Source organism: Gammaproteobacteria bacterium (assembly GCA_016200485.1).
Classification (GTDB): Bacteria; Pseudomonadota; Gammaproteobacteria; order Tenderiales; family Tenderiaceae; genus JACQEP01.
Genome location: JACQEP010000004.1, coordinates 288,358 through 346,028, shown reverse-complemented (window position 1 = coordinate 346,028; position 57,671 = coordinate 288,358). Strand labels below are relative to the sequence as shown.

Genomic DNA, 57,671 nt, shown 5'->3' with positions numbered 1-57,671 from the left:
GATTTGGGCGGCGGCGCTGCAGGTAGCGCAATCAGCGCCGGAACCAGCGAAAGCACGGTTGCTGCAGCAGTGGCGGCCAATGTTCCAGACGATTTGATGTCGAAGCTCACCGTGTATTTCGATTATGACAAGAGTGACGTGACCGCAGAAGGGCGCAAGATTATCGAGGCCCATGCCCGTTATCTGACTGCCAATCCCAAGGTGCGCGTTACCCTCGAAGGCCATGCCGACGAGCGCGGCACGCCTGAGTACAACTTGGCGCTGGGTGAACGTCGTGCCAAGGCAGTGGATCAAGTAATGAAAGTGTTGAATGTTGCCAAGGGCCAACTTGATACCGTCAGCTTCGGTGAAGAGCGTCCGGCGGTGATTGGCAGCGATGAAAGTAGCTGGGCCAAGAATCGTCGCGTCGAGATCGTATACAGCAAGTAATAATGCCGAAAGTTGCTGAACGTCTGGTGTGCTGTCTCCTGGCGGGGACGATGGGGAGTTATGCCTCCCTCGTGACCGCCGAGGAACAGGCACCGCGTTTGGCGCCGGTCGTTGATCGAACGGCAAGCGCATCCCAGGCAGAGTCTGGCCGTAAACTGGAGAGCCAAGCCCTGCTCGACATGTTGTCAAAGCTGGATGCCTTGCAGAACGAAACCCAGGCGTTGCGCAGCCAGGTCGAGGAATTGAACCACGAGCTGGAAAATCAAAAGCAGCGGCAGCGTGATTTGTATCTGGATATGGATCGCCGCCTGCGTGAGGTGGAAACGGGTAGTCATCAGGCCGCCGCGTCAGCGACCAGCACACCGCGTACGCCGATGGCGGTCATTGGACCGGGGTCGGCAGCGACTGCTGCAACACAGGCGCCGGGTGATCCTGCGAAAGAGCGTGAGCTGTATCAGCAAGCGTTCAATGATCTGAAGGATGGCCGTTATGACCAGGCGATCAGCCAGTTTCGCAGTTTTCTCGCCAGTTATCCCAGTGGTGAATATTCCGGCAATGCCCAGTATTGGCTCGGTGAGGCGAATTATGTCACACGACGTTTCTCCGATGCCGAACAAGAATTCCGTAAAGTGTTGGATCGTTATCCTGGTAGCGGCAAGGCCGGTGATGCCGGGCTGAAATTGGGTTACACCTACTATGAACTTGGTAACTGGCAAGCTGCCAGCAAGATCCTCAACGATGTGGTGGTCAAGTTCCCGAACAGCACTGCCGCCAAATTGGCAGATGCTCGTCTGCAAAAGATGCGGCAAGAAGGGCATTAAGCCCAAACTCGCTGGCATTAATTAGTGATCGTGATGATTGACTCTGAATCCTCCCCAGCGCCACGTTTGCGCATTACCGAAATTTTTCACTCGCTGCAAGGCGAGTCACGCACTGTGGGCTTGCCTACGGTGTTTATTCGTCTTACGGGTTGTCCGCTCAGATGCCGGTATTGCGACACCTCCTACGCCTTCCAGGGCGGTCAGTGGCAGACTCTGGAACAGATTCTGACGTGTGTCGTCGAATATGAGTGCCGTCATGTCTGTGTCACCGGCGGTGAACCGCTGGCGCAACCCGCCTGTCTTGAGTTGCTGACACGACTTTGTGATGCCGGGTACAGTGTTTCGCTGGAAACCAGCGGCGCGCTGGATGTGGAAAAAGTCGATCCGCGCGTGATTAAGGTAATGGATCTGAAGACGCCGGGCTCAGGCGAGCAGTCGCGCAATCTCTTTGAGAATATCGCTGTTCTGACGCAGCAGGATCAGGTGAAGTTTGTGATCTGTGATCGCAACGATTATCTCTGGGCGCGGGAGATCATGGTCTATCACGAACTGGCCGATCGCTGTGAAGTGCTGATGTCACCGAGCCATGGTCAGGTCGCATCGCGTGAACTGGCGGAGTGGATTCTTGCCGATCGCTTGCCGGTCCGTTTTCAATTGCAACTGCATAAGTTGTTGTGGGGCAATGAGCCAGGTCACTGACACATCACCCAAGGCCGTGGTGCTGGTTTCCGGCGGCTTGGATTCGGCGACCTGCTTGGCCGAGGCGCGCGCCCAGGGTTACGCCTGCTATTGTCTCAGTTTCAATTATGGCCAGCGGCATGTGTCCGAACTGGTGGCCGCGCGGCGGGTGGCGCAGCAACTGGGGGCGATCGAGCACAAGGTCGTCCGCATCGATATGCGCGAAATCGGCGGTTCAGCGCTGACGGATGCCGCGATTGATGTGCCGCATGAATTAACCGGCGGGATCCCCGTCACCTACGTGCCCGCGCGCAATACAGTCTTTCTCGCATTGGCCTTGGGTTGGGCCGAGGTCATCGGCGCTGAGTCGATTGTGATCGGTGTCAACGCCGTAGATTATTCAGGCTATCCGGATTGCCGTCCTGAGTTTATTGCGGCTTTCGAGCGGCTCGCCAATCTGGCGACCAAAACGGGTGTCGAAGGTGGACACTTCAAGATCCTCACACCGTTGATTCAACTCACCAAGGCCCAGATTATTCAGCGCGGATTGGCGCTGGGCGTCGACTATGGCATCACCGTTTCCTGTTATGAGGCCGATGCGGAAGGCCGTGCCTGCGGTGTTTGTGACTCGTGCCGTCTGCGTGCCGCCGGCTTTGCCGCCGCTGGTGTACCGGACCCGACGCGATATCAGAAATTGTCCTGATTTCAGCTTGGACATTAGGACTCTTTAGGCTAAAATGGCCGCCTTTCGCCGGGTCGTTAGCTCAGCCGGTAGAGCAGCGGACTTTTAATCCGTTGGTCGAGAGTTCGAATCTCTCACGACCCACCATCTTCAACAAAACAGCCCACTTCGGTGGGCTGTTTTGTTTCTGCAGGCAGGGGCGATTCATGAATCGCCCCTGCTGTTCGTTTTCGTGATGTTGTTAATGATGGTGCTGGGTCATGTCATGTGCCGCAGGCTCAGTGGTTGCGTCGCGCACTGTGGCGCGCACGCTGTGCTGAAGATTGCCAGCAAAGGTCAACGTGAAATTGACCGGATCCCCAGGCTGCAGGGAATGCGTGGGCTTGATCAGCATCAAGTGATAGCCGCCTGGTTCAAACTTCAACTGACCATGACTGGGGATTTCCAACTGGTTGATGGGTTGCATCCGTGACATGCCATTGTGTTGTGTGGTTTGATGGATCTCCGTGTTTTCCGCAATATCGCTACTGATGCTCGTAAGCGTAACCTTTTTGTTGCTGTTATTTTGGATCGTCAGATAGCCTCCGAGCACGCTTGCCCCGGGTGGTCCACTACGTACCCACGCATCTTCGACCGTGATGTCGCCGGCAAATACCAGCGATGCGCTTGCCAGGCCAAATCCGATAGCGAGCATGTAACGGTTTATTCGTCTCGACATGTATGACCTCTCGTATTATTTCCCATAATAATCGCGCAGCTGTTTCAGGACGCGGCTGATCTTGTCTGCAGAAAAGGGTGGCAAAATATGCGCCCGCATCCGTGCCTGCGGGTCGACGACGACCAGCGCCGAATAATGATTCACACCGTAAAAACCGCCAGCGATATCACCCTCATACTCAAATATGACCCCGATGGGCTGTGTAAATTCATTGAGCGTATTTACCTCGGCCGTTAAACCAGTGAAATTTGGATTGAAATGATTGATGTAGGCCTTGATGGTCGCCGGATCGTCCCGCTGTGGATCCAGACTGACGAAATAGAAACGAAGCCCATCTGTTGCCGATTGTTGTTCAAGTTGTTTCCAGGTGCTGTTGAGTGTGGCAAGTGTCGTTGGGCAGACATCCGGGCAATGGGTGTAGCCGAAGGCAAGGACGCTCCATCGGTCCTTGAATTGGGCGCTGGTAAAGGGTTTGCCGTTGTGATCAATGAGTGTCACCGATGGCAGCGGATCGGGCGGTGAATACACGGGAACCCCCTTGATATCCGTAAATTCCAGGGGTGCGGGCTCCCGATCATAGAGGTATGCTATTGTTGCCAGTGTCACCATAATGATCGCCAATAGCGAAAAAACGGGCTTGTTTTTCATAGAAATTAAGTCTAGCACGATGTCTATACTGAGATGAAGGGTGATCAAACACCATAAAAATAGGCCTCGAAAGCGGAAAAAAGCAAAAAAGTTGTCTCCAGGTAGTGCATTTTTATTTGCGGAGTGGTAAAAAATAGCAGGAATTTGCAGTCGGCCAGTTCGGATGGCTTGAAAAACACGGAAAAACTTTTGCTTTATCAAAAAACTTGTTGTAAAACTAAGTGACGTCAACAACCACAGGGGTTATTAACGAAATGAAAAAGGCGAAAAAGAAAGCTACTGCGAAGTCTGCGACAAAGAAGTCTGCGAGCAGCAAGAAGGTCGCTGCGGCAGCACCAAAGGCACGTAAGCTGACGGCAACCAGAAAGGCTTACACCAAGTCAGAAGTATTGGCGACCATCGCCGAGCAGACGGGTGTTGCCAAGAAGAGTGTGAGCTCGGTGATGGAATGCCTGGCCGAAGTGATTGAGGCTCATATCAAGAAGGGCGCAGTGGGCAATTTTACTGTTCCCGGTCTGATGAAGATCAAGACCATTCACAAGAAGGCCACCAAGGCGCGCAAGGGTATCAACCCGTTCACTGGCGAAGAGACCATGTTCAAGGCCAAGCCAGCCCGCACGGCTGTTAAAATTCTGCCTCTGAAAAAGGTGAAGGAAATGGTGGCTTAACGTTAGCCTACCGGTTTTTGAAAAGGCCCGGGTCGAAAGATCCGGGCCTTTTTCTTTATGTGACCCGCAAACTGTTGAAAAATGTGCAGGGTGCGATACCCGTAGGGGCGATTCATGAATCGCCCCTACCCGCTAATACAGTTCTTTTCGGGTCTTGCTGTTATCCGGAACAATCAATGGCATACGTTGGGTTAGTTGCGGGCGGTTGGAACGATCCATGCGTTGATCGTAAATTACGGTAAAGGCCATGACCTGTCGTACATAGTTTTGTGTTTCGGCAAAAGGAATATTCTCCACCCAGCGATCCGGCGGTAAATTCTGTTCCTTAGGTAGCCAGCTGGCGACGCGTTGTGGACCCGCGTTATAGGCGGCGGTCGCCAATACCATGTTCTGGCCAAAGCGGTTAAGCACCTTGCGCAGATAGCTGACACCGAAACGAATGTTGGTGCGCGCTTCAAGCAATTGGTTGCTATTGTTGAGCCGGGTATCGAGATCGCGTGCGATATTTTTGCCGGTGCGGGGCATGATTTGCATCAGGCCCATGGCACCGACAGGGGATCGGGCATCCACAGTAAAAGCGCTTTCCTGCCGAATAATGGCGTAGGCCCAGGAGGGATCAATAGATTGATTCGATGAAAATTCCGCCACATTCTCCCTGTGTTCCAGCGGAAAACGTAATTCCAGATCATCCCGAAATTCGGTTTTGTTCAAGGTCAGGATGGCGCGATCATGCCAGCCCCAGCTATGGGCGAGTTTTGCCGCCTTCATTAACTGCGCTTCATCCATGTTGCGGGTGATGTAGTTCCATTCACGGCGGGCGTTGTTGATGTCACCGATGAAATAGAGTTCGCGTGCGATCAGTACCGGAGGCGTGTTTTCGAATGCCGCGAGTTCAGCCGGGCTATAGTTGAGCGGTTTGTCTTCAAATTGGTAAGGAACCGTAATGCGATCCGCGGCCATGAAGCCATAGAAATCGCGTGTCTTGGCCACTTCACGGTAAACCCGTTGGGCGCGTTCTTTGTCTGCAATTTCATCGTAGGCACGGGCGCGCCAGTAACGCCAGCGCGAAGATTGCTGTTCCTTGGGTGTCATTTGGTCAATCCAGAAAATGACGTCGTTCCAGGCGTCCTGGTTGACCGCAGTAAGTACGCGCCACAGGCGGACATCGCTATTGTCATTGCCAGATTTTAGGTTGGCCAGCCAACGCATCGCTTCAGGCGCGTTATTGCGGGCAAGGGCGACGGCAATGCTGGCTTCGGCATCATTCACTTCATCCGGCGTAAAGGCATGATCCATGACCAGGCGATCCCAGGTTTCACCGGCCTTGGTCGGGTTTTGTTTGGCCAGCCGTTTGATGCCGTGGATCAGGATGGCGCGCGCAATCGGCGAATTTGTTTTTAACTTGGGGGCATCAAGCGTGGCATCGGGGGCGCGATGCATCTCGCGCCAGAGCGCAATCCATTCGCGATCCTCGGGTTTCAGAAAGCGTTCAAGGTAATGGGCAAGATAAGCCTGATTTTTTGACATCGCCAGACGGACACGATCCCAGAGCAGCTCGTCGGTGAGGGCGCCGGTTTCGCGCCAGGCAGCAAACAACGGGTCACACTCGCGCGGCAGGGAGCGGTTGGCGAGCCATAGGGCATCGAGATCTTTGAAGGCCTCTTCACGATTGCCGAGTTTGTATTGGGCGCGGCGGGCATAACACTCAAGGTCTGCGGCTTCGGATTGCGGATCATAAAAACTGAGATAAGTCTTCCATTGTTCACGCTGCGCCAGGGTTTGTAACCAATCGTAACGTAATCTGGCGCCGACATAGGAATCTTGATATTTATCGATAAAATCGCGGATTTCGGTATTGGAGGCCTGGGGCAGGCGTTTTTGCAGTTCCGCAGCCAGCAAATAGGGATATAGCGGATAATCCTGTAACTGAGACAGAAGCTTGCGATAGGCCGGCATCTGATTGCGCGCCAATGCATCGCGGGCCGAGGTGAACAGGGCGCGTTGTTGAATGAGCGCCTTGTCTGAGAACGCAGCATTTTCGGTCACTGGCGCGGCGGCTGCGGTAACAGCCTGGCTGGCATTTAATAACAATCCTAGCCCGAAAAAGAGTGCGGTTGTGGTGCGTGGGAGTAAGCTCATGATAATCCTTGTATCGGCAAAAATACGCTTTTTTTTAGTAAAAACATCAACTATAGTTTAATTGAAATATGCAGCAAGGTATGAAAAATAACAATAGATTACGCATCGCAGTCAGCGCATGTTTGCTTGGGGAATCAGTGCGTTATGGCGGCGGGCATAAGCGGCATGCATTTATCGTCGAGCAATTGGCGAAGCAATGTGAAGTGATTGCGATTTGTCCTGAGGTAGGCATTGGTTTGGGCGTGCCGAGACCACCGATTCAATTGCGGCGTGAAGGCGACGCGATTCAGGCGCGCGGGGTGGTAGATACCGAACAGGATTTCACTGTGGCGTTGCAGGTGTATGCCCGGCAGCAGGTGCAACTGTGGTCGACTATTGATGGTTATATTTTCAAAAGCCGGTCACCAAGCTGTGGGTTGCATGATGTGCCGATTGTGCCGGCGGGTAAAGGGGCAGGCATTTATGCCGCAGAGTGGTTGCGGTGTCACCCTTTATTGCCGATGGTCGATGAGCAGGCATTGCAGGATGCGGCAGGACAACGGCACTTCCTTGAGCGAGTTACGGCTTACCGGAGACTGTATCAGCAATAATTAGCGGGTGTTAACCAGGGGCTATATAAAATAGTTATTAAAAACAGCATGTTATGTTTTTTTAATGTATTTCAAGAGGCTAGGCAAGTGTTTAGGAATCGAATAAACTAATGACCATAATAAACATGGGATATAGCGGGCCGCATTCCATGGAGAAAATGTTCTGGGTCAGGGAGAATTAATAATGCAAGAATCCGAATCCTTTGGCAGGCCTGGAATAGACCGCCGATCAGCTAATGATCGACGTTACCAACGCATGTATCGTCCGGTGTTTACGTTACGCGGGCAGCGGGCATATTTTCGCCGTGCCGAAGATGCTGTCAATGCGTATGTCGATCGTTATGACTGGCGCTGGATGATGATCACGTTCAGCATCGCGCTGTTGTGCTGTGTCGATGCGGCGATGACGCTGAATTTAATCAGTTCCGGGATTGCCACTGAGGTAAATCCCTTCATGCAGCTGCTGATTGAGCGGGATGTGATGTTATTTATCACCGCCAAGTTTGTCTTGACGGGGCTGGGGCTGATGATTCTCATCGCGCACAAGAACTTTATTCTGTTCGGTCGGGCGCGCGTCAGCCATTTCTTGTATTTCTTGCTGGTCTTTTATGTCGTATTGATTAAATACGAGCTGGTGTTGCTTCACTTATAAACATTCATTAAGTCTGCATTGAGCCATAGATGCACCCAGATGCTGGCGGCATAGCCGAGAGCGATGGCCCAAGCCCATTTCAGATGGGCAAAGAAGGTGTAGATGCCGCGTGCTTGACCCATTAAACCAACGCCAGCGGCTGAGCCGATTGAGAGCAGCGAACCACCTACCCCTGCCGTGAGCGTTACCAATAACCACTGTCCGTGAGACATCTCGGGATTCATGGTCAGTACGGCGTACATCACTGGGATGTTGTCGACTATCGCCGACAATATGCCAATCAGGATGTTGGCCCATGTCGGTCCAAGTTCTCCATAAAATGTATTGGAAAGCAGGGCCAGATAGCCAATTGTGCCCAGGCCGCCGACACACAGGATCACACCATAGAAAAACATCAGGGTGTCCCATTCGACCCGTTTGATGCTGATGAAAATATCGAACGGACGATGCCGGGGTTTGAAATGCTTTTGAAATTCCGGGTCGTCGAGATTGATCTGTAATCCTGCAACCTCGGGGCCAGTGGTGTAGGAATTGCCCGGTTTTTTGTCGTGATGACGAAGACGGTAACCGTAGAGCTTGAGCAAGCCGAGGCCGGTCATCATGCCCATCACCGGCGGCAGATGCAGGAACATGTGACTGGTGACGGCCAGAGTAATGGTCAGCAGGAATAAGGCAAGAACCACGAATCCACCCTTTTTGATTTCAACACCTTCTGATGCGGCTGTCGGCCGGGTCTTGGGGACGGCAAATGACATGAATAACGCCGGGACCAGCCAGTTGATCAGAGATGGCAGGAAAAGATCAAAAAACTCGGTAAAAGTGACAACGCCTTTTTGCCAGACCATCAGCGTGGTGATGTCGCCAAACGGACTGAAGGCACCGCCGGCATTGGCGGCAACGACAATGCTGATGCACGATACGACTATAAATGTGGGTTGTCCGGCGCCGACGGCAACAGCCACCGCGCCCATCAACAAGGCGGTGGTCAGATTATCGGCCACTGGCGAGATGAAGAATGCCAATAGGCCGGTGAGCCAGAAAATGGTGCGTAACGAATAACCGGAGGCAATCAACCAGGTGCGTAGCGCGGCGAACATGTTGCGTTCTTCGAGCACATTAATGTAAGTCATGGCCGCAATCAGGAACAGCAGCAACTCGCCATATTCAAGTAAGTTATGGCGTACGGCCTCGGCGGCAGTGTGCGTGTCTCCGCTCACGGCATAAGCAATGGCGACCAGAAACCAGATCAGGCCCGCAGCGACGATGACCGGTTTGGATTTGCGCAGGTGCAGGAACTCTTCGCCGATGACCAGGGCATAGGCGATGACAAACAAAATCAGGGCGATGAGACCATAGCCGGTATTGGTCAGGTCGAGTGTAGCTTCGCCGCTGGCCGCCAATGTTGGGAATGGCGAGAATAGCAACAGCAGGGCAAACAAAGCGCGGAGGTGGCTCATGATCTGGGCGAAAATCGCAAATTCCTGATAGGCTTAACGAATATGTCTTTGATTTTTACACGATATGTGTTTCAGGTCTAGATACTTTGTCTGCAGGTAGAGATAGGGCAATGTCATCGCTGTTAATTAACGCGCTGGAAACTGGGGCGACGGTACTCACCGTCAACCGCCGTTTGGCGCGTCACGTCCGTCAGCATTATGCCGATCAGCAGCAAGCCCAGGGCAAGCGTGTGTGGCAGACGCCGCAGGTGTTGCTGTGGACAGCCTGGGTCGAGCAGTGCTGGGATGAGATAGGGTTTGTCGATCCGGCTCAGGTGCGATACCGGCTGTTGACTGACGCGCAAGCCGAGGTGGTATGGGAGTCGGTGATTCGTGATTCGGCAGTGGGTCAGGATCTGCTGAGCATTTCAGCGACAGTGCACAGTGCCATGCAGGCATGGCGCACGTTAAAGCAGTGGCGATTGAATGTGCGCGATTTAGCCGCATCGGATCAATCCGATGTGCAGGCTTTCTGTGATTGGGCTCACGACTATGAACGGCGCTGCGTGCAAAAAGGCTGGCTGGATCCTGCACTGCTGCCTGAATTGTTGATCGATGAACTGAAGCTGAAACGAATTTCACTGCCGTCGCAGATCATCTGGTTTGGATTTGATGATGTCACACCACAACAACAGGCTTTGATTGGGGCATTGCGGCAGGCGGGTGTGACCGTGGAGATTGCAGTGCCGGAGATCGGCAACGGCAAGGCGCGCCGTGTGGCGTGTGCCGAGAGCGCGGCAGAATTACGCAAGGCCGCGTTATGGGTACGTGACTTGTTGGAACGTGGCGAACGGCGGGTTGCGGTCGTGGTTCCGGATTTGGCGGGCCAGCGTGCGCGGCTCTTCACCATTTTCGACGAAGTGTTGTGCCCGGCACGCTTGCTGGAGCAGGGGCCAGAGGCGCCCCGGCCCTATAACGTGTCGCTGGGAGTTGCATTACAGCAATTACCGGTAGTGGCTTCTGCATTGGCGATTCTTGAACTGGCAAGCGGCACCATGCCGCTGGAGGCGGTGGGGCGCTTGTTACTGTCACCTCATCTCGGGGCGGCCGAGAGCGAAATGTCGCGTCGGGCCTTGCTCGATGCGCGCCTGCGGCGGCATGGCGAGGCGCTAGTCTCATTGCGTACCGTGTTGCGAATGGCGACGGCATTAAACCAGTCACTGGCGTGGGCATGTCCTCAGTTGGCGCGCAATTTGACCGAGTTACGGCAGCTGCTTGATGCGAAGCCTAATCGCTTATTGCCCAGCCAGTGGGTTGAGCCATTGAGCCAGATGCTGCGCGCGATGGGCTGGCCGGGGGAGCGTTCATTAAACAGTGACGAGTATCAGGCCGTTGCCGCCTGGAAACAGTTGCTGGCGCAATTTGCCGCCTTGGATGAGGTGAGTGGCAAGCTGTCTTTGAAGCAAACGTTATCGCGCCTGCAACAAGCCGCCAAGACGGTGATCTTTCAATCACAAACCACGGAACAGCCGGTTCAAGTACTGGGTTTGCTGGAAGCGGCAGGCCTGGACTTCGATCATGTGTGGGTGGCCGGTTTGCATGATGAGGTTTGGCCGCCTGTGCCGCAACCCAATCCATTTTTACCGATATCGTTGCAACGGCGGCTTGCGATGCCGCATGCCTCGGCGGAACGTGAACTCGAATTTGCACGTAAAGTTACCGCACGATTGTTGTCAGCAGCGCCGGAAGTGATTGTCAGTTATCCGCAGCGGGAACAAGATCGCGAATTACGGGCGAGTCCGTTGCTTGTGCATTTGCCGGAAGTGATGCTGAACGAGTTGCAATTGCCGGAATATGCCGATTATCGCGCCTTGATTCGCAACAATGCGGTTATCGAACACTATGTTGATAGCAATGGGCCGGCGTTGGCAGCAGGCAGTGCCGTTGCAGGCGGTAGTGGCGTGTTTCGCGATCAGGCCGCATGTCCGTTCCGCGCCTTTGGTCGTTACCGCTTGGGGGCGCAGGCGTTGGAAGTGCCTGCCTCAGGGTTGTCCGCGGCTGAGCGCGGCAGTTTGCTGCACAGTGTCTTGGAATTGATCTGGCAGCGTCTGCAAGACCAGCAACAATTATTGGCGCTTGATGTGATGCAGCGTCGGGAATTTGTAACTTCCGCGGTTGATCAGGTGTTGGCGGTAGAGGCAAAAGATTATCCGCATGTTTTTACCGCCCGCTTCACTGCACTGGAGCAAGAGCGATTGGTGAATATTAGTTTGAGCTGGCTGGAACAGGAAGCGCAAAGGCCACCCTTCAATGTGGTTGCCACCGAACAGAAACGGAAAGTGAATATCTCCGGTTTGGAGTTTGAGGTCAAGGCCGATCGCATCGATCGGTTGGCGGATGGTGGTGCCATGATCATCGACTACAAAACCGCCAGACCCAGGATTGCCGATTGGTTCGGTACGCGTCCTGATGAGCCACAGTTACCGTTATATGCCGTAACGCATGATGAAAGTGTAGAGGCGGTTGCCTTCGCCTGGCTGTCACCACGCGAGCAGCGCTTTATCGGTTTGAGTTGTGATGCAGAAGTTGCGCCGGGCATCGAGCGCTTCAACGATACGAAATACGATATCGGTAAACCGGACTGGGAATCGCTACAGCAGGAATGGCGGCAGGTGCTGGAACGATTGGCGGCTGAATTCCGGCACGGCGTTGCCAGTGTCGATCCGAAAAAAGGGCCAGAGACATGCATGTATTGTGATCTGGCCGCATTCTGCCGGATCAATGAAATAGGTTATAGAGTAGAAGAAGAAAGCGCCAGCGATGAGGGAGAAAGCAATGACTGACGTCATTGATGCCCGGCAACGTCAGGCCGCACTTGATCCGACGCGATCTTTTATCGTCCAGGCGCCTGCTGGCTCGGGCAAAACAGGGCTGATTACCCAGCGGTTTTTGACCTTGCTCGCACAGGCCGAACGGCCCGAGGAAATTGTCGCCATTACTTTCACGCGCAAAGCAGCGGGCGAGATGCGCAGTCGTATTGTCGAAGCGTTGCAATCGGCGGTTGAATCACCTCCCGATGATCCGCATGCACTCAAGACCTGGGAATTGGCGCGCGCTGCGCTCGAGCGTGACCGAACTTGTAGCTGGAATTTGTTGCAGTATCCCGCACGGCTCGCCATTCAGACCATTGACTCGCTCTGCGCCTGGTTGACGCGCAGGCTGCCATTGACCTCTGGTTTTGGCGCCATGCCGGGCATCGCAGAGGATTCATCGGAGTTATATCGTGCCGCTGCGCGCCGAACGCTGGAAGATTTGGAACAAGGCACTGATTGGACGCCCGCCATCGAAACTTTGCTGCGGCATCTGGACAATAATATTGGCCTCGCCGAATCGATGCTGGTCAGTATGCTGGCACGGCGTGATCAATGGTTGCGGCATCTCGTCAATTTCCGTAGCGAACCTCAGCGGCGGTTGCTTTTGGAATCTGCGCTGAAAGGCGCGATTAGCGATGCGTTAGTTGTGGCGCGTCGTTTGTGGCCGGAAGATCTGGTGGCAGAGACAATATCTGTATTGCGGTTTGCAGCGGCCAATGTTGAAACCGGTCATCCTTTACGCGTATTTGTGGAGATGACGGAACTTCCCGCAACTGATGTCGCAGGGCGTGAGCAGTGGATGGCGCTTGCGGGCTTGATGCTTAGTAAGGATGGTGAATGGCGCCGCCGTCTGGATAAGCGGTTAGGATTTCCCGCACCATCGAGCACTAAAGACCAGACCGAGGCCGAGCAATTCAAACATATGAAAGCCCGTGCCGAGGCTGTATTAGCCGTCTTGGCGGCAGTTCCTGATTTGGGTGAGCGGCTAAATGATATTCGTCATTTACCAGAACCAGCCTATAACGAAGAACAATGGCAAGTGGTTGAGGCCTTGTGTGAGCTGCTGGTGATGGCGGCAGCGCATCTGCGCGTAGTGTTCAATCAACAGGGACAGGTGGATTTTAGTGAGATTTCGCAATCGGCCTTGCTGGCCTTGGGCGCAGCGGACGCGCCGACTGATCTGGCGCTAACTCTTGATTATCGTATTCGCCATCTGCTGTTGGATGAATTCCAGGATACTTCCTTTGGCCAATATGGTTTGCTGGAACGTCTTACCGCAGGTTGGCAAGCGGGTGACGGCCGCACGCTGTTTGTGGTCGGTGATCCAATGCAATCGATTTATCGCTTCCGTGAAGCAGAGGTCGGTCTATACCTGCGCGCCCGGCGCCAGGGGATTGGCCACGTCGCGTTAACGCCATTGACCTTGCAAGTCAACTTCCGTTCGCAGCGCGGCATCGTTGACTGGGTCAATCAAACATTTTGTCATGTGCTGCCGCAACACGAAGACATCGGCACGGGCGCCGTAACTTATACAGATTCTCGTGCATTTCGTGATGTGCTAAATCTGCACGGCGTGCGGATACATCCATTCTTATCTCATGATGCCGAAGCTGAATCTGAGAAAATCATTGAACTGGTGCGAGAGGCTCAGGTACGAGACCCACAAGGCAGCATAGCTATCTTGGTGCGCGCGCGTAGTCATTTGGCCGCGATTGTCCCAGCATTGAAGCAGGCAGGGTTGCGCTTCCAGGCCGTCGAAATCGAACCATTGGGAGAGCGGCCTGTAATCCAGGATTTACGCTCCTTGACCTGCGCCTTATTGCATCCCGCAGACCGCATTTCATGGTTGGCGATTCTGCGTGCACCATGGTGTGGTCTGGAATTGCAGGATTTGCATGCCTTGGTGGGCAATGATCTACAAACCACTGTTTGGGATCATATCAATGATCCGGTGCGTTGCCAGGCACTGTCGGTAGTGGGGCAACAGCGTTTACAGCGGCTGCGAAGCGTATTCCAGGTGGCGTTACTGCAACGGCGGCAACGCACATTGCGGGCGACGGTAGAGCGTGCGTGGCTGGCCCTGGGCGCCCCGGGCTGCGTGGAAAATGACACCGACCTGGAAGATGCCGCTGTATTTTTTGATCTGCTCGATGAGCTTGATCAGGCCGCGGATTTAAGTGATTTTGAAGTGCTGGATGAACGGCTGTCCCGGCTTTTTGCACGCCCAGACGTAAAAGCCGATGCCCGGTTACAATTAATGACGATTCATAAATCAAAAGGCCTGGAATTTGATACCGTCATCATGCCCGGCTTGGGTCGCAAGGCTCCGCCTGATGAAAACCGGCTACTGATGTGGATGGAACGCGCAGGTGCAGAGGAAGGTGAGTTATTACTGGCACCGGTACGCGCCGTGGCAGACGAGCATGAAGCGACCTACGCCTATCTTCGACGCATCGATAAGCAGAAAGCCAGATATGAATCAGGCCGGGTGTTATATGTCAGCATTACCCGCGCCCGTAAACAGTTGCATCTGCTGGGGCATACAACGGTAGGTGCTGATAACAAAATACGGCCGCCGCAACGCAGCTCGTTACTGCATTTGTTGTGGCCCATGGTGCAGTCAATATATGAACATCATGTCCCTGAAAAGCAGGCAAAGGTGGCTCGCAGCCAGAACTCTACTCTGCGGCGTTTAAAAATGGATTGGCAGATGCCTGTGCTACCACTCAGTGTGGGCGCAATAATGGAGTCTCCAATCATTGATACTAATGAAGGTGTGGATTTTCTCTGGGCCGGAGAATTGGCGCGGAGCATAGGCATTGTCCTGCATCGACTGCTGCAACGGGTCGCCAGTGATGGCGGTGCCGAGCATTGGGACGAGTTGCGTGTGGCAAACATGGAACAATATTGCGCTCACCTATTAAAACAAATGGCTATACCTGAGCGAAATCTGGCCGACACAGGCAGTATAGTGCTCAATGGTCTGCGTAAAGCGTTAAGGGATGAACGAGGACGATGGCTGTTATCGTCGCAACACCAGGAAATGGGAAATGAGCTGGCCATCAGTGGTCTATGGCGTGATCGGGTAGTCAATATCATTATTGACCGTACTTTTGTGGATCGAGATGGGGTGCGCTGGATTGTGGATTATAAGACGGGTTCGCATCAGGGCGGTGATGTGGAAGAATTTCTCGATCAAGAAATGCTTCGTTATCGCGCCCAGTTGGATCGTTATGCCACGATGGTCCGGCAGTTTGATGAGCGCCCCATACGGCTTGGGTTGTATTTTCCGTTGCTCGGTGGCTGGCGTGAGTGGGCGAGTGCTGGGTGATAAGGTGGGCTTCCGGTTGTGGTCGTGGACTATTCATCGCGCTAACCTTGAACTTGATACACCACCAACAGGAAAGGGACTCTTGCTTAAGGTTATATTTAAATTCAGTCTCTATAATTAACTTATTGTTAATTATCAGCTTTTTTCAAAAACAATATCATTTATAGTATCAGTTATACATATTGACATTAATGTATAACTACACTAGAGTATTGCATTGATTAATGCGGGCCTGCCTTGCCATACCTTGGTTTCGCATCGCGGCTGCCCAACGATCTATCCGTGACCATTCCGGATGAGTTCGTGAAGCCAGGGCGACTCCCTCAGAGCTTCCTAATAGTTAACTGAATCTTTTCGGTAAGTAGTTTCCCCATGGAATGGTGCTGTTCAGAGTTGCAGTTCGGGCTCGGATGTAAGATGGACGAAAGGCTGTTTCCAACAGGGAAAAATCTTCGTGTTCTTTGAGTATTGACGCGAAGTAACGTAGTAAATATTAAAGGCATCTGTAGAAGTGTGAGGGTAGGGGCTTAAGGTAAGGGAAATTCCGCATACGTCTTGGACAGGCGAAGCTGCACACACTGTGAAGAGGGTCCAGTGCAATATCCAATATGGATGTCGTATGCATCGGGCCCACTTCTTTTTTTTAGTCTTTACCGTCGACTCCAATCACGACTCGGCACCAGTACGCCGTCAATCTAGCATCAGTCTATGATTATGTGAAATCTCCTTTATCGTTTTATCATTGATGCCCGCTGTCTTCGCGAATTCCTGCCATCTTTCAACCGCACTTACCACGTCATGGATAACCTCATCGGGCTTCGACAAGCTTATTGAGTCACCCACGGCGATAAGATCTTCCTTCGTAAAATGATCGCGTTTACCGTTCAGAGTCATTTGATGCTGATTGGTCCACTTGCCGGCCGGGTTGTGTGAATATATGACATCGTACGCGGGAGATAATTTCCATTTTCCGTCCGCAGTCATCAAGAAAGAAATATTTTTGGTGTGATCGTCTAGATCGCGCGCAATGATGCTAAACACTATCCGTCGATATTGCTGAACGGCTTCCGCCTTGCTCAAGCGAAGTCTACGCATAACCGCGAATGCCTGCTCATAACTGTATGCTCCCGCCATATTAAAGTCATAATGTGCTATACCGCATAGTGATTGCATGTGAAGCTTTTCGCCATCAACACGATCAAAGCGCTTCGTCATGAAATGAGCACGTCCGCTTTCTTCCAGCAACCGGCATTCGGTCATATCGATGCCGGCGGCTTGTGCCATCAAATAATAAGCATATTCAATACGGCCGTACCCGCTCGGTTCACCCAACTCCAGATCGGTAACGCCATCAAATTTGAGTATCCAATAATCGTATCCCTCTGGCGCCGGAGCCTGTCCGGATAGGACATTCCCTTTGTCGTCCATGGCGATAACGGCCTTGGGTCGCGCGCCACCCGCGGAAGTGCCAACGCGCAAAATATCCATCACGGCATCGGCGTTGTCTTGTTCCGAACGCCCGAGGTTACCGCTCAGCGCCTTGCGTTCACTCATGATTTCCTGTGCCAACTCGATCAGCTCGGTGATCTCAATTGGTACTGACTTGTCGTATTTAGCGATAATCGCAGGAGAGAATTCCAGCGCCCCCATTCCGCGTTTGCCCATATAGCACAGTCTTTCTACGGGGCTGAACCCCGCGCCATCACGACTTTGCCGTGCCAGCCAGGCATCGATAATGCTGTTGCCGAATTTATCAGGCAGTGCATCCGCAAGCAGCCCTGGCAAACCAAGGAATGTATTTTTATTCAGAGAAGGAAACGAGAAAATCCCATCCCCTTTTCTGGCGTCATCCAGACTCATGTGGAGGGGGGAGATATCGAGCCCCTTTTTTAAAAAGGCCCTGTCATATTCAAAAACGCCGTAGCCGCGATCATCTAACCATGAGACGGCGCCGACGAGGTCGCCCCATAATGTCACTTTAGCCGTATCAACCCTTTTCACCATTCCGCCTTATCCTTGGCTTTATCCTTGAATCGCTCACCTGATGCTCTTTCACGCCCCTTGCCGTGCATCTTGGCCAACTGAATGGGGCTGATCGAAGGTTCTGGGATGAAGCTATTTAGATGGTCCAGCGCCCCAAGCTCTCTTAATACTGCGATGAGGGTTGATAGTTTCCCTCTGCCAGATTCAAGCGACTTGATAACATTGAGGGATAATGCCGTTGTCTCAGCCAGTTCTTTTTGGGTGACATTCTTTCGTAAGCGTAGCGCCCTGATACGCCTGCCCAGCTCTTTTTCTATCCCTTTATCTGAAAGCGAGTATAAGTCCATAAAATACCTAAATCGGTCTATTAAGCCGTATAAATAGCTGTAACAGCCATTAATTATGACCATTCTATAGATTCGACTTCAAAAGTCAAGACAGACTATTATCAATAGTCTATTTTAGGGCTATTAATGTCATATAATACAATTTATAGCCCATATTAAGGCTATTAAATAAAGTAAATCAGGAGTATTGGCTGGGGCGATCCATGGCTATTGCGGGGGAGGGGGGCAAACCTCGATTTGAGGGCCATCTCTTAACTGGGCTGTATCATTCCATTAGGCCACGTCATTCATACAAGGAACTCCAGATAGGGACGCATCACATTGACAACACGGCAGATCGCGGCATAGTGCCAGATCTCATTCATCATGCATAATAGTGGTCTGTCCCCTATTGCTCTCTATTGCTCTCTCCTATTGCTCTAGGGTATCGACAGATGCCTTTGAGGGGCTTGAGCCGTGCGCGGTGAAAGTCGCATGCACGGTTCTTAGGGGGCTAGGCGCAGGTAACTGCGCTTAGCTACCCGACCGCATCCTATGGCTCTTGTAATTAACCGTGGTCTGTCCCCTATTACGCTATTACCCCCCTCAACCCCCTGTTTGCCTATCCGCCCGAGATCCGCAAAGTCATCTACACCACCAACGCCATCGAATCCTTGAACAGCGTTATCCGCATCGCTACGCGTAAACACAAGATCTTCGCTCATGACGACTCGGCGTTTAAAGTGGTGTACTTGGCGATCCAACAGGCTTCAAAAAAATGGACGATGCCGATCCACAACTGGAAGATGGCCATGAACCGGTTTATGATCGACTTCGAGGATCGCCTCAAAAACTATGTTTAATCAACCGGGCGGTTACACAGAATTGTTTACAGGCTCGAGCTCTCCAGTATTTCCGGCTGTGCGAGTCTATCTTTTTGCGACTTTCCTCTTTGAAGCCTTCTTCTTTGCAGCTTTCCTCTTCGGGGCCATTTTCTTTGCGGTTTTCCTTTTTGCGACTTTCCTTTTCGGAGCCATTTTCTTTGCAGTTTTTCTCTTTGCAGCCTTTTTCTTTTCGCCCGCCTGGTGTTTGGCCAGCCACTCTTCGGCGTGGAAAAGATCTGCGTTAATGATGCCAGCCGCCCTTATCTCTTGAAGCTTAGCCTCTATAGTACTGAGATCTGAGGGGGCCATTAGTAATTGCATCAAAATTTTTTGGAGGTCCTTTTTAGTTTTGGCTGTAAGTCTCTTTTTGTTATATTTTTCATATAGTTTGGAACAACCTTCAATAAAACTCCTGATTGCAGCGTACTCTAATACGATTGCCATGGTGTTCTCCTAAATGAGGAAGGGGGCAAACTCCTCATTGAAACTATATCGTTTCGAAAAAATCATGCTTGTACGAAGGATGTTTCTTTCGTAGCGGCAAATTATCCGTGGAGCTTTAGTCCATCCATATTTTTATATGCGCCCGATTTCCATAAGTTGAGTAGCACTAAGGGAGCTATAGTTAAGTCATGCAGTTGCATTGAGTCAATGCCAGAAGCGGGCAAAGCCCCGGGCCAGTCAATCATGTCTTTGCGTGTGCTGTCAGTGGCTTATCAATTGAAACAAATGGTTTCGCCACTGATACTCACGGCGAGGGGGGCAGGGTGGCCTGATTCTTTGGCTAATATCACTTCGAGACCGTCCCATTTCCCTTTGGCTTCAAAAACCTGTAGAAAATTGAATAGGCTAGGGGGTGTTACATTCTTTGGGTCGCTACGGGTCGATACCACTCAGATAGTGAAATATTCTCGCGGTCACTTTAGAAAACTGGTTTTTTTGAGAGTGTATCTGGGGGGGCAGCACTTCCGCTGACCGCCATGGAGAGCGAAGCGGTGGCGGTGAGTCCCCGGATAGGCGACCCCGTCCGCGGACTCGTAGATGAGAGCGCTAGCGAGCGACGTAGAGGCTGCGGCAGCGGGTATAGTCGCCGTAGAGTCATTGTGGTAGCTATGTTGAGTGCCACGAGAGAGCGAAACGAACGATGTTGTACGAAAACGTAGCGGACGCAGGACGGTCGGGGCAAAAGGAATCAGTTGTCGCCTCAGCGAGTCAATTTATGGCATGGACGCCATAAATTGGTCACGAGGTAGCGACACTATCGGACTTGCGTGACCGTAGTGCGAGCCATTTTTTTATCTCCACAAAACTGAATATTACGAGGGTGGTGACGGTAATCAACGCGATTTAATTTTGTCCAATATTAAAAGCTCAGAGTCCATGTCTGCACGAGATACTGTTGGACGTACATCGCCATAATATTTTCTTTTTTCGCTGCCACGAATGTAGCTATTTCCATCGGCGGTTCTGAAAAGTCTGCACTGACACACCCGGGACCCAACAACAAGTTCTACGGCATTATTCCCATGATTAAAGAGCTCCAGAGGGATAGTTCCTCTGAAGCCTGGTTGCATCATTGTATTAACATGCACGCCCAAGCGGGTATAACTGCTTCTGCTTATTACATCTGCATATATGTTAGTTGGGAGTGCCACATATTCAAGTGTCGAGGTCAGGACTACTTGATTAGGGTAAAGAATAAATCGCTCACCGACATCTCTTCGGGTCTCCTGAAAAAATGACGATATCCCTCTTTGCTGATTGGCAGGTTCTTTGCCGATACCAATAAATGATTTTCTTGTGTAAATTGAAACAAGGAAGTCATAACCTAGTCTTAGGTCAATAGTTACACTTCCTATTTGATCGATGTCCAAGAGAGGCGATATAAAAAGGGAATCGTCATTATTGGATGATAATGATTCTAGTATCTCCGTTTTAGTTAAGAGTTGCATTTCGCCACTTTTCCGTAATCATCATGTTTCTTATCGACTTTTCAGTTAAATCATTGATCAAGGAATCAATTAAGGGTTCATCTAATTCGTTCCAAGGTGGTGCATTACGATTATGAGCTAACCTCAACATATCCCATGCGCTATCAGTGATTCCGTGAAGTTCTTCCACTGATTGAATTGTATATGGACGAATGCTGGAGAAATCACGGCTAATGTTTGGCTTTGAAAAGCGTATTGGTAGCTCGGGCAACCCCATGGACCGCAGAGTTTCTTTAAAATAATCAATCATGAAATCGGAACTGCCGGTAAGGAAGTTATCTATGCGTGATAATCGTTCCGAAGTCGCAGGGTGAGATAAGCTCACGGTAGCATCTGGCACGATGCCGGACAAAAAATGACGAATCGCGTGTCCCGTATAGCTTGCAGCAAATAAATCTGAAAAGAATTCTGCGCGATAGCTTTTTTCGCTCCAATAACCTTGGGTGCCAGGTTGGAAGTTGGGTGGCCATTTTAATAAAGTGTAGTTAACGACCCCGTGATTGATATCGATAAAGTGGCCTAGTTCATGGTAAAGCGCGATGTTGTAAAGGGGTTTGTGGCGATATAGGCGTGGCAATGCTATTTGAATTAGGTCAACATCGTAATTCACGCCAAGATATGAATTAACCATGGTGTTAAAATTGGGATCGACCTGCTGGAAAAAATAGTTTTGTTCCTGAATGATTGCGGTCGTGATAATGAAATCGCGTGAAGACCAGTCACTGAGGGCGGCTTCAAGCCCATATACAACTTCGTAAGGAATTTCCTTTGAAGTGCTACCAGCAAGAAACCTAGCGGCCACCCATAATCGTCTTGAAATGGAGCGGGAAATGTTTGGAGGTATATTGCTGTAATTATTTAATAACCTATCTGTAATTTCGATTAGATGAGCTAGGTAATTGGCTATGGCAGAAGAAAAATATGGCGTTCTCGTCAGCTCGATGAGTTGTCCTCGAAGCAGCCGTATATCCGTTTTAACAAACAGATTTATGCTCCATCTTATCTAATAACCGTGACGCAAGCATGGGGTCTATGCTATCGAAATCAGATATGCCTCTAAAATCATTAACAAGGTCATCATGGGACTGAATTTCTAAAGCGAGCTCTATAGACTCAGGGGAGGGGTTTTGTATATTTACTGTTGGGAATTGTAATAACAATTGAGCCTGCCTTATTACTGCTATGACATGCTCCTTTAACACTGGTGGAACATTAGCCTCTCCACGGTTTACGAGAAACAGCGTAAGCTTTAAAAGTTCCAGATTATCGTCATAGTTAGATTTGGCTGCCAACATTTTGTCTCCTTTCCATAAGCGTGCTCATAGAGCCTAAGTAGTCTATCGGACAGAAACAAACATTATTGAATCCAAGCGGTTAAGAAATACATAAACACAACCGGTGGTTGTGTTTATGACATATTAATGCACCATTTCATTAAAGATGTAAACCATTTTCTATCCATACTAAATGCCACGTTGGATGTTTAAAATTTGTACGATTTTCCGTACAAATTTCCGTATGAAGGAATTTAAAAAAGTAACTTATTGATTTAATTGGTGGGCGGTGCAGGGTTCGAACCTGCGACCCCTGCCGTGTGAAGGCAGTGCTCTCCCGCTGAGCTAACCGCCCGGAGAAGGCCGCTGATTTTACTGACTGGGCCTGGCGACGTCAATTTGGGTGGGCGGGGTGGGGCTGGCATTTGCTAGAATATCGCCCATTCCCGTCGCAGGCTCTAAAACAGGATTTTTTATGACCGTTCGTACCCGCTTTGCCCCCAGTCCCACCGGTTATTTGCACATCGGTGGTGCCCGTACCGCCCTGTTTTCCTGGCTTTACGCCCGTAAGCACGGTGGCGTATTTGTGTTGCGGATCGAGGACACCGATCTGGAGCGTTCCACGGCGGAGTCGGTCAATGCCATTCTGGAGGGGATGACCTGGCTGGGCCTGGATTACGACGAAGGGCCGTTTTATCAGACCCAGCGGTTTGATCGGTATAAAGAGGTGATTCAGCAGTTGCTGGATACCGGCCATGCTTATCGTTGCTACTGTTCTAAGGAACGTCTTGATGCCTTGCGTGAGCAACAGATGGTCAACAAGGAAAAGCCGCGTTATGACGGGCTATGCCGCCACGGGAAAGAACAGTCTGCGGATCAGCCGCATGTCATTCGCTTCAAAAATCCCGAAGATGGCGCGGTGGTGGTGGAAGATCAGATTCGCGGCCGGGTTGTGTTTCAGAACACAGAGCTCGACGATTTGATCATCGCGCGCACCGATGGCACGCCGACTTATAATCTTAGTGTAGTCGTCGATGATCTCGACATGAAAATTACGCACGTGATTCGCGGCGACGATCATCTTAATAACACGCCACGCCAGATCAACATTATCAAAGCGCTGGGTGGCGTGGCGCCGAGTTACGGTCATGTGCCGATGATTCTTGGTGAAGACGGTAAACGTCTCTCGAAACGTCATGGTGCGGTGAGCGTGATGCAGTATCGGGAAGAAGGATTTTTGCCTGAGGCGCTGCTGAATTATCTGGTGCGATTGGGATGGTCGCATGGCGATCAGGAAGTGTTTTCGCTCGATGAAATGCTGACTCACTTTGATGCCTGTAATGTGAATAATTCTGCATCGACCTTTAATCCGGGCAAGTTGTTATGGCTGAATCAGCATTACATTAAAACCAGCGATCCAGCGCATGTCGCGCATCATTTGAGCTGGCACATGGGGCAGCAAGGGATTGATCCAAGCACTGGGCCGCAGTTGGTAGAGATAGTGAAGGCTCAATGTGAGCGCGCCAAAACGCTGGTAGAGATGGCGCAAAACAGCGTCTTTTTCTACAAAGATTTCGACGCATACGATGAAAAAGCCGCGCAGAAAAATCTGACTGCCGATGTGCGCCCAGCATTGGCGCAATTGCGCGAGCGATTTGCAACAGTGGAATGGTCGCCGGAGCCGATTCATCAGGCGGTGAACGATACCGCCGAAGCCACGGGTTTGAAGTTGGGTAAAGTGGCGCAACCGTTGCGCGTGGCGCTGACGGGGAGCACTATATCGCCACCGATTGATGTCACCGTGCACTTGATTGGTCGCGAAAATAGCTTGCGTCGCATCGAGCGGGCGATTCACTATATTGATGCCCAAATCAAGGCGTAAACAGGCTTGACATCATAGGGTAACTAACGGAAAATGCGCGCTTCGTTTGCGGGGCTATAGCTCAGCTGGGAGAGCGCTTGCATGGCATGCAAGAGGTCGGCGGTTCGATCCCGCCTAGCTCCACCAAAAGGTAAATAGGTTTGTTGCGTCCCCATCGTCTAGAGGCCTAGGACATCGCCCTTTCACGGCGGTAACCGGGGTTCGAATCCCCGTGGGGACGCCATTTATACCCAAGGCCGGTCACTGCAAGGTGACTGGCCTTTTTATTTGCCTTTGGCATGGGCAAACCCTCCTCCCTCTGCCCTTGAAATTTCCCATTTATAGTCTATGGTAAATCTGAGGAAGCCGCTCAGGTTTCCGGGACGTCCATTAGTTAACTTATGGGGGAACATTATGGCGACTCATAATCGTAGTGCTGCTGATGATGATGCCATCATCGTCTTTGGTTCGGCGGCAATTGTCGCGCTCGTTTGGTTGTTGGCAAAAACGTTGTTTTGATCAAGCCGGGTGTTGTTCGACATGAGTAGTACCTTGTTTTTCTAGTCTAGTCATTTTGGGCGTTAGTTTTGACGCCTGCGATTTTGTCCTCTTAAGCACCTTAGAAGAGGACATTTTAGGGCCGCGCAATGCGGCCCTCTTGTTTTACAATGCCTCCTGTTATTTCTCTTCTGGATCGTCAACGATGGATTATTGTTTTCAGCCGATTGGGGTCATTCATTCCTGTTACAAAGATAAGTTCGGGGTGCCGCGGCAGCCCGGTTTGGTGTCTGCGGCGCGGGGTGAGCTGGAGTTGTTTCCGCCCTACGACCGGGAAGAGGCATGGGTGGGCTTGGAGGGCTTTTCACATGTCTGGATTCAGTTTGTATTTCATCATTGCCTGGGCCAGGAACAGCGGCTGAGCGTGCGTCCGCCGCGGCTAGGTGGGAACCGTAAGCTGGGGGTGTTTGCCACCCGTTCTACGCATCGGCCCAATCCCTTGGGCTTGTCGGTGGTGGAGCTGGCCGGGATGGAAAAGCGTAATGGCCGCATGGTGATGTTATTGCGGGGGCTGGATCTGGTCGAGGGGACGCCGGTCTTGGATGTGAAACCGTATCTGCCCTATGTCGATATGGTCAGTGCTGCCCGCAGTGGTTTTGCCGAGGCCGCGCCGTCCGTGCCGTTACGCGTGGAATTTAGCCCTGAGGCTGAGACGCGGTGCCAGCAATGGCAGCAGCGCTGGCCGGAGCTGCGCGAGCTAATCGTGGGAGTATTGGCGCTGGACCCGCGTCCGGCGTATCAGGAGCGCGATGATGGGCGCCGTCGTTATGGGGTGCGGCTCCATGATCTGGATGTTCAGTGGCGGGTTGAAGGTGAGGCAGTGCGGGTGGAGGCGCTGGTGCCGGTCACTCCAAACATTGATTAGGGGTCCACGTTTTCGCGGATATTTCTGTTATCATTGCGGTTTCGTTAAAAACCGGGGATGGGCGTGCCATCGTGGCGCGACCTGAAGCATAATTAAAACAAGAAGTTATGCAAAGACAAAATAGTTTTTCTAAAGAAGAGTTGCTTGCCTGCGGGCGCGGTGAAATGTTTGGTCCTGGGAATGCCCAGTTGCCACTGCCGCCAATGCTGATGTTTGATCGCATTACCCGGATTACCGAAGACGGGGGTGGGCATGGTAAGGGTGAGATTATCGCTGAGCTCGATATTCGCCCCGACCTTTGGTTTTTTGAATGCCATTTTCAGGGTGACCCGGTCATGCCTGGTTGTCTTGGTCTGGATGCCATGTGGCAACTAATCGGATTCTATCTCGGTTGGCGCGGGGGTCCCGGCCGTGGTCGGGCCTTGGGCGTCGGCGAAGTGGGTTTCCGCGGCCAGGTGACACCGGACAAAAAATTGGTAACCTATCGAATTGATATGACTCGAGTCATCATGCGCAAGCTCTATATGGGCGTGGGCGATGCCATTCTGGAAGTGGATGGCAGAGTGATTTATGAGGCCAAGAATTTGCGTGTCGGACTCTTTACTTCGACAGATCAGATGTGAGGAATTAAGACGTGAGACGAGTTGTCGTCACCGGAATCGGGATTGTCTCCAGTATCGGTAATAATCAGCAAGAAGTTGCTGATGCGCTAAAGGCGGGACGTTCTGGTATTGAATTTTGTGCTGAATATGCGGAGATGGGTTTTCGCTCTCATGTCCATGGTTCGATCAAGCTCGATGTGGAGCCCCTCATCGATCGCAAGCTGCGCCGTTTCATGGGAGATGCTGCCGCCTATAACTACATCGCCATGCAGCAGGCCATCGAAGATGCCGGTTTGAACGAGACACAGATCTCCAATCCACGTGCTGGTTTGGTGGTGGGGTCGGGGGGCGCTTCTCATGCCAATACTGTGGCCGCTGCAGACATTCTGCGTGAAAAAGGGATTCGCCGCGTCGGTCCCTACATGGTGCCTAAGACCATGGGAAGTACCACTTCGGCTAATCTGGCGACTGCCTTCAAGATCAAAGGTGTCAACTATTCAATTAGTTCTGCTTGTTCTACCAGCGCCCACTGCATCGGTAACGGCATGGAGCTGATCCAGATGGGTAAGCAGGACATTGTGTTTGCGGGCGGTGGTGAAGAATTGGGATGGGAAGGTTCCATGATGTTTGATGCGATGGGTGCCTTGTCGTCGAAATACAATGACCGTCCCACCGTTGCTTCACGTGCGTACGATGCAGATCGTGATGGCTTTGTCATCTCTGGCGGTGGCGGATTATTGGTGCTGGAAGAGCTGGAGCATGCGTTACAGCGTGGTGCGCGTATTTACGCCGAATTGGTGGGTTATGGTGCGACCTCCGACGGTTTTGACATGGTGCAACCTTCCGGTGAAGGCGCTACGCGTTGTATGCGGCTGGCGTTGGATGGAGTGAAGGGTAAAGTGGATTACATCAACGCCCACGGCACCAGCACCCCTGCGGGCGACATGAAGGAACTCGAGGCGATTCGTGCGGTGTTCGGTGATGATATGCCGGCAATCAGTTCCACTAAATCGCTGACGGGACACGCATTGGGCGCGGCCGGTGTCAATGAGGCCATCTACTCACTGCTGATGATGAAGCACAATTTCCTCTGCGCCTCGGCCAATATCGAAAATCTCGATCCTTTCGCCGAAGGGATGCCGATTTTGCGTGCGCGTCGTGACAATGTTCAATTGAATACCGTGTTATCCAACAGCTTCGGTTTCGGTGGCACCAACGCCTGTTTGGTGTTCCAGCGTTATCCGGGCTAGGTCTTTTTAACTTCTGTTTAACCACAGAGGCACAGAGGACACAGAGTATTATTTGCGAGGTTTTCATGCGTCGGCCTTTGTCTTTGAGGCATCGGTTAGGATCATGTCTTAGGTGTTGCTTTAATAATCTCTGTGCGCTCTGTGTCTCTGTGGTAAGGAATTTGATTCCATTCCAATGATCTCCCCTCAAACTTTTTTCGTCACTGCGCCCAAGGGTGTGGTGTCGGTGCTGATCGACGAGTTGCGTGAGCTTGGCGTGACTGAGTTGCGTGAGCAGCCTGCAGGAGTCGAGTTTAAGGGTGATTTGCAACTTGCTTATCGTATTTGCCTCTGGTCGCGCTGCGCCGGCCGGGTGTTGATGCCGCTGACACAATTCGATGCCGCTGATGCCGAGGCCTTGTATGCCGGAGTGCAGACCATCGACTGGAGCGAGCATCTAAATTCGCATTCGACGCTGGCCGTTGATTTCACCTCCACCAGCGGCGAGATACGCCATACCCAGTATGGCGCGCAGAAGGTCAAGGATGCGATTGTCGATCAGTTTCGTGACCGCTGTGGCGAGCGGCCGTCGGTCGATCTTGAGCGTCCCGATTTACGCATCAATGTGCATCAGCAGCGTAATCAGGTCACGGTGGGAATTGATTTGTCCGGTGATAGCCTGCACAAGCGCGGTTATCGGCGGCAAAGTGTGATCGCGCCGCTGAAGGAAAATCTGGCAGCGGCATTGTTGTTGCGCAGCGGTTGGCCCGAGATCGCCGCGCGTGGCGGATGTTTGCTCGATCCGATGTGCGGTTCAGGCACATTTCTTGTTGAAGCGGCGTGGATGGCCACTGATCGCGCGCCTGGGCTAGGGCGCGATTATTTCGGGTTTCTGGGCTGGCTTGGGCACGATTCGCAATTATGGCAACAACTGATGGCTGAGGCGCAGGCGCGCGCCGATGCGGGGCGTGCGCGATTGCCGAGGATTATTGGGTTTGATGTTGATCAAAAATCTGTAAATGCCACGCGTGAAAATATTGAGGCGGCAGACCTGGCGGATGATATCGTCGTCGCCCGGCGTGGTGTTGCCGAGTTGGTCAAGCCAAGTGGCTGTGACGCCGGTTTGTTGATGGTGAACCCACCGTATGGGCAACGGCTTGGAGAAGTAGAAGAGTTGCGTGGCTTGTACCGGCAACTCGGTGATCGTCTCAAACAGCAATTCGCCGGTTGGCAAGCGGCTGTTTTCACCGGCAATCCCGATCTCGCCAAAGAGATGGGCATCCGTGCACAACGCTGGCATACCTTTTTCAACGGTGCTCTGGAGTGCCGTTTGTTGCGTTTTGAAATCGATGCGCAATGGTTCATCGAGCGTCGAGCCGCTCAACCGCCGCGTCCGTTGGAACGTGAGGCGTGGGGGCCGGGTGCCGAGATGTTCGCCAATCGTTTGCGCAAGAATCTAAAGCAGCTCGGCGCCTGGGCGAAGAAGGAAAATGTAACCTGTTATCGGCTTTATGATGCCGACATGCCTGAGTACGCGCTGGCGATTGATGTGTATCAAGGCGAAAAATTATGGCTGCACGTGCAGGAGTACGAGGCGCCGAAAACGATCGATCCGGCCAAGGCTAAATTGCGGTTGCGGGAAGCGATAGCCATGTTGCTGGAAGTGTTGGCGGTGCCGTTGGAACAAGTATTTTTTAAAGTGCGGCGCCAGCAAAAAGGTAAGGCGCAATATGAAAAGGTCGCCGATGAGCGCGATTTTTATGTGATCGAAGAGGGTGGGCATCGTTTCTGGGTCAACTTCAGCGATTTTCTCGATACCGGTTTGTTTCTTGATCACCGCTTGACGCGGACTATCGTCGAATGCGAGGCCAAAGGTAAGCGTTTCCTGAATCTGTTCGCCTATACCGGTACGGTGACTGTTTATGCGGCGGCGGGCGGCGCCAAATCGACCACGACGGTAGATATGTCCAATACTTACCTCAATTGGGCACGCCGCAATCTGGAATTGAACAAGATTGCCGATGACCCGCACGAGTTTGTTCAGGCGGATTGTCTGCAATGGCTGGAACAGCAACGGAAGTCGCCGTGGGCGAAACGCTTCGATCTGATCTTTCTTGATCCGCCGACATTCTCGACCTCAAAACGGATGGAGAACACCTTTGATGTGCAGCGCGATCATGTGGCTTTGATACGAGCCGCCGTGGCGTTACTGGATAAAGATGGGATGCTGATCTTCTCTAACAACTTTCGTAAATTCAATCTCGATGCGGATGCGTTGTCGGACCTGAGTATCGAAGATATCAGCGCCAAAACCATTCCTGCGGACTTTGCCAGGAACCCGAAAATACACCGTTGTTGGCAGATTAGGGTGCGGCCGACTTAGCCGCACCCCAAGGATTTGTTAAGTTCTAAACTGGTTAACAGCTTGTTGCAACTGCGCGGCCAATTTTGCCAGCTGATCGGTGGCGACGATGGTTTGTTGTGATCCGTCGCCGGTTTGCTGCGCCAGATTGTTGATGCTGACGATGTTGCTGTTGACCTCTTCGGCGACCGCATTTTGTTCTTCGGCTGCGCTGGCAATCTGGGCGGTCATATTGGTAATGGTGCCCACCGCATCGGTAATCGATCCCAGTGCCGCGCCGGCTTGATTGGCCTTGTCCACGGCGCCTTCCGCCCGCTTGCGGCTGGTTTCCATGACGTTGACGGCTTCTTTGGCGCCGCTTTGCAGGCGCTCGATCATTTGCTGAATTTCCTGAGTCGACTGCTGGGTACGGCTGGCCAGGGTCCTAACCTCATCAGCGACCACGGCAAAGCCACGGCCTTGTTCGCCGGCCCGCGCTGCTTCAATGGCGGCATTCAAGGCGAGAAGATTGGTTTGCTCGGCGATGCCTTTGATCACATCCAGGACTTGGCCAATGCTTTGGCTGTCGTCGTTGAGGCGTTGCAGTACTTCAGCCGCATGATGAACTTCCTTTGACAGGCCGTTTATTTCGGCGATCGCATTGTTAACGATATTGCGGCCGTTGACAGATTCACGGTTGGCGACATCCGCAGCTTGCGCGGCATCCGTCACATTACGGGCCACTTCCTGAACGGTGGCGACCATTTCATTCATGGCGGTGGCAACTTGCTCAGTTTCCTGAGTTTGTTTTGATATGTTTTGGCCCGTTTCGTTGTTGATGGCGCTGAGCTCTTTGGCCGCCGCACTAAGTTGAGTAGATGAACCTGCGACCTCAGAAATGGTTTTCCGGATTTTCGCGATAAACTGATTAAATCCGCGGCAAACTTCCGTTATTTCATCATGCCCTTTGTCCGGCAGCGAGACATTCAGGTTGCCCTCGCCACGAGCCAGATCGGTGAACTGATAGGCAACCTGGGTGATAGGTTGAACGACAGATTTGACGATCCACAGGTAGGCAGCGATGGCAATAATAATGCCAACAATTATCACCGTAATTAAGGCACCGTAGGCAGTCGTGTGTATGGTTTCCAAAGAGGCTGCAAATTGCTCAACCGCGCCATCACCCTTGCGCTCGACTTCGACCAGGTGTTCGATGATATCTTTGGTTGCCTTTTCGAAGGCGACATTGGCGTTGCGCAAAGCGATGGCGGTGTCACCGCCAGGGTGGCTAGTATAGGCATCAAATGACTTTAACAATTCGTCACGGGCGTTATTGAATGCGTCATCTATTTCTTTTAAATGGTCGAGCAGTGCGGGTTCCAGGATTTTGGCATCGATCAGGCGGTTGGTCGCCTCCTCGCCAAATTTTTTACCCTCGTCAATTTGCTGGTGCAGTTCCGAGGCATTTTCAACATTGCCCCCATGGGTCAGCATGTTGATGGCGATGACCTGCTTCTGGATAGAAATTTCCGTCTCCATCGCGCCATCGGCGGTGTCCCAGGCAGGGCCCGTCAGGTAGGTAATACCTTTGTCGAGATAACTGGCAGCGAAGTAACCAGTACCACCACTGACCAACAAGAGTGCCGCCATAGTGCCAAAGGCCACAGCAATTTTGCCGCTGATTTTGAGTTGCATACTTAAAACCCCGATCTGTTGATTATGTTTTCACGGATCGACTGACAATTCTTGACTGAAATCGTCATCCTAGTGATTAGGTCGGCTGCTATCAGAAAAGATTTATACATAATATTTGTATTGGTGTTCGAGTGAAGACAAATCGTCGTGTGTCCACTCTATTAAAGCCTTGAGCTATAAGGTCGATAATTGAATTAACGGAGCGCCATCGGGGTGGTTTGGCGTAGAGAGCGTTTTTCAAGGATGCGGGGATGCGCATGCGTTCAAGGACACTATTAGCAGCGATGCTTTGGTTGAGTGGCGCAATGACGATGGTCATGGCGGCGGCTCAGGAACCTATTAATGATGTCCGGATACTGATTGATATCTCCGGCAGCATGAAAAAAAACGATCCACAGAATTTGCGGGTTCCTGCCTTACGGCTCGTTACGCAGCTTTTGCCAGACGGCTCACGCGCCAGTGTCTGGACCTTCGGTCAGTGGGTTAATCCACTGGTACCGCTTAAAACAGTTGACGCGCAGTGGAAAGAGCAAGCCTATGCGGCGGCTAATGACATCAATTCCCACGGACTGTTTACCAATATTGAAGGCGTGCTCGAAAAATCCACCCAGGATTGGAAGCAGCCGGATAAGAACAGTCATCGCAGTATTATTTTTCTCACCGATGGTTTGGTGGATATCTCAAAACAGCCGGAGGAGAACGCGGCTGCACGGACCCGGATTCTGGAAGATACGTTGGCTCGCTTGCGTGATGCGGGCGTGGTGATTCACACCATCGGTCTGGCGGATGAAGTAGACAAACCATTTTTGCGCCAATTGTCGGCAACCACCAAGGGCTGGTTTGAAGAGGCGCGTACGGCTGAGCAATTGGAGCGGGTTTTTCTGCGCATGTTTGAAAAATCGGTGCCAACGGAATCATTGCCAATGGAGGATAACAAGTTCAATGTGGATTCCAGCGTTAAGGAAGTGACATTGCTAGTTTTTCGGCAAGAAGGATCACAAGATTCAAAAATTGTGTTGCCGGGGGGCGAAAAAATCGATTTTCGTTCAAACCGAGAAGGTTTGCGTTGGCGGCATGAGGATCGCTACGATTTGATTACCGTCGCCGATCCACCTGCAGGCGAATGGAAGATCCAGGCCAAACTCGATTCCGATAATCGTGCGATGGTGGTGACCGATCTCAAGACCAAGGCATCAACGCTGCCAAACGTTATGCTAGTGGGTGATGTTAAGCCTTACGCCCTACAGTTAGCCCAACAAGGTAAAACCATTACCGAAAGAAAGTTCCTTGATTTGTTGAAGATTGATGTGGCACGTCATCGCGATGGCAAGGAAGAGCAGCGTAGCGTCTTGACAGATGATGGTCAGGGTGGAGATGAGAAGAAAGATGACGGTGTCTTCACCACGAGGATTGGCCAATACCTGCCCGCAGGTCAGTATGAATATCAGTTGCGAGTGGATGGTACTACCTTTCAGCGTTCAAATCGGCAGACGGTGAAGGTGGTCGACACGCCGGTGACAGTGAGTGTGCGTAAGGTTAAAGAGGGCAGTCCAGCGGTATATGGTTTGAGCCTGGTGCCTTATGCCGACATCGTTAATCCTGAAACGTTGTTGATTGAAGCAGTGGTGAAAAAAAACGATGGCAGTCAATCAAATGTTAATGTGCCGCGCGTGGGACCCAATGAGTGGCGGGTAGATGTGCAAGTTAAGCCGGGTGAGCGTTATGATATTTCGTTGTCGGTACAGGCCGATCGTATTGAAGGCAAGCCTCTGAATCTGGGTGTCGGCCCTTACACTGTGACCGAAGGCGCGGAGGTGGAGCCCAAAGCCGCAGAGCCACCTAAACCCGTCGAAAAACCCGCAGAAAAGCCTGCGGCAAAGAAGCCTGAAGTAGCCAAGAAGCCTGAAGTCAAAGCAAGCGATGTTGCTGCGAAGAAGGATGCCGGTCCGGACTGGATAGAGATCGTGTTGAAGATTTTAGAGCTCAATGTGGTACTCAGCGGTGTAGGGTTCGGCGTTTACTGGAAGTGGTTCCGGAAACCAAAAGTCGTCGCTGAGGGCGATGAAACGAAAAAACCTAGGAAGAAATGGAACTGGTTAAAGTGGTTCCGGAAATCAAAGGCTGCCGATGTAGAAACGGCTGAAGAAAAATCCGAAGAGAAGAAGGGCGAGAAGAAGTGATTTCGATTGATCCCACAATCCTGATCGTCATGGGTGAAATCATTCTTGCCTTGGTGGTTGTGATTGCAGTGATTCTGGCGCGTTGGATTACGCTTAAGAAACGCGACAAGGCGGCAGTGATCGCGCTGGAAGGGCGGTTGACCCGTAACGAAGATAAACGCCAGGAATGGTATCACAATATTCTGACGGAGGGGGAGGAAGAGCCCGATTCAGCATTTAAAGAGATGGCGCATGGTTGGGTGGAAAAAGAAAACAATTTTTATGGCAAGTTGATCGAGATGTATATGCATCGCAATAGCACGGCGATGAGTAGCCTTGATAAGTTGTTGCATGACTACAGCTCTTCTTATTTGGAGCTGGTGGTCATGATGCGTGATCGATTGGGAAATCAGCAAGCGAATATCAATGAGGAAACCAGGGCGCAGATCGAACGCATGGCCGAGGAAGGAGTGAAAATAGCGCAGGAGATGGAGATACTGCGTGGTGAAAATGAACGCCTTAGCAAAGAGCTGGCGAGTGCGTATTCTGAGATAGAACAGGCGATGAAGGAATACAGCATGGCCTTTCGTCCTGGGGGTATGATGGGATCGAATGTTGCACCCGCTGCACCAGCGCCAGCGGTTGAATCACAGCCGACTCCGAGCGAAGAAGAGATGCCGGAGAATGAAGCTGAAGGTATAGCAGAGCCGATGGTGGCGACGTTTGCGCCGGAGCAAGAGTCAGGAGCGGCTGCGGAGTCCGAGTCTTTGCCAGTAATGGATGAGATGGTTGAAGAACCGGCCGAAACCACTATTCAGAATGAGCCGCCAACCCTGGGAAAAGAGACGCCTGCAATAGCCGCGACTGTTGCTGTTGACGAGTCAAAGATATTGGCGGCGCTGGAGTCCTCGGAGGATGAGATTGAATTGCCTAAAATAGACGTGAGTGATGATGTGATTGATCTGGCGGATGAAGCTTTGGATAAGGAAAAGTCAAAAAAGAAACTGTAGTAGGGGCGATTCATGAGTCGCCCCTACATTTGTCGCCGGAATTTTATAAGGCGCGCCCGCAACTTCTCTTACCAGTTGCGGCACCAGATAGCCCGGGAGCTTGTGTCTGAGTGCCTCGATCAAAACGTGTGCCTGTGCTATTGGAACGTCAAAATGGGCTGCGCCTTGCACCCGATCCAGAAGATGCAGGTAATAGGGAGTCACGCCGTGCTCAAACAGGCGTTCGCTGAGTTCAATGAGTGTTGTGGCATTGTCATTGATCCCCTTCAGTAATACGGCCTGATTAAACAAGGCGACGCCATGTGTGCTCAATGTGGCCAACGCCGTAGCAACGTGGTGATCAATCTCATTGGCGTGATTGCAATGCATTACAAACACAGGTTTGAGACGCGAGTTGTCGATCCACTTCAATAAACCGTTATCAATACGTTCCGGTAACACAATCGGATAGCGGCTATGCACGCGCAGGCGTTTGAGGTGTGGGATCTCATTAAGCTGTGCCACCAAATCAGCCAGGTAATGATCGGCGAGTGAAAGCGGATCGCCCCCGCTGAGAATGACCTCATGGATTGTTGTGTCAGCGGCGATAGGTTCAATAATGGCTGTCCAATCCTGATGATTACCTTTGTGGTCGCCGTAGGGGAAATGACGGCGGAAACAGTAACGGCAATGAATGGCGCAGGTGGCGGTAGCGAGTACCAATACCCGCCCTTGATATTTCTGTAACAGGCCGCGGCCACTGACTGCGTTCTGATCACCCACAGGATCGACGGAGAAACCCGGGGCCAGCGCTAATTCCTGGCCTAGAGGCAATACCTGGCGCAGCAAGGGGTCGTTGGGATCGCCCTTTTTCATGCGTGCTACGTATCCACGGGGAACACGCAGCGGAAACTCGGCATTGGCGCTAAGGATATCCGCCAGATTGAGGTGTTCCAGATCCAGCAGCTGTAACAACTCTCGCGGATCGCGGATGGCCATTGCCAGCGATTTTTGCCAGGTAGCTGGCGGCCAGGGGGTGGTGATGGGCGGTAACATGTTTTCGCGCCGGGACCGATTTATGCGATAATTGCGGGCCTTTAGTATACCGTATGGCAGCGGTATCTGGCCGCTCCCGGCAAACGCATAACGAGGACGATATGTCGACAATTAGCACTAGTGAATTCAAAGCTGGCCTCAAGATCATGCTCGATGGCGATCCCTGCGCCATCGTTGAAAATGAATTCGTGAAGCCGGGCAAGGGGCAGGCCTTTAGCCGAGTGAAGATCCGGAATCTCAAGACCGGACGCGTTATCGAGCGTACCTTCAAATCCGGTGATACCGTCGAAGGTGCCGACGTGGTGGATGCTGAAATGCAGTATCTCTACAACGATGGTGAGTTCTACCATTTCATGAAGCAGGATGGCTTTGAACAATACGCCGCTAGTGCAACAGCCGTGGGTGATACTGCTAAATGGATCAAGGGTGAAGAGATTTGTATCGTCACCTTGTGGAATGATTCACCACTGGCCGTGGCACCACCTAATTTTGTCATCCTGCGCATCACCGATACCGATCCCGGCGTGCGTGGTGATACCTCTGGCGGCGGTGGTAAACCCGCAACCCTGGAAACCGGCGCCGTCGTGCGTGTACCCCTGTTCGTCGATCTCGGCGAACTGATCAAGGTTGATACGCGTTCGGGTGAGTACGTTTCCCGCGTCAAGGAATAATCCAATATCTTTCACCACAGAGGCACAGGGGACACAGAGAAAATTCATGATCTTATTCAAATACTGGATTCACCCGCTCGGGGAATCAGCTCAGTGAATTTTTGTGTCCTCTGTGTTCTCTGTGCCTCTGTGGTTCAACAGTGGTTTTCAGGATAATGACTTCTGAAATAGACTGGCGTCCCAGCGCATCACTGGCACAACTGCAATTACGGGCCCGGGTTCTGGCGAGAATCCGGGCTTTTTTCGCAGAGCGCAATATCATGGAGGTGGAAACACCGCTACTGGCAGAGGGTGGTTCCACCGATCCCCATCTGGAAAGTTTCATCTGTCGCTATCGTGGGCCCGGTGCCGCCGAGGGTCGCGATCTATATCTGCAAACTTCACCTGAGTTTGCTATGAAGCGGCTGCTTGCTGCGGGCAGCGGGCCGATCTTCCAAATCGGTAAGGCCTTTCGCAACGGCGAGGCGGGCGCGCATCACAATCCTGAATTCACCATGCTGGAATGGTACCGGCCGGGATTTGATCACCTCATGCTCATGACGGAGGTCGATACACTGGTGTCTGTGATGCTGGGGACGCCTGCCGCCGATCGCATTACCTATCGCGAACTTTGCCAGACACAGCTGGGCATTGATCCGCATGCTGTTTCCGTAGAACAATTACGTGCCTGCGTTGAACGGCATGACATCCACACCACTAATTTATCAGCCGGGCTGGATATTGATGGCTGGCTGGCGCTGTTGTTCACTCATGTGCTGGAGCCAAAGCTTGGGCAAGCGCGGCCGCTGTTTGTTTACGACTATCCACCCTCGCAAGCGATGTTGGCGCAGGTGCGGCCCGGCTCTCCGCCTGTCGCCGAGCGCTTCGAGCTGTATGTTAAAGGTATGGAACTCGCCAACGGGTTTCATGAACTGACGGACAGTATCGAACAAGCACGGCGCTTTGCCGCAGATTTACAGCGCCGGAATGAGCTGGGATTGCCGCCGGTGACTGTGGATCGGCAACTGTTGGCCGCACTGGCCCATGGTTTACCGGATTGTGCCGGCGTGGCGCTGGGGATTGATCGTTTGCTGATGTGTGCCGCTGGGGTGGCAAACTTGGGGGCGACCTTGGCGTTTCCTATTAAATAAGTCTAGCATTTAAGTGAAGTGTCGGAAAAGTTTACACTTCAAAGCGAATTGTGATTTTTTGAAAAGCTAAAGGCGTGGAGCGGTAAAGGCGCTGACTTTTATATCATTGTTTATAATAAGTTTTTAGGTAAATGATCATTAATATCTTAAACTGGTATAAAAATTGCTAGCATATTTAATGCGGTATTGTGCTTGATGTAAAAGTTGTTTAGTCGGTAGCGATAAAAATCAAGGGGTGGCAGGTGGATGATAATAATAACAAACAGCAAATAACGAGCACGCAAAAGGATGATGCCATGGAGCGACGGTGGACAACTCGCACGCCAGCCAGACTGAACGTCGACCTCTATTTCCAGTCGATGGAAGTCGTGAATTGCCAGACCCGTGATGTCAGTTTCGGCGGGGTGTTTCTGGAACTGCATCAATGGGTGCCGCCGATGGAGGCGTCGGTGGATTTGGTCTTCCGGTTGGGGGAGGCAACCAACTATCGTAAATACCGCATCCCGGCCAAAGTGGTGCGTGCCACGGATAATGGGGTGGGGATCATGTTCCGCGACTTCGATGCCGCTGCCTTCCGCTCATTGCGGGAAGTGTTGCGTCACCGCGATGAGACCGTTACCCATTAAGTTATAGTTCTTGACAGCCTGGTTAGGGGGATTTTGGTTTGGTCGAAGAAGTCTTCTTTTTTGGCCGATCTCCCTTGCGGGCTTGCCGATGCTCCCACTTGTCAAAGCAGTCACTGCCGCAAAAATAAAGCACATAGTCTGGCCCCTCATAACTCTGGGCGACTGACGCCGGAATCTCTTTCATGCATACCTCGCAAGTCAGGAGCGGGCCTTGTGGTGTGTGGCGATTGGGTTGTCCCATGCAAACCTCTTGGTTATCTTATTTAACAAACATACTTAAATAAACATAGCAGCAAATGGCCGTTAAGTTAAAGAGGTTTGCAAATATCCCGAGATTTTAGTTAAAGGATCTGAGCGATTGCCTCGCCCATGCGCGTAGTTTGGCCCGTTTTTAAATCGGGATTCCACTGCGCCTTGCCTGGGCCAAAGAGCAGAATGACGGTCGAGCCCATATTAAAGCGGCCCATTTCGGCGCCTTTTTCCAGTGTCGGTGCCTGGTCATCAAAACGGCGGTGTTCAAAGTCGCGCAACATTCTGTCGCCATAATTGCCGCTCCACACTGTTTCGATGCCGGCAACAAAAATCGCGCCGATGGGGATCATCGCCATCGGTCCGGCAATGGTATCGAAAATCGCCACCAAGCGTTCGTTGCGGACAAATAATCCGGGCACCGTGCGCGTGGTGGCGGGATTGACGCTGAACAGCCGTCCCGGAACATACACCGTTTCCCGTAATGTGCCAGTGAGCGGCATATGAATGCGATGATAATCGCGCGGCGAAAGATAGATCGTGGCAAACGTGCCGTCCTCGAAAAGATCGGCGAGATGTTGTTGGCCGCCCAGCAGCGTCAACAGGTTGTAATCAAGACCTTTGGCTTGATAGACGCGACCATGAGTGATGGCGCCAGCCTCGCTGACCGTGCCATCGACCGGGCAGGCGATGGCATTCGGATCGGCAGCAATCGGGCGCACACCCGTGCGCAACGGACGGGTGAAAAAGGTGTTGAAATCGGGATAACGCTCCGGATTAGGCTCCTGCGCCAGACTCATATCGACTTGATAACGACGCACGATGGTGCGGATCAGCCAGTTCTTGATCGTAGTTTGCCGGATGCGCATCACATGATAAATTACGCGCGACAGCCAGTGGTGGGGCAGCGGATATTGGAACCAGGACTGGAGGCGCTCGATTAATGGGGGCATGTTCTCTATAACTATCTTGGGCAGGCGTCGATGCCGGCGTATGCTACCGTAAAAGAACGGAAATCCAAAACCTAAGCGGGTTAAACGCAGTGAGCCGGGAATGATCGATGCAACGTTATGATTTGAGCGCCCTGGCAGAGGCGGTGGGGGATGCCCTGCATGAGCGGGGTTTGATGCTGGTGACGGCGGAGTCATGCACCGGTGGGGGTGTGGCGCAGAGGATTACTGCCATCGCCGGGAGTTCGGAATGGTTCGAGCGCGGATTCGTGACTTATACCAACCTCTCAAAGGAGGAGATGTTGGGAGTGACTCACAAGACGCTGATTCAGCACGGCGCCGTCAGTGAGGAGACGGTGCGAGAGATGGTGACCGGTGCGCTGGCGCGGAGTCATGGCCATGTGGCGGTGGCAGTCAGCGGCATCGCCGGGCCAGGGGGCGGATCGCTCGACAAGCCGGTCGGCATGGTGTGGTTCGCCTGGGGTGGCGTGGCCTATCCCATGGTCAGCCGCTGCGTGCATTTCAGTGGCAATCGGGCCGAGGTGCGGACACAGGCGGTGGAAGTGGCCCTGCTGGGTATATTGGAATTGTTAACCGGCCGTGCCCGCTAGAGAAGCATTAAAGTCACAACGATTGTTTTTCGCCCTCTGGCCGGAGGCCGCGCTGCAAGAAATCTGGGCCAATTGGGCACAACAGGCGCTCCCTGCCGGCATCGGCCGTTTAATTCCCGCGGCCAATTTGCATATAACCTTATTCTTTCTCGGAGATGTAGCTGAAGATCAGCAGTATTGCGTCGAAAACGCGGCTGATGGCGTTCATGCACCGCGTTTTAATCTGTGTCTGGAGCGGCTCGGCTATTGGCGCAGACCGCAGGTTGCCTGGCTGTCGCCACAAACCACACCGTTCGCGCTGCAACAGCTCGTCAGCCAGTTACAACAAGGGTTGGAGAGGTGTGGATTCAAACCCGATCCCCGGCCCTATCAGGCCCATCTCACCCTGGCGCGCAAGGTGCGGCGTGGACCGCCGGCAGTTCGTCCCGAACCGGTGGCATGGCCGGTCGATCGCTTTGTGCTGGTGCGTTCTGAGTTAAATCAAACAGGCTCGAACTACGAAGTCATCCGTGCTTGGCCACTGGACTAGGCGTTTGTGGCTTTTCCCGTTTCCCCTTTCCCCTGCCCCCTGTTCTTATGTGATAATGCGGCGGAGGCATGGCCGCGCCAAGCCGGAAGTTCAAAGATCAACCGAGGGGAAAGACGTAATGGATGATAATAAGCGCAAGGCACTCACCGCAGCATTGGGACAGATTGAACGCCAGTTCGGCAAGGGTTCGATCATGCGGATGGGTGATGAAACCGTTGCCCGTGATGTGTCTGTTGTATCTACAGGTTCTCTAGGCCTGGACGTCGCGCTAGGTATCGGCGGTCTGCCGCGTGGTCGTGTGGTGGAAATTTATGGTCCCGAATCTTCCGGCAAGACGACGCTGACCCTCCAGGTCGTGGCTGAAATACAGAAAATGGGTGGCACAGCGGCCTTTATCGATGCCGAACATGCGCTGGACCCGAGTTATGCCGCCAAGATCGGTGTTAATGTCGATGACCTGCTGGTGTCGCAGCCGGATACCGGCGAACAGGCGCTGGAAATTACCGACATGCTGGTACGTTCGAGCGCCGTTGATGTGGTCGTCATCGATTCTGTGGCCGCACTGACGCCAAAAGCAGAAATCGAAGGCGAGATGGGTGATACCCATGTTGGTCTGCAAGCGCGGCTGATGTCGCAGGCGTTGCGCAAGCTCACCGCCAACATCAAGCGTTCCAACACGTTGGTGATTTTCATCAACCAGATCCGCATGAAGATCGGCGTTATGTTCGGCAATCCCGAAACGACGACCGGTGGTAACGCGCTCAAATTTTACTCTTCTGTCCGTCTTGATATTCGCCGTACCGGTGCGATCAAGAAGGGTGACGAAGTGATCGGTAACGAAACTCGTGTCAAGGTCGTCAAGAACAAGGTGGCGCCACCGTTTAAAGAAGCCAACTTCGAAATCCTTTACGGCGAAGGTGTGTCACGCGAAGGTGAGATCATCGATATGGGGGCCAAAGAAGGGTTGATCGATAAATCCGGTTCCTGGTACAGCTACAATGGCAACCGTATTGGCCAAGGCAAGGATAATGTGCGTCAGTTCCTCAAGGACAATCCTTCAGTCTCACAGGAAATCGAGGCCAAGCTGCGCGCCAAGTTGTTGACCAAAGTGGTTGCAGCTCCAGCGGCGATTGAAGATATTGCTGCTGAGATCGAGGCAGAGGTTTGATCCTGCGCTAATGGCATCGCCGCAACAAGAGTGCCGGGCAGCCGCCCTCCGGTGGCTGACCCGGCGCGAATATTCCCGGCACGAATTGCAACAAAAATTGCAGACAAAAGGTTTTGAGTCGGCGGTTATCGAATCAGTGATTGCCGAGTTGCTGCGGGAACGGTATTTGTCCGATGAGCGATTTGCCGAAGCACTGGTGCAGTCGCGAGTGAATCGCGGTGTTGGTCCGGTGCGGTTGCGGCAGGAATTGCGGCAACATGAGTTGAATGATGATGTCGCCACGCCAATGCCGAGTGAGGCTGAGTGGCGGCGGCGGGCGAGTGAAGTGCGGCGCAAGCGTTTTGGGGCGCAAATGCCGCAGACCTATGAAGAACGGGCAAAACAGATGCGATTTTTACAATATCGCGGGTTTACGACGGAACAAATTAACGCTGTGATGGCAACAGAAGATATTGCAGAAACAGAATAACTTTTTTTCAGAATTCAATTCTTAGAAAACAAAATATGAAAAGCGCAGAGATTCGTCGAGTCTTTCTCGAATATTTCCGGCAACATGGTCATGAAGTGGTTGCCAGCAGTTCGCTGGTGCCGGGAAATGATCCGACCTTGTTGTTTACCAATGCCGGTATGGTGCAATTCAAAGACGTGTTCCTGGGATTGGAACACCGTCACTATAAGCGCGCCGTCAGCAGTCAGCGCTGTGTCCGTGCGGGTGGCAAGCACAACGATCTGGAAAATGTCGGTTATACCGCGCGCCATCACACCTTCTTTGAAATGCTCGGCAATTTCAGTTTCGGCGATTATTTCAAACGCGATGCGATCAAGTTTGCTTGGGAGTTTTTAACTAAAACTCTGAAACTTCCTGCAAATCGGTTGTGGGTAACAGTGTATGCCGAAGATACCGAAGCCGCGGACATCTGGTTGAAAGAAATCGGTGTCGATGCCAATCGCTTCAGTCGCATCGGTGACAAACCCGGCGGTCGCAGCCATGAAAGCGATAATTTCTGGTCGATGGGTGATACCGGTCCTTGCGGTCCTTGTACCGAAATATTTTACGATCACGGCCCGCATATTGCGGGTGGTCCGCCCGGCACGCCGGAAGAAGACGGTGATCGTTACATCGAGATCTGGAATCTCGTGTTCATGCAATATGACCGCAGTGCCGATGGCGTGATGACGCCGCTGCCCAAACCTTCGGTCGATACCGGCATGGGGCTGGAACGTCTCGCCGCCGTGTTGCAGGGCGTGCACAGCAATTACGAAATCGATTTGTTCCAGAGTTTGATCAAGGCGACTGCGGCGGCGACAGGTTGCACTGATCACGCCAATAGTTCTTTGCGCGTCATCGCCGATCACATCCGTTCCTGTGCCTTCCTGATTACTGATGGTGTGTTACCGTCAAACGAAGGTCGCGGTTATGTGTTGCGCCGCATTATCCGTCGCGCGATTCGTCACGGGTACAAGCTGGGCCAGAATCAACCCTTCTTCCACAAATTGGTGGCAGCACTGGCGCAGGAAATGGGTGCCGCCTATCCCGAATTAGTGAAGGCGCAAGCGCAGGTTGAGAAAGTTCTACGTCTGGAAGAGGAACGCTTCGCCGAAACGCTGGATCAAGGGATGAAGATTCTTGAAGACGACATCGCACGTCTCAAGAGTAAAGTCATTCCCGGCGAAACCGTGTTCAAGCTGTATGACACTTATGGTTTTCCGGCAGATTTGACCGCAGACATCGCCCGTGAGCGTGGGTTGGCGATTGATCAAGCCGGGTTTGAGCGGGCGATGGAAGCGCAACGTGAGCGCGCGCGTGCCGCCAGTCAGTTTGGTGTGGCTTATCCGGGACGTTTGGATATTAATGTCCGTTGCGAATTCAGTGGCTATGAGCGCGTCAGTGATCAAGCCAAAGTCGTTGCCTTGTATCGCGGTGAACATGCCGTCGACGCGTTGAATGCCGGTGAAGAGGGTATGGTCATTCTGGATCGCACACCGTTCTATGCCGAATCCGGTGGGCAGGCGGGTGATCGCGGTGAACTGCGCGCTAAAGATGCATTGTTTGCCGTGCAGGATACCGTCAAACAAGGGCCGGAAGTGCATGCCCATATTGGTACGCTCAAGCGTGGTACATTGCGTGTCGGTGACAGTGTGCAAGCCGACGTTGATGACGCACGTCGCCAGGCAATACGTCTCAATCACTCGGCAACTCATTTGTTGCACGCTGCACTGCGTAACGTGTTGGGCGAGCATGTCGCGCAAAAAGGTTCGTTGGTTAACGCCGAGCGTTTGCGCTTTGACTTCTCGCACTTCGAACCTATCACCCGCGAACAGCTCAACGAGATTGAACGCCTGGTGAATGCCCAGATTCGTGCCAATAACGATGTTGAGACACGCGTCATGGCCTATGACGATGCCGTGAAAGCCGGCGCGACTGCGTTGTTCGGTGAAAAATATGGTGATAGCGTGCGTGTACTCAGCATCGGCGAGTTTTCAACTGAGCTGTGCGGCGGTACGCACGCCAAGCGCGCCGGTGATATCGGCTTGTTCAAGATCATTTCCGAAGCGGGTATCGCCTCGGGTGTGCGCCGTATCGAAGCGGTGACGGGTGAAAACGCATTGGCCTATATCGATAGTCTGGATCAACGCCTGGCGAGCATCGCCGATCTGGTCAAAGGCGGGCGCGACGATGCCAGCGACAAAGTGCGGCAACTGGTCGACAAGAGCCGCAAGCTGGAAAAAGAACTGGAGCAACTGAAAGCGAAGGCCGCTGCCAATCAAGGCGGTGAACTGATGTCACAGGCTATTGAGATCTCGGGGATTAAAGTACTGGCGGCGCGGCTGGAAGGTGCCGATGCCAAGACCCTGCGTGATACCGTCGATCAGCTTAAAAACAAACTTGGGTCAGCGGCGGTGATTTTAGCTGCGGTTGATGGCGACAAGGTGATGCTGGCCGCAGGGGTGAGCAAAGATCAGATCAATCGTGTTAAAGCCGGTGAACTGGTGAATCAGGTTGCCCTGCAGGTGGGCGGCAAGGGCGGTGGCCGTCCCGACATGGCGCAGGCGGGTGGCAACAACCCTGCCGCACTCGACGGCGCCCTGAAGGGTGTGCCGGATTGGATCAAGCAGCAATTGGCATTGTAATTTGCCCCACCACCCCACCCCTTCGGGGCACCCCTCCTCCCTCAGGAGGAGGGGAGAACTGACATCCCCTCCTTGGATAAGGAGGGGTGGACGCGAAGCGGACGGGGTGGTTGAGAATGGCGGCAGAATCCAAGCGGATTCTTAGTTAGAGTGGTGATGGATTCCTAGATGCAAGTTGCAGCCAGATGATTTTTTTATAGCGTTAAAGTAGTATTCACGCACATTCTTTACAAGACACATAACTATGGCATTAATCGTTCAAAAATACGGCGGCACCTCGGTGGGCAACGTTGAGCGCATCGAAAATGTCGCCGAGAAGGTCATCAAATGGCGCAATGAAGGCCACGATTTGGTGGTTGTGCTGTCTGCCATGAGTGGCGAGACCAATCGCCTGATCGAATTGGCAAAGTCTATCGACCCCAACCCTGCGCCGCGCGAACTCGATGTCATGATCGCCACTGGCGAGCAGGTTACCATCGCGCTGCTGGCCATGGCGCTGGAAAAACGTGGTGTGCCCGCGCGTTCCTACACCGGCGCTCAAGTACATATTCTCACCGATAGCGCCTTCAACAAGGCCCGTATCGTCGAGATCGACGATAAGCGGATGCATGACGATCTGGCCAAAGGTAGGGTCGTTGTGGTCGCTGGATTCCAGGGTGTGGACGAGCAGGGCAATATCACGACGCTCGGCCGCGGCGGTTCCGATACGACGGCGGTGGCTTTGGCCGCCGCACTCAAGGCCGATGAATGTCAGATTTACACCGACGTCGATGGTGTCTATACGACTGACCCGCGTGTCGTCCCTGAGGCTCGGCGCCTGGATCGCATCACCTTCGAAGAAATGCTGGAAATGGCCAGCCTCGGTTCCAAGGTTCTGCAGATCCGCTCGGTCGAATTCGCCGGCAAATACAATGTTCCGTTGCGCGTCCTCTCCAGTTTTACAGAGGGCGGCGGCACCCTGATCACTTATGAGGAAGAAGGTATGGAAGAACCGATAATCTCCGGCATCGCCTTTAACCGTGACGAGGCCAAACTGACGATCCTCGGCGTGCCCGACCAGCCGGGCGTGGCCTACCGCATCCTCGGCCCGATTGGCGAGGCCAACGTCGAGGTTGACATGATTATCCAGAACGTCGGCGAAGACGGCAGCACTGACTTCACCTTCACCGTGCACCGCAACGACTACACCAAGGCGCTATCCATCCTGGAGCGTACGGCCAAAGAACTGGGTGCCCGCCAGGTCTCCGGTGACAACAAGATCGTCAAGATTTCCATTGTTGGAGTAGGGATGCGTTCCCACGCCGGCATTGCCAGCAGCATGTTCAAGGCCCTGGCCCAGGAAGCGATCAATATCCGCATGATTTCGACCTCCGAGATCAAAATTTCCGTCGTGGTGGATGAAAAATACCTCGAGCTGGCCGTGCGCGCATTGCACACTGCTTTTGGATTAGATAAAAAATAATTATATAAAACAATGGGTTGTTTTATGCTCAAAAAACCGCCTCCGGGCGGTTTTTTATTTCCTCACATAGACTGCAGGGGTATCTTCAGTAATCCCTTAAATGGTCGATAACAAAACAAGAAGGTAGGTGGGAAAACACAGAACTGTCACCACCCCAAAGCACCGGATGGACCGGGGGCTAACAAAGGGCCGTAGAACAAGGAGAAAAATATGTTGATTTTGACCCGTCGTGTGGGTGAAACATTGATCATAGGAGATAATGTCACGGTCACAGTGCTCGGTGTTAAAGGCAATCAGGTTCGCATCGGTGTCAGTGCTCCCAAAGATGTCTCCGTCCATCGCGAAGAGATCTATCAACGTATTCAGCAAGAAAAGGCCGGTAACGGCAAAGATAAAGATGACGCGGCTGAAGACCATCAACCCCCAAGCTAAGCATAGTTAAAGAACAGCGCTTTACCGCCCCCGCTACAACAGGTATCCTAGGACTTAGTAAGTGATGTGGAAAATCAATGAGTTCGCTTATTGATTCCAGCAGAGTTGGCGTTTATTTCCAAATTCGTAATCTGCGAAATCATCGGGTATAATGCCGCCGCAGTCGCATGCGACACGTGGAGAGATGGCCGAGTGGTCGAAGGCGCTCCCCTGCTAAGGGAGTATACGCTCAAAAGGTGTATCGAGGGTTCGACTCCCTCTCTCTCCGCCATCTTTATCCAGCGGGATTCCTTGACAGTCTCAAGGCCTACCGGGATAATTGCCCCCTTTCCGAATATGCGCCCGTAGCTCAGTTGGATAGAGTACCAGGCTACGAACTTGGTGGTCGGGAGTTCGAATCTCTCCGGGCGCGCCATATACATGAAAGGCTCCTTTATGTGGAGCCTTTTTCTTTTGTGTAATCTGAACACAAATATTCGAACTCCCGATATCAATATCAAATAGCGAGTTCGACCAGCGCCGTTAGCCGCGCAGAACAGTGAAGCTGGCCCCGCAGGGGCGAGGGTCCGAGTAATCTCTCCGGGCGCGCCATTTCTCCGAATAAGGTCAGCTAGTTGCTGGCCTTGTTCATTTCTGGTCATACGTTCTCTCCATGGGTTGTGCCAATGTTCTTTCTGGCCCGAAATTTTATTCGGTAAAAGGCACTCTGTACTCCCTCCAAAAGTAAAGTCTGCATCTCACATCAATCTGAGCTTGATCTGACTATTCGAAAGGGGCGCGCCGTGCCATCACTATCCAAAACTAAAATCGAGCCATCAGTAGACCCCATCCCCTTCGGAGGGTGACCTGTATTAAATGACAGTTGCTTAGCGCCTAAAAACAGATGATCCTAACCCCTAAATCATATAAATTTGATGTTTTATCAGAAAGGCGGGGAATCAGGCGTGGATAAATTCGACCGAATCTATGCTTTGCACAGGATATTAAGTACTGTTCGTTATCCTGTGCCGCGTACCCGCATCGAAGAGGAGCTTGAGTGCGAACGGGTAACCGTCGGGCGCATCATCAACTACATGAGGAGCTTTCTCGGCGCCCCCATTGCGTTCGATGCCAAAAATAATGGCTATTACTACGACCGCAAAGAGGGTAATCACTTCTACGAACTACCCGGACTCTGGTTCAACGCTGGCGAACTCCAGGCGCTCGCTATTCTCAGTCAACTTATCCGCGATATTCAACCCGGCCTGCTCGAAGATCATTTGCGGCCTTTTCAGAAACGTATTGAAGTGCTGCTTGCCAACAGGCAGTTCGGTAATGGTGAGTTTACACAACGCATCCGCGTACTCGGTATGGGAGTACGCAATGGTGGGAACGCATTTCAAAAAGTTGCAGAAGGGATACTTCAACGCAAGCAATTGTCATTTCAATATCATGCCCGTACCAGTGATGAAGTCACTCATCGCACCGTTTCTCCTCAACGATTGATTCATTATCGGGACAACTGGTATCTGGATGCCTACTGTCACTTGCGAAATAACTTACGTAGTTTTTCTATTGACAAGATTACACAGATAAATCTCATTGATCAAAAGACCAAGGAGATTGATAACGAAATGCTTGAGGAATATTTCGCAGATGCGTACGGAATTTTCTCAGGCAAGGCGGACAAGGTTGCTGTTCTCCATTTCACACCGAATGCATCTCGCTGGGTCGGTGAAGAACGATGGCACCCCAGGCAAACAGGAAAATTTTTGGAAAGCGGAGATTACGAGCTGCGTATACCTTACGGAAAGTCTCAGGAACTGATTATGGACATCCTGAAATACGGGCCGGATGTGGAAGTCATCGCCCCGGACGAGTTGCGGCTAGCAGTGAAGGAGCGGCTGGCTGAGGCGGCTGGGTTATATGAGGGATAAAAGGCGATGAGGTGCATCACGTTTTGGAATAGGACATGTGATAGGGTTGGGATCGGGAAGGTTGGATATCGGAGTGGAATCAGGTTCTTATTGATCCGGCCAAAAGAAGTTTTAACTTCGATCGGCACGAATACCCCCTCTCCCGCGAGCGGGAGAGGGTTGGGGAGAGGGCGCGATTTCAAACATATTCATGCCGTATCAATAGAGAAGTTCTGAAGAAGTGGGGAAGATGAAAACATGGGCCAAAATATCTATCAACTCAAAGTGACGCTGAGTCACAGTCAACCACCCATCTGGCGGTGTCTTCAGGTCAAGGGCGATACCACACTTGAAGAACTGCATGATGTTCTTCAAGCAGCAATGGGCTGGAGTAATTCTCATTTGCATGTTTTTCGCGCCGGTCGAATTTCCTACGGTGAACCCGATCCACATTTCCCTGATGACACAATAAACGAGCGCAAGATTCGACTCGATAAAATTGTTACCGAAGGCGACACCTTCATCTACGAATATGATTTCGGCGATAGCTGGGAACATGAGATCAAAGTTGAAAAAATACTCAGCGCCGAATCCGGCGCGAGTTATCCTGTCTGCCTCGCCGGCGAATGCGCCTGTCCGCCCGAAGACTGTGGCGGCATTCCCGGCTATGATTATCTGCTCGAAGCGTTAAGCGATCCCGCAAATCCAAAGTACACAGAACTGCTCGAATGGATCGATGAAGATTTCGACCCCGAAGCCTTTGATCTCGATGCAGTCAACGCCGCATTGGGCAGCGGCGAAATAGATTCCATTCTTCCGCCGCCAGTCTACTCTGACGAGCAACTTGCCCAGCTTGATTCAGAAGAATTGCTGGATTTGATGATCGACGATGAAGATCGTGTGCCGCGCAACGTCATCGACGAATGCGCCTGTCGTGGTGATGAAATGGTGGGGCTTCTGAGCGAGCTGCTGGCTGACGATGACATCTGGAGCGGCGAGTGTGAATTGGGCGAGTGGTGGCTGTTACTGCATGCCGTCATGATCCTGGGGTTGATTCCCTCCGAACGCGCCGGCCTGCTGCTCATCGACTTTATGCGGCGCATGTCAGATGCAGAGGAGGATAGTTTGCAGGAGTGGCTCGCCGGATATTGGCCCGCATTGTTCCAGAACAAATCCGAAACTGTTGTATCTCCCATGCGTGAGCTGTGCCAAGACCGTAGTGTGGACTGGTTTATTCGAGCCAATGCGATTGATGTTGTTGTTGCGGATACAAAACGCAACGGCGAGTCCGCGCTCGAACAAGCAATCGACTGGCTGGCCGGTATTGCTGCTGAGGAACGAGAAGATTGGGAATTACGTTTGTCTGCCGGTTACGTGCTGCTGTGTTTTCCGCGCACCCGGCATCGAGCCTTGCTGGATGATTTGGTATCGCGGCAACCGGAACGGGTTGTGTATTTCTCGGCGGATGAGGTGCAAAAGGCTTACTTGGAGATGAAAGACCAGCCCGAATGGGAATGTTTCAAAAACCCCTGGCAGTTTTACGACCCCGAAGCCATCGAAAAGCGCCAGCAACGCTGGGAAGAGGAAATCATCGCCAATGAATCAGGTGAATGGGAAGAGGATGACTGGGATTTCGATGCCGATGTCTTCACGCCCTACATGCGGGAGATTCCAAAGACCGGCCGCAATGATCCCTGTCCCTGCGGCAGTGGTAAGAAGTACAAGAAATGTTGTCTCCAGTAGAGGTTGTATCACGTTTTGGAGCACCCCCTGTGCTACAAAGGTGGAAAACAATTGGGGTGTTGGGTGCATGCGCCCGCCATGGATTGTAGCGCGACGCCCAATTTGCGACAATTTAACGCTCAATTTGCGACGACCGGTTTAGCCGTTTTTTCATATCCCATTGTAAGCGGCTTTAAAGAGGCTTTGTGGGCCATTTAAAACGAGATTAAACCCGCCTCAATTCCCTAGTCACAGCATCGGCGGGGCAGTGCAGTTCCCCGCGCCGTCCACGTGTCCGCCATATATCTTACGTTCGAATCGATCCTTGCCGATTGTGGCGACTGACTTGAGGCCGTTGGGTAGCCATTGGAGGTTGCTGACGGCATCACAGCCGCCGCAGGCCAAAGGGATGACGTGGTCGATGGCCCAGCCGGGGCATGCACCGGTCGAGACTCCGGTCACGGGGCATGTGTGCTCGCGCTTGAACGCGGTGAGCACGTCGGCACGGCGGATGATCTGACCTTTAGCGTCGCGCCTGGGTGGGCCGCAGTAGCGGGTTTCGTCGAGAGGGCCTGCCTCGGCCCGCCAGGCGATGAATAAAACAGCGCAAATAGTCAGAATTCGCATCCCGGCCATATCCATTCCGCCAAACTGATTATGCCAACGCAAGCGTAAAGGTGAACCAACTATCAACCGACGCATTGGCCGTATCGAAAGTTCCCACATAGAAGGCCGTATAATTCCCCGACGAGAGATGTGCGATTACCTTTGCGACCCAATTAGGGCCGTTAGCTTCAGCGCTAACCACGACCAACGGTGTGGCCGCAACACCCAGATTATGTGTGACAGTATACACCCCGACGCTAGAACGGGACACGGTCCAGCCGGGTGGTAAATTATTCACCCAAGTTGAACCTGAGATCCACTGCACGCTGCCTATGAAGTAATTTTTATTTCTGATAAGCATTTCGTGGCCGGTAATTGTTGCGGCTGCGCCTGCTCCAGATGTATTGTTAGGCGCGCTGTAAAAACGGAAAGCTCCATCTGCTTTGTCCAGCAATAATAATGAGCCATAACCGTTATTTTTGTACCTATAAACGCCCGCGGCATCCAATCTCAGATTGTTGTAAAGTCTTGTCTGGTCCTCCAGACCGATGAATGATGCAGCGCCGACATCAAAGCCCGCATGACCGGAGTACCAATCAAGGGGCCCGGCGCCAACACCAACATTTTGAGGTAGTATCGACGGCGACTGAATCAAGGGTCTCTCGTCCGTAATCATGTTATTAGTGATTGCCGTACTGCTCGTCTGAAGCAACACGTAACAGATTGGTACTTTCCCGGTGGTGATCGTGGGCGGCGTCGGAGAAGCGGCAGGAGTCCCCGTTATAATACTAACAATTGCCGTGATCGCATCGATCACGATTCTGTCTATTCGGGGATTGCCAACCGGGGCCGTAATCGTGCCGGTCGTTTGTTGTCCGGCGGAGACTAGAGTATTTCCGATCAGCAAATTTCCGGCATCTACTTTAACCGTCATATTCGGTGTTGTGGCTTCATGCGGAGCGAAGGCTCCGGCGATCAAGGCGTCCACTTTGGTATTGCCGTCGATGGCGGCTTTGTAGGTGGATGGATCGTCTGTTAAATAGTTTGTTTGCTTGCGGGTTCCGACGGTCATGGTTATACCCCTGTAAATTCAGCTTTTGAAATAGTCCCGGCGACGTAGGCATGCGTCGTGGTGTTGTAGATGTATGCCGTCGCGCCGGTGGTGGTGATGGTGTCGTAATGCGTTTGCAATTCAGGCCCTCCGGCCACCAGACCTGGCAGCGGGAATGGCGTGCGGTGGAATGGCTGCGCGAAAACAATCGCAGTGCCGCTGGCGCTGACCGCAATATTCTCAAACTTTTCGCTGCGCTCTTTCAGGTCGACGGTGGCATTTGTGGTTTTTAGATAGCCGACGCCCGCCGTGTTATCCATCGTCACGCGGAATTGGAAATATCGAGCATTGCGAATGCCGATGCTCCAGTTCTCGAAGCCGTCATAGGCGCCGGCGGTCGTTCGGTAGTCAAGCTGCAGCACAGGCGTGCCTGCGGAGGTGTTGCCATAACACAATCCATAGTCCACATCGCCGAAGGCGCGCACGTTGTTATCGATGCCGATGTCAATTTCTGGCGGTGTGTAGGTGCTGGTATCGACCGGATCGGGCACGCAGATGTCGAAGCCTTCCCAGCCATACGCTGACATCGGCAGACGCCCCATCGGTACCATCACGCCGGTCCAGTGCTTTACGAATCCATCGAGCGTGCCGAGAAAATCGGGCGCGTAAGCGTAGCTGTCAATCACGTCATAGGTGCTGACAAAGTCGATGCGGTCGATGGTCGGGTTGACTGAATAGATTGGGGTGGCATTAATATCAAATGCTTTTCCCAAAATAATCCATTTGCCGGGCGGAATCAGCGCGGTGGTATGGGCATTGCCGGGCGCAGACGTCAACACTGGCGCGCCTTCGTTCCAGGCTTTAACGTAATCAGTCGTGACATCCGGATAGCGGCGGAACTCATATCCGGCTTTATCAATATTCGATACCTCGCCCCAGGTGAGCTGCATCAGATCGCCATTCTGCGCGGCGATGAGCCACGGGATATCTTCGATCGGGTCATCGTCCCCGACGATGTTGTAACTCGCCGACACGCGGCTCGATGCGCCGCTGCGGCCAAATTTATTGAAGCCAATAACCTCAACCTCAATCGTGCCCGTCGGGCCAGATTGGAATTGCGCCGTGCGGCCAGGGAAGGAGCCCAGCAGATGCCACTCCTCACCTGCACGGCGCCAGCGCACCCATGCGCCCATATACTCGCCTACGGCCGCCCACACCACTGAGATTGTCACCGCCCATCCCCCACCGACCAATGTGATTGTGTCTTTGGTCTCCAGACCGCTGAGCGTTGGATATTGCTGCCCGTACACGGCCGGGTTCACGTATTGATAGGCGCCGCTCTCTGCGGCGTAATAGGCCGGGTCTTCGTCGGTGGCGACGATGCGCACGCGGCTTTCGCTTTGCGGCGTGATGTCGATGATCTTGACCTTCTTGCCGGGCGTGGCTTGCGGGCCGAAGAACCAGAGCCAATCGCGCGGGATGTCGGCATCTGGCGCGGACGGCAATGACGATGCCAGCGTGATGGTGTCGCTCTCGCCAGCCTGGTATACGACGCTGTAGATGTTGTAGATGCCGTCCGGTTTGCGGATACCAACGTAATGCTGAGTCGATGGTGTAAACGGCACCTTGCGGCTCAGCGTCAGCACGGTAGTGGTGCCTGCCACCAGGCGGCCGGAGTAGTCCCACTGAGTGAGATCGTGCGACAACGTCACCACATCGCCGCGGCGCGAGGTCATGCCTTCAAAATCGCTGTCCCAGGTGATGCGGCGGCGGCGATAGGCTTGCGCGGCGGCGACCAGATTAGCTTCCTTGCCCGCCTGGACCTTATCGGTCAGCCCGAAAATCTGCATCTTGACGGGATTCACTGGCGTGATCACGCCCGGCACTGTGGCGCGCACGGTGTCGGGTTTATAGCCGAGCGCCGGATTCATGAACTCGACGATGATTTCATCCGCCAGTTGGCCAGTGATGTAATCAATCGAGAAACTATCGGCGACGATGTTGCTCATACAAAACACCGCCGTCACTGGCTGGGCGTCGGCATCCCAAATGATGCCCAGTTTGCCCGTGCCCCACGTCACTGAAGCGCGGCCGCAGCGCGCGATCGCCTGCAGCACGTCAAGCACGCTCATCGCTCCGTCGAGCACCAGATTCACACCCAAGCCTTTGGTAGTGCACCAGGCGCCCCATGCCTTGATCGCGGCGAGATCAAGTTCGGCATCGGTGTAGCCGCCGCCATAAATGCGTTGGCCGGAGGTGTTTTTCTTGCCTAGCGCAAACCAGCGGAACCACCAGCCGGGATTGCTGTTGGCGGTCTTGGACCAGCCGCTGCCATTCCAGGCTTCGCACAGCGCCGTGGCCAAGGCATTGATGGCGTCGATGGAGCCCTGCATCTGGCCGCTGGCGCGCAATCGGATGGCGGCACGGGCTTGGCCGGTGTAATCGGCGGCATCGGGTTGATAACTGCGCAGTGCGGTCCATGTGATATCTGATGTGTATTTGGCGTCGCCTTCGGCGGCCGTGATGCGGCGCACGCGCACGTCATACTGGCCTTCTGTCACGCTCCATTTGATTGTTTTGCGGATGGGCGTGCGGTCTGAATTCGTCAACACAACCAAACCATCGGTCCCGTTATAGGGCACGAATGAACCGCTGCCTGCGGTACGGTACTCGATCTCTAGTTCAATAGTATGCGTCGTCATGCCGTCTGGCGTGGTGTAAAACAGATAGCCGGACAGATCAACGGCAAGCGCGGTAGTGTTGGCGGAGCTGGTGCGGGTTTGCCAATCAGAGCCATCATTAAGCGTAACCTGGACGCTATCAAGCGCACCAACAAATTGATAATTTGCAGTTGCCTTGAAGAGTCCAGTGGCACCGGCGGTGATGTTTTCGACGTAACGCCCACTTGCCGATCGTGGCGTGCCATTAGTGCCCGCCAGATTGGCGGTGACATTCTTGCCGCTACTGCTCACATTGAGCAGCGTGTAGTCCACTCGATACACCTGGCCAGAGGTCGGTGCGATATTCTGCTGCAGCACAGAATCCGCAGTGTCGTAGCCGTCTAATGCCCAGTATTGATGATTTGCAAAATAGCCGCTTTTCCGCCAACGGCCACCAAACGTCCATGCAGTCCAGTCGTCAAACCGCCCGTTGGTCACGAGATTCGTGGGCCCCGTTAGCTGCGCACCGACGTTCAGCGTATCGACGTTTGACGGAAACAGTGTCAGCTTGCCATTGGCGCCAGCGATTTGCAGATCGTTAGTCTGATTAAAATCCTGAAAACTGGTGGTGGGCGTGTCACCGACCTGCCAACTGGAAAACGAAACATCCTGGCCATTGAGGCCGAAATTCAGTGCCAGATACAAATACTGGTCGTTGCCCTGAAATTCGGTGTACGTTTTGGCGCCGAGATCAGGATACACGCGATGCGTGCCAATGATCAGCGGCATCGGCTCAAACAACCGCGCGCGATTCTGGCCGCCGCTGAGCGCATAGGTCGGGCTGGATTGACCGAGGCCTTGGGCGTTGCGTAGTTGCGGGCCGGGGGGCGGTAGCAGGGCGTTGATCAGCAGGGAGCCGCCGATAGAGATAAGCGCAGTGCCCATCGCTTCTGTCGCGCCCGCCCATAGGTGTGGGGCAAGCGCTCCGCCGAATTGGACGGCGACAAGAATCACCGCAATCGTCAACACTGTGCGCAGGACTTTGTTACTGTCACCATCACCGCCATTTTGCAGCCGCGCTCGCACGGTGATGATGTCGCCGGACTGTGGATAGATAGTCACCCATTCTGTACGGTCGATCACCTGCCCATTCAGGCAGAGCACCACCGGCCGGTTGGCGAGATGCAGTTCAACACGACGCAGATAGGCGGCAATTGATTCTCCCGGCAAAAACGCGGCCGAGAACATCTGCCGCCCGATGTCGGCCAGCATCGGGTGCGGGCACCAGACCAGCGTTGGTTCAGTGGTGACGGGCACTAGGGCATGATCGCGCGGGATCATTTCCATCGATAGAAGCCCTCGGTGGTCAATCCCTGGCTTTCCAGATCGCGCAGCCGGTGCATCACCACCCTCCCGGCATTGCGCATCGCGTGCAACACGCAGGGCTCTCCGGCGACACAATACACCCCGATGTGATCCAACCGCCCGCGCCCGATCATCAACACTGCGTCGCCTTCCTGCGGCTCATCGATGCGATCGCCATAGTTGGCTTTGTGCAACTCAATCTGCGCACTCTGGCCACGCATGCCATGCGCGCGGGCAGTGGGCAATGCAATCACGCGGCCGAATACTTCACGCTGCACGCGGGCAGCAAACGCGGCACAGTCGCCAGTGCCTTCGATATACACCTCGCCGATATAACGCTCCGACCAGTGCGCCATCAAAACAACCCCGGCGCGGTGTCGGGCCGATAGGTATAAGTCACCGCGGGCTGGTTCAGAATGTCCTGATAGCCGAGCGTGCCGCCGACCTTAAAGACATTCATGCTCACGTTGCTCAGATCGAGCGTGGTGTCCATCTCTATCACGTTCGGCGCATCACGCATAATCTGCATCACGCGCACCTTGGCGCCTTTGCCGCCGCCCGATGCGTCCAGCCAGCTGGTCAGCTCCTTGCCGACGTTATCGATCGCGATCTTTGCCTGCGGCAATCCCTGTTCCTTGTCGTCGGGTAACGTGATCTCAAAGCCCATCGCCGTGAACGTATTGCCGTTGCTGACGATGTCCTGATTGTCCTGCACCAGGCGGACGGGTTGCGGCAAATTGGGATGCGTGATTTCCAGTAAAATCAGCGGCGCTGTGCCGCTGGTGCGGTTGGTCTGGGTTTTGTAATTGGTAGAGACGGTGACGGCCATTATTGCCATGTCTCCAATTTGAAGCTCACCGTCCAATAGGTGAGCTTGCCGTTGCGTGGGCGGGCTTCATCGAGCTGGCCACCAACGATGCGCGCCTGCTTGACTGTGCTGGTGCGCGGATCGGTCCAGTCGAACCAGTCGTTGCCGTTGTTAATCGTGGTCTCGAACCAGGTCAGAAACGATGCGTAGTCGGCGGCTGCGAATAAATACGTGACCGGCCGGGTGATCATGACACGGCTCAGCTTTTTAGTCTGCTTCGGCGGGCCGGAGTCCATCTCGGTACGCACCACAGCAGGCTGGCGTTGCTCGGCAAAACCATTGAAGAGTAATTTGCCGGTAGAGGGGAACGTCGCCATCAGGCTGCTCCTCGCTGCAAGCCAAAGGTGCGACTCATTGCACCTGAAACAGGACCGCCGCGTTGGATGTCATCTATCATGATCGTGACGACCATGCCCTTGGCGTCAAAGTTCACCTGCGCCTGTTGTGCTTCTTTTGGCGCGCCGCGATTTTCGAGGATGACGCGGAGTTCGCCTGGGCTGGAGTTGCCCAAGGCACGCATCTGCGCCTGGGTAAATACACCTTCACCGCGCTGCAAGATCGCCGGAACTTCGTTGCCTGCAATGCCTCCGGTGTGATAACGGGGCGCGCCATGAAACACAGAGGCGTCCACGATGCGATGGCCGCCGTCCTGGCCGATAATGGCGCCAGCGTGGGCAATCACCGCGCCAGCGCTTGGGGTTACTGTCGCGCCTGAGGCCGGACTGGATCCGCCGGGAAATAATCCTTTCCAATCGACGTTGAGGATGGAGTCGGTAATGCCTTTCTGAATCTGGATGCGCAGCAAGTCGCGAATAATCGAATCGGCCAGATCGCTGAAATTCAATTTACCTGTCATTACGGCATCAGCCAATGTGTTGGTGAACTCATTGCCCCATCCATGCACGGCATCAATTAATTCCTTCATTGAATCTGTGCCGGTATTGCCGAAATCCTTCATCGCTTTCTCGGCTCTGGCGATCCCGTCGGTATAGGTTTCGGTACTGATATCGCCCGTCAGCCATTGCGCATTCAGGCGAATCATGGCGTCAGTGAACGTGTCTGTGGC

48 protein-coding genes, 6 tRNA genes and 2 pseudogenes (2 of these 56 only partly in view) are annotated in these 57,671 nt (G+C 53.0%); 34 read left to right on the top strand and 22 right to left on the bottom strand.

All coding sequences use genetic code 11. The features are described 5' to 3' along the window. From pal to HY272_02265, 5 genes are all read left to right on the top strand, one after another. Positions 1 to 429, top strand: partial view of a peptidoglycan-associated lipoprotein Pal gene (gene pal / locus HY272_02285; GenBank protein ID MBI3771518.1) — the 3' portion only. It extends 144 nt beyond the left edge of the window; only the last 429 of its 573 coding nucleotides appear in the window; its start codon lies off the left edge, out of view; it ends in the stop codon at positions 427 to 429. Between the two features lie 2 nt (positions 430 to 431). After that, on the top strand, positions 432 to 1,250 hold the full coding sequence (gene ybgF / locus HY272_02280; GenBank protein MBI3771517.1) for a tol-pal system protein YbgF: 819 nt from the start codon (positions 432 to 434) through the stop codon (positions 1,248 to 1,250). 33 nt (positions 1,251 to 1,283) lie between these two features. Continuing rightward, entirely contained in the window at positions 1,284 to 1,949 is a 666-nt protein-coding gene (gene queE, locus HY272_02275; GenBank protein ID MBI3771516.1) for a 7-carboxy-7-deazaguanine synthase QueE, read from the top strand. Then, positions 1,933 to 2,631, top strand: coding sequence for a 7-cyano-7-deazaguanine synthase QueC (queC, locus tag HY272_02270; GenBank protein MBI3771515.1), 699 nt, complete (start codon positions 1,933 to 1,935; stop codon positions 2,629 to 2,631). The genes queE and queC overlap by 17 nt, the downstream gene beginning before the upstream one ends. Positions 2,632 to 2,681: 50 nt before the next feature. Next, positions 2,682 to 2,757 (top strand) — tRNA-Lys (locus HY272_02265). A 94-nt stretch (positions 2,758 to 2,851) separates the two neighbouring features. On the opposite strand, the gene HY272_02260 is transcribed toward HY272_02265, so the two are convergent. Together HY272_02260 and HY272_02255 are read right to left on the bottom strand one after the other, a co-directional pair. Then, positions 2,852 to 3,328, bottom strand: coding sequence for a copper chaperone PCu(A)C (locus HY272_02260; GenBank protein MBI3771514.1), 477 nt, complete (start codon positions 3,326 to 3,328; stop codon positions 2,852 to 2,854). Positions 3,329 to 3,343: 15 nt separating this feature from the next. Next, positions 3,344 to 3,976, bottom strand: a complete 633-nt coding sequence (locus HY272_02255; GenBank protein MBI3771513.1) for an SCO family protein — start codon at positions 3,974 to 3,976, stop codon at positions 3,344 to 3,346. 254 nt (positions 3,977 to 4,230) lie between these two features. Here HY272_02255 and HY272_02250 point away from each other — a divergent pair, with 254 nt between their 5' ends. Then, positions 4,231 to 4,644, top strand: a complete 414-nt coding sequence (locus HY272_02250; GenBank protein MBI3771512.1) for an HU family DNA-binding protein — start codon at positions 4,231 to 4,233, stop codon at positions 4,642 to 4,644. Between the two features lie 132 nt (positions 4,645 to 4,776). Here the strand turns inward: HY272_02250 and HY272_02245 are convergent, their stop codons facing one another. After that, a complete protein-coding gene (locus HY272_02245) occupies positions 4,777 to 6,783 on the bottom strand; it encodes a transglycosylase SLT domain-containing protein (protein ID MBI3771511.1) in 2,007 nt (668 codons plus the stop codon). Between the two features lie 80 nt (positions 6,784 to 6,863). On the opposite strand from HY272_02245, the gene HY272_02240 reads away from it, so the two are divergent. Together HY272_02240 and HY272_02235 are read left to right on the top strand one after the other, a co-directional pair. Next, positions 6,864 to 7,373 (top strand): DUF523 domain-containing protein, encoded by a 510-nt coding sequence (locus HY272_02240; GenBank protein ID MBI3771510.1) that lies wholly within the window; start codon positions 6,864 to 6,866, stop codon positions 7,371 to 7,373. 184 nt (positions 7,374 to 7,557) lie between these two features. Next, entirely contained in the window at positions 7,558 to 8,025 is a 468-nt protein-coding gene (locus tag HY272_02235; protein MBI3771509.1) for a hypothetical protein, read from the top strand. Here the strand turns inward: HY272_02235 and nhaD are convergent. Then, complete coding sequence (nhaD, locus tag HY272_02230; protein MBI3771508.1) at positions 8,016 to 9,482, bottom strand: sodium:proton antiporter NhaD; 1,467 nt, start codon at positions 9,480 to 9,482, stop codon at positions 8,016 to 8,018. The two genes, HY272_02235 and nhaD, sit on opposite strands and share 10 nt — an antisense overlap. Positions 9,483 to 9,592: 110 nt before the next feature. Between nhaD and HY272_02225 the strand changes: the two genes are divergently transcribed. After that, a complete protein-coding gene (locus HY272_02225; GenBank protein ID MBI3771507.1) occupies positions 9,593 to 12,304 on the top strand; it encodes a PD-(D/E)XK nuclease family protein in 2,712 nt (903 codons plus the stop codon). Then, positions 12,297 to 15,665, top strand: a complete 3,369-nt coding sequence (locus HY272_02220) for a UvrD-helicase domain-containing protein (GenBank protein ID MBI3771506.1) — start codon at positions 12,297 to 12,299, stop codon at positions 15,663 to 15,665. Before HY272_02225 ends, HY272_02220 begins: the two co-directional genes overlap by 8 nt. A gap of 690 nt (positions 15,666 to 16,355) precedes the next feature. Here HY272_02220 and HY272_02215 read toward each other — a convergent pair. Both HY272_02215 and HY272_02210 read right to left on the bottom strand, forming a co-directional pair. Beyond that, a complete protein-coding gene (locus tag HY272_02215) occupies positions 16,356 to 17,669 on the bottom strand; it encodes a type II toxin-antitoxin system HipA family toxin (protein MBI3771505.1) in 1,314 nt (437 codons plus the stop codon). Beyond that, complete coding sequence (locus HY272_02210) at positions 17,663 to 17,995, bottom strand: helix-turn-helix domain-containing protein (GenBank protein ID MBI3771504.1); 333 nt, start codon at positions 17,993 to 17,995, stop codon at positions 17,663 to 17,665. Before HY272_02210 ends, HY272_02215 begins: the two co-directional genes overlap by 7 nt. A gap of 596 nt (positions 17,996 to 18,591) precedes the next feature. On the opposite strand from HY272_02210, the pseudogene HY272_02205 reads away from it, so the two are divergent. Beyond that, a pseudogene (locus HY272_02205) lies at positions 18,592 to 18,837 on the top strand (transposase). Between the two features lie 66 nt (positions 18,838 to 18,903). Here HY272_02205 and HY272_02200 read toward each other — a convergent pair. The 5 genes and pseudogenes from HY272_02200 to HY272_02180 all read right to left on the bottom strand — a co-directional run bounded on the left by HY272_02200 (position 18,904) and on the right by HY272_02180 (position 22,478). Beyond that, positions 18,904 to 19,047, bottom strand: a pseudogene (locus HY272_02200) (histidine biosynthesis protein HisIE). Positions 19,048 to 20,195: 1,148 nt separating this feature from the next. After that, on the bottom strand, positions 20,196 to 20,810 hold the full coding sequence (gene dcd / locus HY272_02195; protein MBI3771503.1) for a dCTP deaminase: 615 nt from the start codon (positions 20,808 to 20,810) through the stop codon (positions 20,196 to 20,198). Continuing rightward, positions 20,794 to 21,651 (bottom strand): hypothetical protein, encoded by an 858-nt coding sequence (locus HY272_02190; GenBank protein MBI3771502.1) that lies wholly within the window; start codon positions 21,649 to 21,651, stop codon positions 20,794 to 20,796. The genes dcd and HY272_02190 overlap by 17 nt, the downstream gene beginning before the upstream one ends. Positions 21,652 to 21,823: 172 nt before the next feature. Continuing rightward, positions 21,824 to 22,144, bottom strand: a complete 321-nt coding sequence (locus HY272_02185) for a hypothetical protein (GenBank protein MBI3771501.1) — start codon at positions 22,142 to 22,144, stop codon at positions 21,824 to 21,826. A 259-nt stretch (positions 22,145 to 22,403) separates the two neighbouring features. Then, positions 22,404 to 22,478, bottom strand: a tRNA-Val gene (locus HY272_02180). A 120-nt stretch (positions 22,479 to 22,598) separates the two neighbouring features. On the opposite strand from HY272_02180, the gene gltX reads away from it, so the two are divergent. From gltX to rlmKL, 7 genes are all read left to right on the top strand, one after another. Beyond that, on the top strand, positions 22,599 to 24,005 hold the full coding sequence (gene gltX, locus HY272_02175; protein ID MBI3771500.1) for a glutamate--tRNA ligase: 1,407 nt from the start codon (positions 22,599 to 22,601) through the stop codon (positions 24,003 to 24,005). Positions 24,006 to 24,055: 50 nt separating this feature from the next. Further along, positions 24,056 to 24,131 (top strand) — tRNA-Ala (locus HY272_02170). Between the two features lie 21 nt (positions 24,132 to 24,152). After that, a tRNA-Glu gene (locus HY272_02165) sits at positions 24,153 to 24,228 on the top strand. A gap of 459 nt (positions 24,229 to 24,687) precedes the next feature. Then, positions 24,688 to 25,407 carry a tRNA (N6-threonylcarbamoyladenosine(37)-N6)-methyltransferase TrmO gene (gene tsaA / locus HY272_02160; GenBank protein MBI3771499.1) on the top strand — a complete coding sequence of 240 codons (720 nt, stop codon included), beginning with the start codon at positions 24,688 to 24,690 and terminating at the stop codon, positions 25,405 to 25,407. Between the two features lie 107 nt (positions 25,408 to 25,514). After that, complete coding sequence (gene fabA, locus HY272_02155; GenBank protein ID MBI3771498.1) at positions 25,515 to 26,030, top strand: 3-hydroxyacyl-[acyl-carrier-protein] dehydratase FabA; 516 nt, start codon at positions 25,515 to 25,517, stop codon at positions 26,028 to 26,030. An 11-nt stretch (positions 26,031 to 26,041) separates the two neighbouring features. Beyond that, the gene (gene fabB / locus HY272_02150; protein ID MBI3771497.1) at positions 26,042 to 27,259 is read left to right on the top strand and encodes a beta-ketoacyl-ACP synthase I; all 1,218 of its coding nucleotides are present in this window, start codon (positions 26,042 to 26,044) and stop codon (positions 27,257 to 27,259) included. A gap of 175 nt (positions 27,260 to 27,434) precedes the next feature. Then, a complete protein-coding gene (gene rlmKL, locus HY272_02145; GenBank protein MBI3771496.1) occupies positions 27,435 to 29,621 on the top strand; it encodes a bifunctional 23S rRNA (guanine(2069)-N(7))-methyltransferase RlmK/23S rRNA (guanine(2445)-N(2))-methyltransferase RlmL in 2,187 nt (728 codons plus the stop codon). Between the two features lie 18 nt (positions 29,622 to 29,639). On the opposite strand, the gene HY272_02140 is transcribed toward rlmKL, so the two are convergent. Continuing rightward, a complete protein-coding gene (locus HY272_02140; protein ID MBI3771495.1) occupies positions 29,640 to 31,274 on the bottom strand; it encodes a methyl-accepting chemotaxis protein in 1,635 nt (544 codons plus the stop codon). Between the two features lie 257 nt (positions 31,275 to 31,531). Here HY272_02140 and HY272_02135 point away from each other — a divergent pair, with 257 nt between their 5' ends. Continuing rightward, on the top strand, positions 31,532 to 33,454 hold the full coding sequence (locus tag HY272_02135; protein MBI3771494.1) for a VWA domain-containing protein: 1,923 nt from the start codon (positions 31,532 to 31,534) through the stop codon (positions 33,452 to 33,454). Then, positions 33,451 to 34,443 (top strand): hypothetical protein, encoded by a 993-nt coding sequence (locus HY272_02130; protein ID MBI3771493.1) that lies wholly within the window; start codon positions 33,451 to 33,453, stop codon positions 34,441 to 34,443. The genes HY272_02135 and HY272_02130 overlap by 4 nt, the downstream gene beginning before the upstream one ends. Here the strand turns inward: HY272_02130 and epmB are convergent. Continuing rightward, entirely contained in the window at positions 34,426 to 35,478 is a 1,053-nt protein-coding gene (gene epmB / locus HY272_02125; protein MBI3771492.1) for an EF-P beta-lysylation protein EpmB, read from the bottom strand. The two genes, HY272_02130 and epmB, sit on opposite strands and share 18 nt — an antisense overlap. 101 nt (positions 35,479 to 35,579) lie before the next feature. Here epmB and efp point away from each other — a divergent pair, with 101 nt between their 5' ends. The 3 genes from efp to HY272_02110 all read left to right on the top strand — a co-directional run bounded on the left by efp (position 35,580) and on the right by HY272_02110 (position 37,905). Then, positions 35,580 to 36,149, top strand: coding sequence for an elongation factor P (gene efp / locus HY272_02120; GenBank protein MBI3771491.1), 570 nt, complete (start codon positions 35,580 to 35,582; stop codon positions 36,147 to 36,149). A gap of 155 nt (positions 36,150 to 36,304) precedes the next feature. Beyond that, positions 36,305 to 37,279 (top strand): EF-P lysine aminoacylase GenX, encoded by a 975-nt coding sequence (genX, locus tag HY272_02115; protein MBI3771490.1) that lies wholly within the window; start codon positions 36,305 to 36,307, stop codon positions 37,277 to 37,279. A 242-nt stretch (positions 37,280 to 37,521) separates the two neighbouring features. Further along, positions 37,522 to 37,905: a PilZ domain-containing protein gene (locus HY272_02110; GenBank protein MBI3771489.1), complete on the top strand. Its 384-nt coding sequence runs from the start codon at positions 37,522 to 37,524 to the stop codon at positions 37,903 to 37,905. A 22-nt stretch (positions 37,906 to 37,927) separates the two neighbouring features. Here HY272_02110 and HY272_02105 read toward each other — a convergent pair whose 3' ends face one another. Both HY272_02105 and psd read right to left on the bottom strand, forming a co-directional pair. Continuing rightward, complete coding sequence (locus tag HY272_02105; protein ID MBI3771488.1) at positions 37,928 to 38,146, bottom strand: DUF3330 domain-containing protein; 219 nt, start codon at positions 38,144 to 38,146, stop codon at positions 37,928 to 37,930. Between the two features lie 100 nt (positions 38,147 to 38,246). After that, positions 38,247 to 39,107: a phosphatidylserine decarboxylase gene (gene psd / locus HY272_02100; GenBank protein ID MBI3771487.1), complete on the bottom strand. Its 861-nt coding sequence runs from the start codon at positions 39,105 to 39,107 to the stop codon at positions 38,247 to 38,249. Positions 39,108 to 39,214: 107 nt separating this feature from the next. Here psd and HY272_02095 point away from each other — a divergent pair, with 107 nt between their 5' ends. From HY272_02095 to HY272_02045, 11 genes are all read left to right on the top strand, one after another. Next, the gene (locus HY272_02095) at positions 39,215 to 39,715 is read left to right on the top strand and encodes a nicotinamide-nucleotide amidohydrolase family protein (GenBank protein ID MBI3771486.1); all 501 of its coding nucleotides are present in this window, start codon (positions 39,215 to 39,217) and stop codon (positions 39,713 to 39,715) included. Further along, positions 39,705 to 40,244, top strand: coding sequence for an RNA 2',3'-cyclic phosphodiesterase (gene thpR, locus HY272_02090; protein ID MBI3771485.1), 540 nt, complete (start codon positions 39,705 to 39,707; stop codon positions 40,242 to 40,244). The genes HY272_02095 and thpR overlap by 11 nt, the downstream gene beginning before the upstream one ends. A gap of 118 nt (positions 40,245 to 40,362) precedes the next feature. Beyond that, positions 40,363 to 41,412 (top strand): recombinase RecA, encoded by a 1,050-nt coding sequence (recA, locus tag HY272_02085; protein MBI3771484.1) that lies wholly within the window; start codon positions 40,363 to 40,365, stop codon positions 41,410 to 41,412. Between the two features lie 10 nt (positions 41,413 to 41,422). Further along, positions 41,423 to 41,881, top strand: coding sequence for a regulatory protein RecX (locus HY272_02080; GenBank protein MBI3771483.1), 459 nt, complete (start codon positions 41,423 to 41,425; stop codon positions 41,879 to 41,881). A 35-nt stretch (positions 41,882 to 41,916) separates the two neighbouring features. After that, positions 41,917 to 44,544, top strand: coding sequence for an alanine--tRNA ligase (gene alaS / locus HY272_02075; GenBank protein ID MBI3771482.1), 2,628 nt, complete (start codon positions 41,917 to 41,919; stop codon positions 44,542 to 44,544). A 244-nt stretch (positions 44,545 to 44,788) separates the two neighbouring features. Then, positions 44,789 to 46,006: an aspartate kinase gene (locus HY272_02070; GenBank protein MBI3771481.1), complete on the top strand. Its 1,218-nt coding sequence runs from the start codon at positions 44,789 to 44,791 to the stop codon at positions 46,004 to 46,006. A gap of 210 nt (positions 46,007 to 46,216) precedes the next feature. After that, positions 46,217 to 46,438, top strand: a complete 222-nt coding sequence (gene csrA, locus HY272_02065) for a carbon storage regulator CsrA (GenBank protein ID MBI3771480.1) — start codon at positions 46,217 to 46,219, stop codon at positions 46,436 to 46,438. Between the two features lie 178 nt (positions 46,439 to 46,616). Continuing rightward, positions 46,617 to 46,709, top strand: a tRNA-Ser gene (locus tag HY272_02060). A gap of 67 nt (positions 46,710 to 46,776) precedes the next feature. Next, positions 46,777 to 46,853 (top strand) — tRNA-Arg (locus HY272_02055). Between the two features lie 529 nt (positions 46,854 to 47,382). Further along, positions 47,383 to 48,354 carry a WYL domain-containing protein gene (locus HY272_02050; protein ID MBI3771479.1) on the top strand — a complete coding sequence of 324 codons (972 nt, stop codon included), beginning with the start codon at positions 47,383 to 47,385 and terminating at the stop codon, positions 48,352 to 48,354. A gap of 237 nt (positions 48,355 to 48,591) precedes the next feature. Further along, positions 48,592 to 50,076: a DUF1186 domain-containing protein gene (locus HY272_02045; protein MBI3771478.1), complete on the top strand. Its 1,485-nt coding sequence runs from the start codon at positions 48,592 to 48,594 to the stop codon at positions 50,074 to 50,076. Positions 50,077 to 50,304: 228 nt separating this feature from the next. Here HY272_02045 and HY272_02040 read toward each other — a convergent pair whose 3' ends face one another. The 7 genes in view from HY272_02040 to HY272_02010 are tightly spaced (at most 2 nt apart) and all read right to left on the bottom strand, a layout consistent with a single transcriptional unit that may run on beyond the window. After that, positions 50,305 to 50,757 carry an HNH endonuclease gene (locus tag HY272_02040; protein MBI3771477.1) on the bottom strand — a complete coding sequence of 151 codons (453 nt, stop codon included), beginning with the start codon at positions 50,755 to 50,757 and terminating at the stop codon, positions 50,305 to 50,307. Continuing rightward, entirely contained in the window at positions 50,711 to 51,733 is a 1,023-nt protein-coding gene (locus HY272_02035) for a hypothetical protein (protein ID MBI3771476.1), read from the bottom strand. Before HY272_02035 ends, HY272_02040 begins: the two co-directional genes overlap by 47 nt. 2 nt (positions 51,734 to 51,735) lie before the next feature. Further along, entirely contained in the window at positions 51,736 to 55,719 is a 3,984-nt protein-coding gene (locus HY272_02030) for a hypothetical protein (protein ID MBI3771475.1), read from the bottom strand. Next, a complete protein-coding gene (locus tag HY272_02025) occupies positions 55,710 to 56,093 on the bottom strand; it encodes a C40 family peptidase (GenBank protein ID MBI3771474.1) in 384 nt (127 codons plus the stop codon). Before HY272_02025 ends, HY272_02030 begins: the two co-directional genes overlap by 10 nt. Further along, positions 56,093 to 56,566 carry a DUF1833 family protein gene (locus HY272_02020; protein MBI3771473.1) on the bottom strand — a complete coding sequence of 158 codons (474 nt, stop codon included), beginning with the start codon at positions 56,564 to 56,566 and terminating at the stop codon, positions 56,093 to 56,095. Before HY272_02020 ends, HY272_02025 begins: the two co-directional genes overlap by 1 nt. Further along, on the bottom strand, positions 56,566 to 56,922 hold the full coding sequence (locus tag HY272_02015; protein MBI3771472.1) for a hypothetical protein: 357 nt from the start codon (positions 56,920 to 56,922) through the stop codon (positions 56,566 to 56,568). The genes HY272_02020 and HY272_02015 overlap by 1 nt, the downstream gene beginning before the upstream one ends. Further along, a protein-coding gene (locus HY272_02010; GenBank protein ID MBI3771471.1) for a hypothetical protein crosses the window boundary here: on the bottom strand, positions 56,922 to 57,671 show its 3' portion. It continues 1,311 nt past the right edge of the window; only the last 750 of its 2,061 coding nucleotides appear in the window; its start codon lies off the right edge, out of view; it ends in the stop codon at positions 56,922 to 56,924. Before HY272_02010 ends, HY272_02015 begins: the two co-directional genes overlap by 1 nt.

Excerpts from the sequence above, each read along its gene's own strand:
- ybgF (MBI3771517.1), top strand. The coding sequence starts at position 432 with ATGCCGAAAGTTGCTGAACGTCTGGTGTGCTGTCTCCTGGCGGGGACG.
- queE (MBI3771516.1), top strand. The coding sequence starts at position 1,284 with ATGATTGACTCTGAATCCTCCCCAGCGCCACGTTTGCGCATTACCGAA.
- queC (MBI3771515.1), top strand. The coding sequence starts at position 1,933 with ATGAGCCAGGTCACTGACACATCACCCAAGGCCGTGGTGCTGGTTTCC.
- HY272_02260 (MBI3771514.1), bottom strand. The coding sequence starts at position 3,328 with ATGTCGAGACGAATAAACCGTTACATGCTCGCTATCGGATTTGGCCTG.
- HY272_02255 (MBI3771513.1), bottom strand. The coding sequence starts at position 3,976 with ATGAAAAACAAGCCCGTTTTTTCGCTATTGGCGATCATTATGGTGACA.
- HY272_02250 (MBI3771512.1), top strand. The coding sequence starts at position 4,231 with ATGAAAAAGGCGAAAAAGAAAGCTACTGCGAAGTCTGCGACAAAGAAG.
- HY272_02245 (MBI3771511.1), bottom strand. The coding sequence starts at position 6,783 with ATGAGCTTACTCCCACGCACCACAACCGCACTCTTTTTCGGGCTAGGA.
- HY272_02240 (MBI3771510.1), top strand. The coding sequence starts at position 6,864 with ATGAAAAATAACAATAGATTACGCATCGCAGTCAGCGCATGTTTGCTT.
- HY272_02235 (MBI3771509.1), top strand. The coding sequence starts at position 7,558 with ATGCAAGAATCCGAATCCTTTGGCAGGCCTGGAATAGACCGCCGATCA.
- nhaD (MBI3771508.1), bottom strand. The coding sequence starts at position 9,482 with ATGAGCCACCTCCGCGCTTTGTTTGCCCTGCTGTTGCTATTCTCGCCA.
- HY272_02225 (MBI3771507.1), top strand. The coding sequence starts at position 9,593 with ATGTCATCGCTGTTAATTAACGCGCTGGAAACTGGGGCGACGGTACTC.
- HY272_02220 (MBI3771506.1), top strand. The coding sequence starts at position 12,297 with ATGACTGACGTCATTGATGCCCGGCAACGTCAGGCCGCACTTGATCCG.
- HY272_02215 (MBI3771505.1), bottom strand. The coding sequence starts at position 17,669 with ATGGTGAAAAGGGTTGATACGGCTAAAGTGACATTATGGGGCGACCTC.
- HY272_02210 (MBI3771504.1), bottom strand. The coding sequence starts at position 17,995 with ATGGACTTATACTCGCTTTCAGATAAAGGGATAGAAAAAGAGCTGGGC.
- dcd (MBI3771503.1), bottom strand. The coding sequence starts at position 20,810 with ATGCAACTCTTAACTAAAACGGAGATACTAGAATCATTATCATCCAAT.
- HY272_02185 (MBI3771501.1), bottom strand. The coding sequence starts at position 22,144 with ATGTTGGCAGCCAAATCTAACTATGACGATAATCTGGAACTTTTAAAG.
- gltX (MBI3771500.1), top strand. The coding sequence starts at position 22,599 with ATGACCGTTCGTACCCGCTTTGCCCCCAGTCCCACCGGTTATTTGCAC.
- tsaA (MBI3771499.1), top strand. The coding sequence starts at position 24,688 with ATGGATTATTGTTTTCAGCCGATTGGGGTCATTCATTCCTGTTACAAA.
- fabA (MBI3771498.1), top strand. The coding sequence starts at position 25,515 with ATGCAAAGACAAAATAGTTTTTCTAAAGAAGAGTTGCTTGCCTGCGGG.
- rlmKL (MBI3771496.1), top strand. The coding sequence starts at position 27,435 with ATGATCTCCCCTCAAACTTTTTTCGTCACTGCGCCCAAGGGTGTGGTG.
- HY272_02140 (MBI3771495.1), bottom strand. The coding sequence starts at position 31,274 with ATGCAACTCAAAATCAGCGGCAAAATTGCTGTGGCCTTTGGCACTATG.
- HY272_02135 (MBI3771494.1), top strand. The coding sequence starts at position 31,532 with ATGCGTTCAAGGACACTATTAGCAGCGATGCTTTGGTTGAGTGGCGCA.
- epmB (MBI3771492.1), bottom strand. The coding sequence starts at position 35,478 with ATGTTACCGCCCATCACCACCCCCTGGCCGCCAGCTACCTGGCAAAAA.
- efp (MBI3771491.1), top strand. The coding sequence starts at position 35,580 with ATGTCGACAATTAGCACTAGTGAATTCAAAGCTGGCCTCAAGATCATG.
- genX (MBI3771490.1), top strand. The coding sequence starts at position 36,305 with ATGACTTCTGAAATAGACTGGCGTCCCAGCGCATCACTGGCACAACTG.
- HY272_02105 (MBI3771488.1), bottom strand. The coding sequence starts at position 38,146 with ATGGGACAACCCAATCGCCACACACCACAAGGCCCGCTCCTGACTTGC.
- psd (MBI3771487.1), bottom strand. The coding sequence starts at position 39,107 with ATGCCCCCATTAATCGAGCGCCTCCAGTCCTGGTTCCAATATCCGCTG.
- HY272_02095 (MBI3771486.1), top strand. The coding sequence starts at position 39,215 with ATGCAACGTTATGATTTGAGCGCCCTGGCAGAGGCGGTGGGGGATGCC.
- recA (MBI3771484.1), top strand. The coding sequence starts at position 40,363 with ATGGATGATAATAAGCGCAAGGCACTCACCGCAGCATTGGGACAGATT.
- HY272_02080 (MBI3771483.1), top strand. The coding sequence starts at position 41,423 with ATGGCATCGCCGCAACAAGAGTGCCGGGCAGCCGCCCTCCGGTGGCTG.
- alaS (MBI3771482.1), top strand. The coding sequence starts at position 41,917 with ATGAAAAGCGCAGAGATTCGTCGAGTCTTTCTCGAATATTTCCGGCAA.
- HY272_02070 (MBI3771481.1), top strand. The coding sequence starts at position 44,789 with ATGGCATTAATCGTTCAAAAATACGGCGGCACCTCGGTGGGCAACGTT.
- csrA (MBI3771480.1), top strand. The coding sequence starts at position 46,217 with ATGTTGATTTTGACCCGTCGTGTGGGTGAAACATTGATCATAGGAGAT.
- HY272_02045 (MBI3771478.1), top strand. The coding sequence starts at position 48,592 with ATGGGCCAAAATATCTATCAACTCAAAGTGACGCTGAGTCACAGTCAA.
- HY272_02040 (MBI3771477.1), bottom strand. The coding sequence starts at position 50,757 with ATGCGTCGGTTGATAGTTGGTTCACCTTTACGCTTGCGTTGGCATAAT.
- HY272_02035 (MBI3771476.1), bottom strand. The coding sequence starts at position 51,733 with ATGACCGTCGGAACCCGCAAGCAAACAAACTATTTAACAGACGATCCA.
- HY272_02030 (MBI3771475.1), bottom strand. The coding sequence starts at position 55,719 with ATGGAAATGATCCCGCGCGATCATGCCCTAGTGCCCGTCACCACTGAA.
- HY272_02025 (MBI3771474.1), bottom strand. The coding sequence starts at position 56,093 with ATGGCGCACTGGTCGGAGCGTTATATCGGCGAGGTGTATATCGAAGGC.
- HY272_02020 (MBI3771473.1), bottom strand. The coding sequence starts at position 56,566 with ATGGCCGTCACCGTCTCTACCAATTACAAAACCCAGACCAACCGCACC.
- HY272_02015 (MBI3771472.1), bottom strand. The coding sequence starts at position 56,922 with ATGGCGACGTTCCCCTCTACCGGCAAATTACTCTTCAATGGTTTTGCC.